The organism is Oceaniferula marina, assembly GCF_013391475.1.
Classification (GTDB): Bacteria; Verrucomicrobiota; Verrucomicrobiia; order Verrucomicrobiales; family Akkermansiaceae; genus Oceaniferula; species Oceaniferula marina.
Window position 1 is genome coordinate 346,028 of sequence record NZ_JACBAZ010000003.1, and the last position, 57,671, is coordinate 403,698.

27 protein-coding genes (2 of these 27 running past the window's edge) are annotated in these 57,671 nt (G+C 52.2%); 7 read left to right on the forward strand and 20 right to left on the reverse strand.

The window, feature by feature from the left end; translation table 11 throughout:
* From HW115_RS09530 to HW115_RS09585, 12 genes are all read right to left on the reverse strand, one after another.
* Positions 1-1,238: the 5' portion of a sulfatase family protein gene (locus HW115_RS09530; RefSeq protein WP_227021396.1), read on the reverse strand. It extends 223 nt beyond the left edge of the window; 1,238 of the gene's 1,461 nt are visible here — the first part of the coding sequence; it begins with the start codon at positions 1,236-1,238; the stop codon falls past the left edge of the window.
* A 39-nt stretch (positions 1,239-1,277) separates the two neighbouring features.
* Positions 1,278-2,747, reverse strand: coding sequence for a sulfatase (locus HW115_RS09535; RefSeq protein ID WP_227021397.1), 1,470 nt, complete (start codon positions 2,745-2,747; stop codon positions 1,278-1,280).
* Between the two features lie 26 nt (positions 2,748-2,773).
* Positions 2,774-4,405, reverse strand: coding sequence for a beta-N-acetylhexosaminidase (locus HW115_RS09540; protein ID WP_178932390.1), 1,632 nt, complete (start codon positions 4,403-4,405; stop codon positions 2,774-2,776).
* Positions 4,406-4,495: 90 nt separating this feature from the next.
* Positions 4,496-7,861, reverse strand: a complete 3,366-nt coding sequence (locus HW115_RS09545; protein ID WP_178932391.1) for a DUF6288 domain-containing protein — start codon at positions 7,859-7,861, stop codon at positions 4,496-4,498.
* Between the two features lie 161 nt (positions 7,862-8,022).
* Positions 8,023-8,709, reverse strand: coding sequence for a PEP-CTERM sorting domain-containing protein (locus HW115_RS09550; protein WP_178932392.1), 687 nt, complete (start codon positions 8,707-8,709; stop codon positions 8,023-8,025).
* 123 nt (positions 8,710-8,832) lie between these two features.
* Positions 8,833-11,040 carry a sulfatase-like hydrolase/transferase gene (locus HW115_RS09555; protein ID WP_178932393.1) on the reverse strand — a complete coding sequence of 736 codons (2,208 nt, stop codon included), beginning with the start codon at positions 11,038-11,040 and terminating at the stop codon, positions 8,833-8,835.
* 34 nt (positions 11,041-11,074) lie between these two features.
* The gene (locus HW115_RS09560) at positions 11,075-11,875 is read right to left on the reverse strand and encodes a hypothetical protein (RefSeq protein ID WP_227021398.1); all 801 of its coding nucleotides are present in this window, start codon (positions 11,873-11,875) and stop codon (positions 11,075-11,077) included.
* 248 nt (positions 11,876-12,123) lie between these two features.
* Positions 12,124-12,918: a PEP-CTERM sorting domain-containing protein gene (locus tag HW115_RS09565; RefSeq protein ID WP_178932395.1), complete on the reverse strand. Its 795-nt coding sequence runs from the start codon at positions 12,916-12,918 to the stop codon at positions 12,124-12,126.
* Positions 12,919-13,132: 214 nt separating this feature from the next.
* Complete coding sequence (locus HW115_RS09570; RefSeq protein ID WP_178932396.1) at positions 13,133-13,858, reverse strand: PEP-CTERM sorting domain-containing protein; 726 nt, start codon at positions 13,856-13,858, stop codon at positions 13,133-13,135.
* A gap of 417 nt (positions 13,859-14,275) precedes the next feature.
* A complete protein-coding gene (locus tag HW115_RS09575; RefSeq protein WP_178932397.1) occupies positions 14,276-15,154 on the reverse strand; it encodes a PEP-CTERM sorting domain-containing protein in 879 nt (292 codons plus the stop codon).
* A gap of 167 nt (positions 15,155-15,321) precedes the next feature.
* Positions 15,322-16,887 carry a LamG-like jellyroll fold domain-containing protein gene (locus tag HW115_RS09580; RefSeq protein WP_178932398.1) on the reverse strand — a complete coding sequence of 522 codons (1,566 nt, stop codon included), beginning with the start codon at positions 16,885-16,887 and terminating at the stop codon, positions 15,322-15,324.
* Positions 16,884-17,453: a sigma-70 family RNA polymerase sigma factor gene (locus HW115_RS09585; protein WP_178932399.1), complete on the reverse strand. Its 570-nt coding sequence runs from the start codon at positions 17,451-17,453 to the stop codon at positions 16,884-16,886. The genes HW115_RS09580 and HW115_RS09585 overlap by 4 nt, the downstream gene beginning before the upstream one ends.
* 257 nt (positions 17,454-17,710) lie before the next feature.
* Between HW115_RS09585 and HW115_RS09590 the strand changes: the two genes are divergently transcribed.
* On the forward strand, positions 17,711-19,660 hold the full coding sequence (locus HW115_RS09590; protein ID WP_178932400.1) for a beta-N-acetylhexosaminidase: 1,950 nt from the start codon (positions 17,711-17,713) through the stop codon (positions 19,658-19,660).
* 29 nt (positions 19,661-19,689) lie between these two features.
* Complete coding sequence (locus HW115_RS09595; RefSeq protein WP_178932401.1) at positions 19,690-21,096, forward strand: sulfatase-like hydrolase/transferase; 1,407 nt, start codon at positions 19,690-19,692, stop codon at positions 21,094-21,096.
* A gap of 90 nt (positions 21,097-21,186) precedes the next feature.
* On the opposite strand, the gene HW115_RS09600 is transcribed toward HW115_RS09595, so the two are convergent.
* Together HW115_RS09600 and HW115_RS20065 are read right to left on the reverse strand one after the other, a co-directional pair.
* Positions 21,187-21,939: a PEP-CTERM sorting domain-containing protein gene (locus tag HW115_RS09600; RefSeq protein WP_178932402.1), complete on the reverse strand. Its 753-nt coding sequence runs from the start codon at positions 21,937-21,939 to the stop codon at positions 21,187-21,189.
* A gap of 860 nt (positions 21,940-22,799) precedes the next feature.
* Positions 22,800-23,867 carry a substrate-binding domain-containing protein gene (locus tag HW115_RS20065; RefSeq protein WP_178932403.1) on the reverse strand — a complete coding sequence of 356 codons (1,068 nt, stop codon included), beginning with the start codon at positions 23,865-23,867 and terminating at the stop codon, positions 22,800-22,802.
* A 119-nt stretch (positions 23,868-23,986) separates the two neighbouring features.
* On the opposite strand from HW115_RS20065, the gene HW115_RS09610 reads away from it, so the two are divergent.
* From HW115_RS09610 to HW115_RS09620, 3 genes are all read left to right on the forward strand, one after another.
* Entirely contained in the window at positions 23,987-25,432 is a 1,446-nt protein-coding gene (locus HW115_RS09610) for a sulfatase family protein (protein WP_178932404.1), read from the forward strand.
* 82 nt (positions 25,433-25,514) lie between these two features.
* On the forward strand, positions 25,515-27,788 hold the full coding sequence (locus tag HW115_RS09615) for a hypothetical protein (protein WP_178932405.1): 2,274 nt from the start codon (positions 25,515-25,517) through the stop codon (positions 27,786-27,788).
* Between the two features lie 198 nt (positions 27,789-27,986).
* Entirely contained in the window at positions 27,987-28,730 is a 744-nt protein-coding gene (locus tag HW115_RS09620; protein WP_178932406.1) for a PEP-CTERM sorting domain-containing protein, read from the forward strand.
* 74 nt (positions 28,731-28,804) lie between these two features.
* Here HW115_RS09620 and HW115_RS09625 read toward each other — a convergent pair whose 3' ends face one another.
* Together HW115_RS09625 and HW115_RS09630 are read right to left on the reverse strand one after the other, a co-directional pair.
* On the reverse strand, positions 28,805-30,775 hold the full coding sequence (locus tag HW115_RS09625) for a beta-N-acetylhexosaminidase (protein WP_178932407.1): 1,971 nt from the start codon (positions 30,773-30,775) through the stop codon (positions 28,805-28,807).
* A 130-nt stretch (positions 30,776-30,905) separates the two neighbouring features.
* Positions 30,906-31,586 (reverse strand): LamG domain-containing protein, encoded by a 681-nt coding sequence (locus HW115_RS09630; protein WP_178932408.1) that lies wholly within the window; start codon positions 31,584-31,586, stop codon positions 30,906-30,908.
* Between the two features lie 500 nt (positions 31,587-32,086).
* On the opposite strand from HW115_RS09630, the gene HW115_RS09635 reads away from it, so the two are divergent.
* Together HW115_RS09635 and HW115_RS09640 are read left to right on the forward strand one after the other, a co-directional pair.
* Positions 32,087-34,429, forward strand: coding sequence for a glycoside hydrolase family 2 protein (locus HW115_RS09635; protein ID WP_178932409.1), 2,343 nt, complete (start codon positions 32,087-32,089; stop codon positions 34,427-34,429).
* 135 nt (positions 34,430-34,564) lie between these two features.
* Positions 34,565-36,859, forward strand: a complete 2,295-nt coding sequence (locus HW115_RS09640; RefSeq protein WP_178932410.1) for an NPCBM/NEW2 domain-containing protein — start codon at positions 34,565-34,567, stop codon at positions 36,857-36,859.
* A gap of 135 nt (positions 36,860-36,994) precedes the next feature.
* On the opposite strand, the gene HW115_RS09645 is transcribed toward HW115_RS09640, so the two are convergent.
* The 4 genes from HW115_RS09645 to HW115_RS09660 all read right to left on the reverse strand — a co-directional run.
* Positions 36,995-37,768 carry a hypothetical protein gene (locus HW115_RS09645; RefSeq protein ID WP_178932411.1) on the reverse strand — a complete coding sequence of 258 codons (774 nt, stop codon included), beginning with the start codon at positions 37,766-37,768 and terminating at the stop codon, positions 36,995-36,997.
* A gap of 40 nt (positions 37,769-37,808) precedes the next feature.
* Positions 37,809-39,488 carry a ShlB/FhaC/HecB family hemolysin secretion/activation protein gene (locus HW115_RS09650; protein WP_178932412.1) on the reverse strand — a complete coding sequence of 560 codons (1,680 nt, stop codon included), beginning with the start codon at positions 39,486-39,488 and terminating at the stop codon, positions 37,809-37,811.
* 41 nt (positions 39,489-39,529) lie between these two features.
* Positions 39,530-45,040, reverse strand: a complete 5,511-nt coding sequence (locus tag HW115_RS09655; RefSeq protein WP_178932413.1) for an MBG domain-containing protein — start codon at positions 45,038-45,040, stop codon at positions 39,530-39,532.
* A 74-nt stretch (positions 45,041-45,114) separates the two neighbouring features.
* Positions 45,115-57,671: the final stretch of an LEPR-XLL domain-containing protein gene (locus HW115_RS09660; RefSeq protein WP_178932414.1), read on the reverse strand. Its footprint extends 44,176 nt past the window's final position; only the last 12,557 of its 56,733 coding nucleotides appear in the window; the start codon falls outside the window, past its right edge — the gene reads right to left on this strand; it ends in the stop codon at positions 45,115-45,117.

A 57,671-nucleotide genomic window follows, 5' to 3' on the forward strand; every position in this document is an offset into this window, starting at 1 on the left:
CAGTTTCTGAGCTTGTAATCCCCACTGCGCACCACGTAGTCCTTGGTGCGGTTGCCACGGCTAAAAATGAGGTAATCATGGTTATCTCCTGACTTTTCTCCCTTCACCAGTGGAAGAATGGTTTTGCCGTCCAGCTTGTCATGCGGCCGGCCACCCGCCAGCTCAACAAGGGTCGGATAAATATCCATGGTCGAAACCAAGGATGGCAATGACTGCTTTTTCTCATGGTGTCCCGGCCAGCTGAAGAGGAAAGGAATACGGCACCCACCTTCGGCTTCACAATATTTGTTCCCTTTCAGCGGACCGTTGTTCGCCATGGTGTAAGGAGCGCCTCCATTGTCAGAAATAAACACGATCACGGTATTCTTTTCCAACCCTTGCTGTTGGAGAGTATCCAGGATCTTGGCTATGCCATCATCGAGGCAGGCGAGGGTCGCCAGATAACGTTTGCGCAGGTCCGGGTCGTGCCCTTTGCCCCTGCCCCACTTGGAGTGCCAGTTCTTTTTATAGTTGCCCATCGACGGGTCGTATTGCGGGAAGGGCTTCAATCCGAATTTCTTTTCATATTTCGGGTGCCCGACATAGACCGGATGATGCACGGCATTATAGGACAGGTGTAGGAAAAATGGTTTCCCTTTGAAGTCGCGATGAATGAACTCCACCGCTTCGTCGGTAAAAAGCTCGGTGGTGTAGGCATCCTTGAATTCCACCATCTCACCATTGCGCTCAAGCGGTCCCCGGTGGGCTGCTTTGTTTTTAGCGGCATGGGTCAGCTGACGGTAATCCCAGGTATGATCGCTGAAACCAAAAAACTCATCAAAGCCATGTTTCAGCGGGTGGGAAATATCCCCCTTCTGGTTGTTCATGTGGTTTTTGCCAATCTTCTTGGAGTGATAGCCCAGCTCCTTCAACTCCATCGCGATGGTTGTTTCCGTCGCGGGTAGCCCTCCCTTCCCATACCAATTGTTCCCCCAGCGTTGCTGGTAGCGACCGGTCGCCAGACCTGCCCGTGCGGGAGAACAAATCGGCGCCGTGGCATAGGCATTGGAAAAATACGTTCCCTTGGCTGCGATGCGGTCAATGCCAGGAGTCTGCACATCCTCGGCCGCAAAGGGCAAAAAACTCATATCGGCATACCCAAGGTCGTCAATCACGAACAGGATAATGTTAGGCTGAGCTGCTGCCAGAACGACCGGCATACTCAACGCCGCTATCCCAAATAAAACTTTTTTTATCATCAGTTGGCTATCAAATGAAGACTCGAACAGTCTATCCGCTTATTGATTTTCCTTCTTGGATTTTTTATTTTTCTTATCCTTTTTTGACTTCTTTTTCGCAGTGGCATTTGGGTCATATTCCGGATTTTTTTCGGTGGGGATTGGAGCCTCAACCACTCCGTGCCATGTAACGAGCTCCCTGACCAAAGCATCACGCAGCTCGGGGTTTTCGTTGGCGACGTTCTTGTGCTCACCGAGGTCACTTTCGAGGTCATAGAGTTCTACAGCATTATTCGTGGCAATCGCACCCTTACCGCCATCGAGCACCCATTCTTCGAGATACAGGTGTAACTTCCAACGACCTTTGCGCATCACGGTCACCGGACGGGTGCGGAACGTCTTGTCTCGGCCACGTTTCACCGGCTTGTCGAGATAGCCGGGCATATGCCAGAAGATCGACTTTCTTTTCAGCTCGCCACTTTGTTTGAGCAATGGCACCAGGCTTTCTCCATCGAGTTCTTTCTCTGTTTTGGCACCTGCAAGATCGATAAAGGTAGGAAAGTAATCCGCCTGCATCACAGGCACCGAGCACTGGCTACCGGATTTGATCACTCCCGGCCAGAAAGCGATCATCGGCTCGCGAATCCCGCCTTCGTAGTAACTTCCCTTGTTTCCACGGAGTGGTTCCTGGGACCGGGTTCCTCCATTGTCACTGGTGAAGATCACCAGGGTTTTCTTTTCGAGGCCGAGATCCTTGATTTTTTTCAACACCCTGCCGACGCTGGCGTCCATATCGTAGATACATGCCTTGTAAAGGTCACTGATCTTCTCACGTGTCGAATTCCGAGCCTGATAGGGCCCATGTGGCGCATGGTGGGCAAGATAAACAAAGAAGGGTTTCTCCTTGTTTTTCTCCATAAAATCACAGGCTTGTTTGGACAAATCAAAGACACCCTTAGGATCGCTCTCCGGCCCCTTCTGGTTCCCCTTCGCCCCCTCGGCCAAGGGACCATTACCAAAGCTGTCATAGGTGACATCGAACCCTTGCTTACTTGGCAATGCGCCGCCTCCACCTTTGCTCTCGCTCCCCCCTTTGGAATAAAGGTGCCACTTGCCAAAATGACCAGTTGCGTAGCCTGCCTTTTTCAAAGCATCCGCTATGGTTTCATCTTTTTCAGCCAAGCCGTCCCGGTTCGGGATGGGAATCAGGCGCATCTTATTTTTAGGACCTCGGCTGGTGCTGTGCACGGCAAACACATGGTGCCGTGGCGTGTAGTTCCCTGAGAGCAAACAGGCGCGAGCCGGCTGGCAATTCGCCGCATTGGTATAGGCATCGGTAAACACCATGCCCTCCTTGGCCAGTTGATCCAGCACCGGGGTTTGGTACTCACCATCCGATTGATAGCCCACATCCTTGTAACCAAGGTCATCGGCATAAATCACCACAATATTCGGCTTCTCTGTTTCCGCATTGGCCGTAATCGCAATGGCAAGCATCATACCTGTCAGGTATTTTGTTATCTTTTTCATCTTATTATCCCTTTCGTTTTTATGATCTAATCCCAACCAAAACCCTCCGGGATTTCACCCCGAAGTGCTGGTCCGACATCCACCCCCATCGCTTTCAAGCGAGGGTAATGACTCGTTTTAAGTTTTTTGTAATAATCATCAAATTCGTATGTCTGTTCCCCTTGCCACATGTACTCCGTCAGTGCAACCATGCGAGGAAATACACGTTTATCAATACTCGCCTGCGGCACATTAAAATCCGTCCAGAGCGCAGCCCCCCACCCGAGGATTAATTGCTTTTCACTTTTCGTCAGGCCTTTAAACTCAGCATCCGTCTTAAACACATCCGCGAGATCAAAGGTTCGGTTTTTGCCATACCTTTTCCATGGTGTCACCGGAAAGTTGAGATAGGTGTATTTGTTCGGATTACAAATCACTTCCCTGCCCGATTGCACAGCTTTGATGACAATCTTGTTACTCAAGCCGTGGTTGTGCCACCATGCAATCACGATATTATCGCGTAGAGCCGGTGCCTGGGTACCCTTGGCCTTTCCAGACGGTAAAACATCATCCCAGCAGATCGTTTTACGCCCACGCGCTTTCAGAACATCAGCCAAATGATTCATCAGATGGATTTGAAGGTTGTGCTCATTTCCCAGCTCGTGCTTCTTAATCTTCAACTGGCAATACCGGCACTTCACCCAGTTTTTTTTCGGGGCTTCGTCTCCACCAACATGAATGTAAGGCGATGGGAAAATATCGCAAAGTTCATCAAGGATGTCTTTGGTGAAGGTATAGGTCAGATCCTTTCCCCCACAATAAATATTCGTGGAATGTCCGCTCGATGGCGCCACTTGCCCCGTGCATGTTAACTCAGGATAAGAAAGCATCGCCGCCTCCGAATGCCCCGGGATATCGATCTCCGGTACAATCGTAATATGACGCTCCGCCGCATAACGCACCAACTCGCGCATCTCTTGCTGCGTGTAATACCCTTGCTGCTCTTGCTCCTTACCTACCTTGGAACCGACGAGATGCAGCTTGGGGTATTTTTTACTTTCCATTCTCCATCCAAGGTTTTCAGACAGATGCCAGTGGAAGGTATTCATCTTATGAAAGGCCATCAAATCCAGATAACGCTTGATGAAATCAACTGTGTGATACTGGCGCCCGGAATCGAGCATAAAGCTGCGCCACGCATATCTTGGGTGATCACGGATACTGACAGCATCGATTTCCCATACCTGCCCCTGCACCATCTCTCCTGACAAGGCCGCGGCCGGGAGCAACTGCCTGAGACTCTGCACCGCATAAAAAAAGCCACGATCGTTATTGGCTCTCATCACGATCGACTCTGGAGAAACCTCAAGCGTGTATCCCTCTTCACCCAAATCAGCATGGACTCCCCGGCTGGTAAAAAGAATCACCGACTTCCCCTTGGCTTTCCCCTGCCGAAGGCTTAACTGATAACCAGCACTCTGCTCTAATTGATGTCGAAGCAAACCAGCCGCACTCTTACTGATCTGGTCATGATAAATAACCGTATCCTTAGTGATCTGAAAACTGCCAGTGCCCGGCGCCACCGATACCGGTGTCGGAAATATATCCAGCTGGGCCATCAGGCACATCGGGCACATCGGGCACAACAGCCATACAATAAAAAGGGAGATAAGTTTCATCGAATCAATCTGTGTTTACACTCCATGGCGGTATGCCATGGTCACGACAAATACGGAGCCAATCACAGATTGATTACTCAGAATCTCAGTTCACCAGCTCATTGCCGGCTTCCGGACAAGCGGAGATTGGGTAATCAGATTAACTTCCTGGAGCAGAACACCTCCTTTCGGGACTTCAAGTGTCAAACGAACCTGCTTGGTGTTGTTTGCAATGACCGGCATCATCCCTGAGATAAAACCTTTGCGAAGCAGCGTCCATTTCCCATCGACCATGGCTTCAAACGTATGGGGGACACGTGGGGCGCCTTTGCCTTTTTGTAATGCAGCCAATTGGATAAAGACGCGCTGAATTGCTTCGGCTTTTTCCAAGTCGATCGTGATGATTCTGGTTCCTTCCTCAAGTTCGATGCCACCATCATAGCGATGGTCGTGGAGTTTTTGCCCATCCTTCACACCTTCGACCGAAGTTACACGGGCAAGACGGTGATCAGGAGTCAGGGACTTGGCAGCCCGAAGGTCATGAGCCCAGGTGCTTCCAGGACTGATTTCAAAATCGTAGCTCGACCCTGCAAGAAGGTATTTTGCCGGATGATTCCGGTGCTCACACCCGACCAACTGCCCTGTTTCAAGTTGAATCAACGCACAATAGGACCTGCCGTCGTAATCTTCCGATACAGTACCTTTAACGGGCACACGACACAGGATCGGCACATAGCCTCGGGCTTCCGGAGCTGGAATATCCATCGGCGCAGTGTAGCTGATCGGGATGCCGGCAAGAGAGTATGTCACTTTCACCAGCAGTCTCCCTTGTGCTCCTGATTTCATGTCAAACACATGCAACTGCCCGGGAACTTTTTCCCCCATGACCGGCTTACCCCGCTTGAATCCTTCCAGAGCCGCAAGGTTCACTTTTTCACGTAAAGGTTTCTTCAAATAGTCTTTACTGGGGTCTGCGACTTCGATGATCAGATCCTTGACAGTGAAAAGAGCAGTTCCGACATCCATGCCTCCAGCCTTTTCCGAGTCAGCCTGCAAGCGGCTCACTGGCCGAATCACCAAGCGGTGGGAAACCTTATCGATCTTACCAGCCGCCAACTGCTTTTCACGTTTCTTCTGCTCTTTCTTCATCTTTGCCTTGGCCTCTTTTTGAGCCGCCTTATCGGCACGGGCTCCCAGGCCGTCATCGTAGTCCGCCATGATGTCGGGATGGCAAGATGCCTCAAAGGAAACACCCATCACCAATTCGACAAGCTGGGCCGGGGCAAGCCCCTTCGGCAGGTCTTTACTGGCCAAAATACTCTTGGCAACCACCGGCGCATGTTGCTTGAGAAGCGCACGCAGATCCGTCCCCAGGTTTTCACCGGGTTTGATCGCACGCAGGGCGGTCACCGCTGTGGTAAATTCAGAAGGAACCTTGTCACCGAGGTAAGCTTCCGCCAGGGCCCAGCTGCGCATCACTTCGTTATACATGGCGCGGTCCCGATGGAACACCACCGGCAATTCACGAGCTGCCGTCCTGAACTTCGGATTACCCGTAATCGCAAGGTTACGCTTATGCGCATTAAAGATCATCAAATACCCTGCCATGCGCCAATAAGGCCCACCAATTACACCATCACCATTATGGTATTCGACGCGGTATCCGTTCTGGTTCACAAATCCATCGTGATCGCGTAGCGTGGTGAATTTCCACAGATAATCGCTCATGTTTTGACGATGGGCTTCCGCCCCGCAGTTCGCCGTGGATAGACAGGCCCAAACAAAGTGCAGTGTCTGGGTGGCATGACCATTTTCGGCCGACCCAAAAGGTGCCGTCGAGTAACGTTTGGTGGCATTTTCCGTAAACAAGGGCGCACCACCACGAATCAAAGAAGCGAGAAAATACGGTCCGGTTCCACAAGAGCCACCTTGCCCGGGCATCGGCGTGGTTTGTGTGCTTTTACCTGACCGACCATAGGGGACCTTACCGTGTGGAGCGATTTCCTGCACACGCGACAGCATCTTGTCCAGCACCGCCTGATCGTCCTCACTCATCACCGGGGTGTGGCTTGCAAGAGCAAAGCCAAGCGCTAACACGCCGCCACCGCCAATATATCCGGACCCTCCGTAACCCGGGCCACCGTCACTATGGCCCGAAGTATAGTCGCTCATCACAAAGCGACGGCAATTGGCCACGTGCATCTTCAAGGCGGGTAGAATCGTCTCATCCTTTGTCTTTAGATAATACTCGGCGAGAAAGACCAACCACATCCCATTGGAATACGTCCACTTGTCACGCTCACCGGCATTCGCCACATAGTGGGCCGCAAGTTTAATGTTCGCATCGTAGAGAGGATTGTCAGTTGAGAGCAAAGCCAGCCCGATCGCCGAAGTATAAAACGACTGGGAGGCATACGACTTGGCGGACCAAGATCCATCCTTATTTTGTTGTGTTGCCAATCGATGCGCAACCATTGCGGCGTAGTTTTTCACCTTGTCACACTCAGGGTCGTAGCCATCGCCAAAACTACCGATTGCGTCCAGCTTCAACGTCACTGTTTTGAGATGTTTTTTCAGTGCCGCCGGGTAATCGACCACAGGCAAGGTTTCGACCTTCAGTTCCGTTGCTTTTTTACATGTCACATCACCGACCAATGTCCAACTTCCTTCCGGCACTTCAAGCAGAGCGCCCAGCAAACTCCCCCGTTTGTAGGAAATGCGAACTGGCATCTTCACGCCCTCGGCATTTACCAAATAAACTTCCTCCAGCTTGACCCCGGCCTTTTTGTTGCTTGCTTGAATCCGGAAGACATCGGCTTGACCAAGAGGCACGGACAATTTGCCAGCACTGTCGATGTTGCTTTTGCCCACCTGTTTCCACGATCGAAGTCCCGTGATCGACTTTGATTTCAGTTCATCCGGAAGCCGTAGCACCGTCACCTTAATCTCGCCCCGACCTTCCGCCTTGTCGATAAGGTTGCCAGCATGAATCTCTATCCCGCGGACCAATTTGTTATCCACCGCTCGATCCAAAAACATATGCTGGGCAGCCAATAACCGCTGCCCGTCTAACTCTACAATCAGGTCTCCCTTTTGAAGCTGCCCCTCCGCGGGTGAGTTCTTGCGCACACCATCAACCTCAAAGTTGTTGAAGACCAATCCATGCTCATCACTCAGTGCCTTTGGAAACAACTCCTTACAGGCTGGAAATAAACTCCACGTCCGATCATGCATCCGGTTTCTGATTCCAAGCGGCCCCAGATTGATATACCATTTCTCCATGCTCTCCGTCTTGGTCGATGGAAAATAACTACGGTAAGGAGATGGGTTCTCCTTGTGCCATTCGTTAATCGCCATCACAGCTCCGCGATCCTGTTTCCAGGCATTAAAATTAAATCTGGCTTCAGCATCTTCAGCCGTTAGAGGCCACGGCATGAGGCATGTAAGCAACAATGAAGGAATCAATGGTTTCATCATGGTATGATCGTAATGTGTGTGTTTCAGTAGGGTGAGCCAACAGTCAAATGGCAACCCCCACTATACGCAAGGTTCACAATTTTCTTTTATCGTTAATTCTACGATAATTGGTACACAAAACAGGGCGGAGAACTGAAGCCCCCGCCCTGAAAAAACTCAGCTTACTTCTTGCGGCGTAGCAACAAGGTTAAACATCCCAAACCTAGCAAGGCTGAAGATGAGGGCTCGGGAATGGAGGTCACCTCGAAGGCCATCGTGTCGAGGCGGAAGTATTGCACGTGCGTAGGGTTATTTGTCATCTCAAAGGTCATCGACTTAGCGTCAAAGCCTGTAAAATTATGTACCTGGGCACCCGTGCCCGCAAGAGCCTGCATTGACCTCTGCTCGGATTTTCCGTTAGTAAGCACGATGGTTGCGTTATCCGGAACCTCCAGCCTGTTGGTGGCTTCCATCGAAGTGAGTAAAACGTTGTATGAGGACGTCACATCAGCATCGCCATTATCTCGATCCAAGACAGAAATTGTCCAATAGGCAATCTCACCATTGATCCAGCGATACGCCGAGGCACCACCGCCACCGTCCGGCTGCCATCCACGAGCGTCACCTGAGCCGTCCGCTCTTAATCCACTTGAATCACCCCCTGCAGAAAAATCGATTTTCAAGCTCAAACTTTCGCCCCCGTCACCGGTAAAGAATTTCTGTACCGTTTTCGTGGGGGAAGTTCCAGACACCCAATCAACGTCCGTATTACTCGTCACCGAAGGGCTAAAGCTCATCGTTGCAGCGGTAACCGTCGAAGCAATCGTAAGCCCCATAATGGATAAACATAATGTGTGTGTTGATTTCATAGTCTATAGCATACTGTTCTAAGCATTAGATACTAGGCTCACATTCAATCACAATTTATTATTCTGATCATCTATCGTTAATATTTGTCTGATCATCATTGGCACGCTGCTTGACTCTTCACATCATGGAGACGGTGAATCATCCGAGGCAAGCTTCTGAACCGTAACCGACTTGGGGCCATACTTGATTTGATACACGTCACCACCGACGACCAGCTGGTTTTGCTTATTTTGAAAACGACCAGAAATGGCGCTGGCTTGTATGATGACAGTCTCGTCTCCCTCCTTGGGCTTGAAGCCCGAGGCATAACGCAGGGCCAAGGTTCCGGAGAGAGATGCCTTCCCTTGTACCTCCAATCTCGCCTTGGCTCCGGAGTTAAACTCCAGGCTCAAGACTCCCGTTTGCATCTGATAAAGATCCTTACCGACCTTCAACACATTAGGAGCTCCGGACGATGACGTGATAGTAAGCTCACCCGAATGATACAGATGACCAGTGATTGCCCCGGAACCGCTCAAGTGCCCTCCGGGATGAACATCCACCCAGCGCAAGGTATTCAGGGTGCCACCATCGAGCTCAATGCTTCCCTGCTCACTGATGCGAATCTCATTGCGCCCGGTCAGGGTCAATCCCTTGGGAACCACCAGCGTCTGAGAGTTACCAGCCTTACGGTTGCCGCCCACTTCGAGGGCTAGCAATGAGGTGTCTTCTGCTAGAGTCGTGCGGCTATCCTTTTTGGTGGTATTAATCATCACGGCATTCCAGCGCGGGTTGGGTGTATTTTCACTGTAGTCGTTCGCCAGCTCATGCCCTTTGGGGTAAGCGGGCTTGGACCATGACGACTCTCTCTCAAAGGCGCTGCCATCCTTCCCTTGCCAGGTCCGGAAAGAATTCGCCATCAAATCGTCCGCCCCGGCAAACTCACCGGCGGCAAGCGCCTTCATTTCGGCAGCCAACTTGGCGTTTTTTCCTGAGATGTCCTGTTTCTCTCCCGGGTCCTTGGCCAGGTCATACATCTTGCCAGTGTTATGCAACTTGATATTGCCTCGGATAATTGTCCACTTTGAGCCTGCTTCGTGAGTCAGAAACTCACGCTGACGCTGCACCCCTTTGCCGGTAATGGTCGGAGCAATAGAAACACCATCGGTTCCCACAGGTGAAGCGACCTCTGCCAGCTCGGCCAGTGTCGGCATGATATCGGTGACATCCGTCGGCATGTCGGAGCTCTGCCCCGGCTTGATCGTGCCCCGCCAGTTCATCACGGTGGGCACGCGGATCCCCCCCTCCTTCACGCTACCCTTGGCACCACTGAGAATGCCATTGGTTTTAAAAAACTTATAAGGTTTACCTCCCTGGCCGCCATTGTCAGAGGCAAAAATGATCAGGGTGTTGTCGCGCACACTGTCGGACGTATCACCATCTCCGTTCGGATCCTCGAGGGCATCCAGGATGTTTTTCATATGGGCATCCATCCGGGTCACCATTGCGGCAAACTGCTTGTTCGGAGCATCCCATTTCGCGGCACCCTTGACATCGGCATACGCATCAAACCACTTCGGCATCGATGCAATGTTCCCCAGTGGGGTGTGAGGAATCTGAAAAGCAAGCGTTACAAAAAACGGCTGCTTCGTCTGCGCCTGAGCCCGGACAAAGTCCAGGGCGGCAATCGCATAGGAATCATCGGCGTAGGCCGTCTTCGGATAATCCTTATCATCTTGATACGCCGGGTAGTTGGGACGCAGCGGCTGATTCGGTTTGATCGAGTTGGGAACCAAAGTCGTCTTGGGTGACGGGTCGCTGGTATTGTTTCGCCAAAGCGTTGGCTGAAAAAAGGTGTGAGCCCGTTTGTGATGGAGCTCGGCTAACAACTCATCATAACCGTGGTTGATTGGAATCGTCTGTGGGTTATTGATCTTCGGGTCCACCTTGGTGTAGTCACCACCATAACCCCACTTCCCATAATACGCCGTCCGGTACCCGGCCTCTTGAAGTACGGTTCCCAGGGCGATATCCTCCGCCCGGATCGCCTTGGTCGCCGCTGGGTCGTTGCGGTCTGTCCAGGTATGCCCCTGGTGAAAACCCGTCTGCTGGGAAGATCGAGCCGGAGAGCACACCATACAACCATAACCACGGGTAAAATTGATTCCGGTATCAACCAGAGAATCGATCGTCGGGGTAATCAACTTAGATTCGGGGTTATTAGCTTTCAGTGTTCCCCAACCAAGATCATCAGCATAAAAATAAACAATGTTGGGTTTTGGTGAAGTTTCAGGTGAAGCCGCGAGGCAGGCTCCTGTCAATACGGATGAGCATAGAAATAAACGAATCATTATATCAATAGTTTGGAATAAATAAAAAGATACACTAATTGGCATCATTGAGAATCAGAGTGATCCCCCCGACACCTAACAAAACCTTTTGATCGGGCTCTACATGCGTTGAGGAGGTGAGCCCGCGCGCAGCCAAGCTTTCATCCAGCTTAGTGCGCGAGGCTGCCGCAATGAAAGAAAAATCATATTCGGCAAGGCGCATCACTCCATCGAGTCGCTCCAAGGTAATCGACGGCACATGGTTGAGTTTAAACCACTGATCTTTGTGGCTGGCGTATTCGACCTGAATGCCATTCAAGAGCGCCTTATCTGTAATTTTTTTCTTCAGGTTTTTCTCTGTCTGAATGATTTCACCTTCACGGTTACGTGTTGGCCCCCAGCCGGAAACCCTCACTCTGGTAAAGCCTTCAAAGTGCCCCGCACCTTCAGATTTTCCACCATTCAAGTGCACCTTGATACTGACGAAAGTGATCGAAATCTGACTGCCCGGTTTGGAAAGAAACGCCCCGTTTGCGGATAGCCAGCCATCGCGATCAGGGGGTGAGGTATGGATGTTTTTACCATGACCGTCCACCTCAAAGGTCAGCTCCACGCTGTCGTTTTTCCCTCCCTTTTGATCAAGCTTCAAACCGGAAACTGTGAGCTCAAATGTCTGTTTGTCTGAAACATTATTCTGAACCATCTTGCTTACCACCAGCATGCCCTGGCTGGCCTCTCCCTGCCTCTCAGCTACCGCCGTGTTCGTAGCGCTTTTCACCGTGATCACTTCAGCACGAAGCATGAGGGTCAACCCGACCCACAACGCTGCCATCACCCATGTCTTTCTCGTTTTCATTCAAAAATAACCGACCGGTCAAACTCACCCAACAACTCGATCCCCACTCTGGTTTGAGCTAGAGATATAATCGTTAAGTTATTGAACAACAACGACTCCATTTTCATTTCGTCGTCATTTTTATCCACTGCGTTCTGCTCGGTTCCCTCTTTCCCCTTTACACTCCCATCCCTCCAAAATGGTCACAAAAAAATCCGGTGTGCAGACCAAAGTCCGCCACCGGATTCATCAAATTCAAAGAGCTGGTCCTACTTGCGACGGCGCAGGATCAGAGCAAAGCCACCTAAACCAATCAGGGCTGTGGAAGAGGGCTCTGGAACTGCGTTCACTTCAACCTGAAAACTCCAGGCCTCGGGGCGCCATGCCCCTGCGGCGTCAAGCGTTCCTTCAGTGTTTGCAGCTGTGTCAAAATCCGCAATCAGGCTGTTGTCATTACCTCCTGCCGTAAGATCAAACACCTTACTGTCGTCTGAATTGTAGGCGCGGGAAATACCGTTGAAGGTCGCCACATCATTTGAACCCCACGAACCGACACTCGCTGAAGTAAACCCAAGCCAGGCCCCCGTACCATTATTCGTTCCTCCATTCAAATTTACGGTCATCGCGGCAAATTGGAACTGCACATATTCACCATTTGCATTCAATGACGTTTCACCACTCGAAAGCCATCCCGCATTCTTCGGAAGGTCGCTCGAATCTTGCAATACATTAAAGTTCTGCCCATCAGTGGTCACTGTAAATTGAATCACAAAGGAATCGTTAAAGCCTCCGACGCCATCGATATTCAACCCTGATACCGTGTATTCCAAAGTCTGAGGCGATGAGTCTCCATTGCGAATATCGTTGCTCACGGCAAAAACAGTCGATCCCGTTGAGCCCGCCGAAGCGTCACCATCAACACCATCACCACTGACGGTGCCATTCATCGTACCCGTCGATCCATGATCCGTATTGGAAAAACCATTCAAAGATATCGTTGCTGCTTGAGCAGAAGCACAGGCCCCGACCACCCCGGCAAGGGTCATTAATTTTGTGTATTTCATTGTTTGTTTTTACTTGTTAGTTTTGAAAGGAACGCACTCCAACTTCACGTTGTTAGAACAACGAGAATGAAGGCTAAAACACCTTCTGTCAGTGGTTCACTCCATTCATTTCAAAAGGGTCACAAAAAATAATCATTTGAATAAAAAAAACCGGCAAGCGTGACGTGGCACACTAACCGGTTGATTATGATTCTCAAGTAGACGTTTACTCTCCCTACTTGCGTCGCCGCAAGATCAAGGAAATACCAGCTAAGGCGATCAGAACCGAGGCCGAGGGTTCGGGAACCGTGTTGATCGTGACAGAAGCTTGCACAAGATTGTAACGCATCGCCCCTTCATTGCCTTCGACCGTAAACGCCGACTCAGAGCCCGTAAAACTATACAGATCCCCGTTGGAAGCTATACTTGCACCCGTGACATTATTCGCCGCCGTGCCTGAAATATTAAAGGTTTCTCCCGCCGCCACATTCAAGGCACTAAAACCTGTAAAACCATCAAAGCTGACCGAAGCGGACTCAAAGGCTCCTGCGCCGAGCGTTACTGTCGCCGCAACAAAACCAAAGGTCAGAGCTTCATCATTCTCGATCAAGGATGCACTACCCGAGCCGTCGGCAATCCCCCACGCTCCATAGCTGGCCCCCATCCCCACCACCGTACCCGAAGAGGAGGAACCGGCGAGCCCCATTTCAAAGGTGATTTGATCATCAGCAGTCCCTACCGAATCAAGTGTAAGGCCCGTAACGGTATAGAGCATACTTTGCGTTGCTGCTCCGGGGTTGCCTTCATTGAGGGTTGTGATCGCTATCGTCCCTACGGATGAAGAGGTATCTCCATTATCCAACCTTCTACTTAATTGAAGGTCGATGGATGTTGAAGCGGCCTGAACAGCTTCAAACGAAACAATCAGACCTAAAATGGCCATCGCTTTCATGTGTTTCATAGTTTGCTTATTGTTGATTAGTTTATAGGCAAGGAGGTAAGGTTGACTCCGTAATCTCTAAATACCGGATTCCGAGTCACAAGTACACTCCACTCAATCCAAAAAGGTCACAAAAAAATGAATCAAGGGCACCTCTAGATAATAATACCACTCCGTAAAACAGACGAGACGATTGATCATTGTTGAGGTATTTGGAAAAGCACTGCGTGATCCATGAGAGTTCCGGATGAATGACTCCTTTGGCTTTGTTTCTCCTTAGTCATGGTGCCCGCACCATTCCTTCGTCGCGCCTTACCAAAGAACTCATTCATCTCGGCTATCGTCCCGTCTGTTTTACTACTTGGTATAAAAAACCGGCAGGCAGGCCAAAACACACCAACCGGTTGATTGTGATTCCCCCATCAATGGCGGCCAAAACTACATGCGTCGACGCAGGATCAGCGAGATGCCAGCGAGTCCGATCAGAGCTGACGTAGAGGGCTCGGGGATAGCCGTTAATTCGACCACCATCGTGCCAGCATCAGCCCCCAGGTCATCATTGTAGTGTACCGTGAATTCATGACCTGCATTCGTTGAATTATATACAGTCCCCCATTGTCCATCTCCATCATCCCCCACTCCGCCGAAGCTAGTAATACCATTCATAATCGTCCATGTATCACCTACGGAATAGACCCCTCCCAATCTCATATCGAGAGTTGAATCCGATGCCAATTCCACTAAGACCGAGCTCCCATTCAGGGTTGAAATAATCGTTCCATTGGTTTCAAAGACCATAACACCTGTGTCTCTCACATCGAACTCATCCTGAATCGCATTGTGAGTAGATCCTTGACGCATAATAAGCATGCCATTGCGAATCTCCGTTGCTTTTCGTGCATCCAAGTAGCCGTAAACATCCACCGTTCCATAGCCTCCATTTCTTCCAATGATTAAATCTGCGCCAGCCCCTGCAATTTCCAAGGTTGTCCCACTGGCTATATTGAGAATCCCTACGCCTCCACTTCCATCGCCAACAACGATGTCAGAACCGCTTAACTTACCTGTATTGACGTTGACTATCCCTGTTGAACTGCCACCAATAATCGGCTTCCCTCCGTTCACCGCCGCTCCAATGTTTGCCGTATGACCATTATTTACGCGGGCATCATTTGAGCCATCAGGCAAGCCATTATCCCAATTACCAGCATTACTCCAATCATTGTCCATGTTGGCATTGGTAAAAAAAGTCGCCGCCTGCCCCGTGCCAAAAGACGCGATCAGCCCTAAACAAGCCATTGTATTTTTATATTTCATATTCATCATTTTATCGTTAATTTCACCAGCCGTCAAGAAGGAGTGATTGCACACATGATCGACCGATAGCGGTTCATTTGGATAGCCTCACTTTTCCTCTATCTCAGAGCAGCTCAAAATGGGTCACAAAAAATATCTAATCATCCGCCCGGACAGTCCATCTCCCACTATGGATTGATCAAGCTTCGGATTTGCACATCATCAAGCGACCCGTCAAAAATATACAGCTCATCCATCATCCCTTTGAAGTAGCGGCGTTCAGCAATATTTTTATCCTTCCGCACCCGCACTCCCATCACCAGAGGCTGGGATGACTTCGAATGAATCGTGGTGTTGATTTTTCGGTCCACCTCGATTCCAGCCGCCTGCGTTTGGACACGCTCGCCATCGACATAAGCCTGCACAAAGGCAAATTCATCATCCTGATCCAAAGCCCCTGAATAACTCAAGGCAACGTGGTGCCACCGACCGCTCTCAAGCCCGTTCGCCACGGTCACCATTCCTTTGCCGAGATTCAACAAGAGCTGAACCGTATCTCCGTATTTGGCTTTTCCGGATCGACGCACGGAAAGCGCCCATTTACCCCCGGGGAAACGATTGTCACCCCAACCCACCAAACCGTAATTGTTTTTTCCTTTGGGCAGTTCGGGCACCTTCAACCAAAATGCCATCGTCCGGGGGCGGTCGCCGTCAAACCCCTCCCAATTGGTCACAACATAACTTTCTTCTCCATCAAGGTACAGGGCTTGCCCTGATTTACCTGGAACAAGCTGAGCTCCGCCATCAGGAGAATAAAGCCGGGTTTGCAAGCCAGAAACTTCGGGGTGGGTCCCACCCACCTGCAGCACATCATCTTCCAAGGAATCAAAACTCCAGTGTAAATAAGGTAAGGTTTTTGGCAACGAATCCAAAAATTGGTCCGGGTGGCAATCCACCATCTTCATTCTACCGGTCGGCTCCAACTCCCGAGCCTGCCCAGCCTCCAGCAAGACTTCCTCGCGCTGTCCACGACGCGCAAGCGCCTTCACCTTCCCCTTGAACACATGCACCTGGTCGAGTTCCTCGCCCGGCTGAGAGCTCACACCAAACTGCGTCCCCAAGTCGACCACTTTCATCTGCGTGGTTTGCACCGTAAATCCTTTCGCATTCTCAGGCACATCGAACCAAGCAGTACCTCGATCCAGACTCAACAAACCTTCATGACGTAAAACCACATCCGCCGGAGCCATAATCACGGAGCGCACGCCGGAGGCAAACCGCAACTCCACACTACCTTGGGACAACTCCAACCGGGATCCTTCCACCAAAGTCTGCCCTTTCGGAAGCTCATCGTGGGTCGAATCATGGGTCAGGGTAAAACGGGAACCCTCGGATACCCGGAATGCAAGCTGCCCAGGCTCACGTTCCGGAGCCAAAAACAAACTCAACAACATGACGCCCATCAATACGACCGCTGCCGCCGCCAATAATGCAATCTTGACCGAGTGCCGCCTCTGCTCAACCAGAATCGTATCAACCGGCAACACCGGATCGGCGATGAGCTGCTCCGACTTAAGTGCCTGCTCCGCCAAGGTATCCGTGTGCACCAAGTCCAAGAAACGCTTCCGAAGATCCGAGCTCTGCCTCAACATCTCCTGAAGCTTTTGCTTCCCCTCATCCTCCAGTACTCCGTCCATCCACTCACTGGCCAACAGATCCATTTCATCACCCTTTTCCACCCGACACTCGTTCATTGAGTCAGCCCCTTTCCTTGTTGGCTTGATTCCACACGCATCATGATACAATCACGCAAATTTTTACGTGCCCGAAATAAAATCATTTTTAGCCGGCTCGTCGATGAGTTGAGCGCCTGGGCCAGTTCCTTGATCGAACCACCGGCACGGTATCGGGAGTCCAGAAGGCTCCGCTGCTTATCAGGGAGTTTTTGCAAGCAAATCTCCAGAGCCTCCAAGCGTTGATCTTTTTTCCAGTCATCATCCACATGAGAAGCTTCGGTCGCCAGCTGATCCACAAGGTCAGGGTCGAACACCAACTTGCTTCGCTGTTTGTCCCGATAGTTCCCCAGGATTTGGAATTGGGCTGTTTTCAGTGCCCAGGCCTTGAAATTCGATCCCATCTTGAATTGGGATGACTTCTTCCAAAGGATCAGATTCACCTCCTGTAAAATATCCTTGGCTGTAGCCAAGTCTCCTATCGACCCCCGAATAAAAGTCAGCAAAATATCCTGATGCCCCGTCAGCAGGCTGATGAAATCATCAGTCTGGGACGACTCTGGATCGATTGTCTGTAATGCGGGCATATTCAATAAATGGCGACAACACACGTCGGAATACAATAAGTCCGCGTGTTCTACTCTCCTACATTCCACAAATTAAACGATGGTCACAAGAAAAAGCGATATTTTCATATTTCACCATCCACACCCGAGGCTCCATAATCCATGACCTCCTACTATGCCTAAAATAAGCACAGCTGGATGTGCTTTCCTTTGACTTATTCAGGGGACATCAGCGTATATCATGGTGCCGCCAAGAAACACACACACCCGATCTTATAATGGACACCAAACAGATTACGAAGCTCGCTGCTGCGCTGCTCACCGCTACCGCATGCACCCTCCTTCCAGCCCAAGCGGAAACACCCCCCGTCATCCCCCAACCAGCCAAGGTCGAACACAAACAAGGCAAGTTCACCTTCTCTCCGAGCCTCAGCCTTTCTTCATCCAAGGACTGCGCCACAGATCTTCAATTTTTTGCCAAAGAACTCCGCAAGGTCACTGGATGGAAAATCCCCATCAAAAACAGCGGAAACATTCACTGCGAACTGAACCCCAAGCTCACATCCGGCTACAGCCTGAACATCACACCGGAACAAATTGTCATCCAAGCTGCCGACCACGCTTCTCTTTTCCATGGCTTCCAAACGCTGCGCCAGCTCGGCCCGGTCGATCTCTTCGGTAACCAAGCTTCCACCTCTCTGAAACAAGGATGGAGCGTCCCTTGCCTGCACATCAGCGATGCCCCCCGCTTCGCGTGGCGCGGAGTCCTCGTCGATGTCTCCCGCCATTTTCAAAGCAAAGAGGAAATGCTCAAACTGCTGGACTCCATGGCCATGGTCAAACTCAACGTCCTGCACTGGCACCTGACCGACGACCAAGGATGGCGCCCCGAGATCAAAGCCTATCCAAAACTCACGGCAAAAAGCAAACAGTTCTACTCCCAGACCGATTTAAAAGAGATTGTCGCCTACGCCAGCCAGCGCGGCATCACCATCGTCCCGGAAATCGATGTCCCCGGCCACAGTGCCGCCGTCGCCCGTGCCTACCCCGAACTCTGTGTCAAACGCTTGGATAAAGAAGGTCGCTACAACGTCTACGATGTCTCCAACCCCGATGTTTACGTCTTCCTCGATGCCGTTTTCAAGGAAATGGCAGCTATCTTCCCCGGCAGCTACATCCACCTCGGTGCCGACGAAGTAGGCAAAGGAGCGTGGAAAAAAGATCCGGGCTGCCAGGCTTACATGAAAAAACACAAGATCAAATCCCTGCACGACCTGCAGGCGGACTTCGTCCAAAAAGTCTGCCGGATCATCGAAAACCATGGTAAAAAACCCATCGCTTGGGACGAAGCCATGGAAGGTGGCGGCGATCAACAACTCGCCATCATGAGCTGGCGTGGCGTGCAACCCGGAATGGAAGCCGCCAAACGCGGCCATCAGGTCGTGCTCTGCCCGGTCTCAGCCCTCTACTACGACCGTACCCAGTCACGCAGCAAACAGCATCCGCGAGGCTACTCAAGCAATACCGTGGGCCTCAGCCAAAGCTACTTCTTCGAACCCCGTATCCCAACCCTGCCCGCGGCCGCCAAACAACGGATCATGGGAGCCCAAGGCTGTGTCTGGGGTGAAAAAATCCGCAGCGGAGATCACCTGCAACGCCAAGTCATGCTCCGTGGGGCCGCCCTTGCCGAAGCCCTCTGGTCACCACGACCAAGCCTCAACTATCAGGATTTTCTCAGCCGACTCGAAACCCATCGCAAGCGCTTGGATGCCCGTGGTATTCCGTACTGGTGGGAGCCGGAAAGCACCCCCATACAAGTATCCTCATGGCAATCGATCGTGGGCAAATCCCAGCCGCGGGTCGATGTCAGTAAGCACATCACACGCTCCGGCCTCCATGAGTTTCTCTTCCACTACCAAATCGGCAATGGCAGCTTCCACATTCTGAACGCCGAGCTCTTGGAAAATGGCAAGGTTGTGGCCCAAGACAAACACGCCTACACCGCAACCGTAGAACCACGCCGGCCCAACCAATACTACCGACTAATCCTACCAAACTTTAACCCGGACGCGCGCTACGAGCTCCGCTATCAAATCGAAGCCGTCAAAGGCGGAGCCAGCGGAACCATCATGCTTGTTCCCGCGCTGGCACCCGACGCCTACGCCCCGGACCGGGCTCCCGATAGTGGGGCCAACGTAGCCAACCAAAAACAACCCGACGAACTCTAACACAACCAAATTCTAACACTCTCAAAACCATGATCAAACACATCCTCAGCTGCGCCCTTGTCGCCAGCTTCTCAACAACCAACCTTCTCGCCGCTCCGAGCGAGAAGCCGAACATCATTCTCATCCTTGCCGACGACCTCGGCAATGGCGACCTCGGCTACAACGGCTGCAAGGACATCCGAACCCCTCAACTCGATCTACTCGCCAGTCAAAGCCTGATTCTCACGGACACCCACACCACCGCCAGCGTCTGCGCCCCCTCCCGGGCCGGACTGATGTCTGGCACCTATCAGCAGCGACACGGGTTCGAGTGCAACGGCCCCCACGGCAAGGACGGCCTGCCAGGCAGCGTCGTCACCTACGCCGAAGCAATGAAAGACGCCGGCTACGAAACGATGGGGCTCGGCAAGTGGCACCTTGGATACCAACCTGACATGCATCCGAACGCCCAGGGTTTTGACCACTTCAGTGGATTTCTCGCCGGTGGCCGCAGCTACTGGTCACAAAAGAAAACCAACAACAGCAGCATGCTGCAACGCAATGGCACACAAGTTCCGGAAGAAAAAATCGGCTACCTCACCGATTGGCTGACTGATGAGGCGATGCGCTTAATCAAAAAGCGCAACACCGAAAAACCCTTCTTCATGTACCTCTCCTACAATGCACCCCACACCCCCATGCATGCTAAGGAGGAAGATTTGAAAAAGTATGAATCCATCGAGAAAAAAAACCGCCGCACCTACGCCGCGATGGTCGATAACATGGATGCCAATATCGGCCGCCTGCTCATCTTCCTCGATGATCAAAAATTGCGCGAAAACTCAATTATCATCTTCACCAGTGACAACGGCGGAGCCACCACCAATGCATCCGATAACGGCATCTACCGCGGGATGAAAGGCAGCAAATGGGAAGGCGGACACCGCGTCCCCTGCCTCATCTCCTGGCCCAAGGCCGGAATCCATGGAGGACACCGCGTTCCCCTGCTTTCCTCCACCGTCGACTTCATGGCCACCAGCCTGGATGCCGCCGGTGAAGCACCTCAAATTGACAAACTCAAGCTCGACGGCGTCAGCCTGCTTCCCGCCCTACGTCAGGGGCCTGCAGCCAAGCCCACTGCTGCTCGGAATGCCCTCTACTTCCGTCGCTCTGCCGCGGCCGCCATCCGTGAAAACCAATGGCAACTGATCCGGGTCACGGAAGAGGACAACAGCCACCGCTACCTACTCTTCGATCTATCCAAAGATATCGGCCAGACCGTAGACCTCAGCCAGGAACAACCGGAACGCCTGCAAAAACTCGCCACCAAACTTCAAACCTGGGAACAAGACATGCAAGAACCTAAATGGCTCGAAGGAAAAATGTGGGAAAAAAACCAGCGCCTGAAACACAAGATGGACGTCATCGGCCGCGATGCCGAACGTCGACTTCCCTGACCCGGCTCCCGTTTCTCCATCAAACAGGCAAATAAAACCGCAAGCCCCGACAAAGGAGCTTGCGGTTTTTTTAATCACTTTTTTGTCACCTTATCTGCGGCGACGCATCACTAAACTCAAGCCCCCAATACCAAGCAGAACTGCTGATGAAGGCTCGGGGACACTCGTTACCGTAAAGTTATCCACCTTCGTCCACTGAGTTCCACCGGCACCATTTGAATCATCGGTAAACCAAACACCATACTGAGTCACCGTTTCCGCCCCGGAAAAAGCAGTCCCTGGCACGGCCCCGAGTCCAAGGCTTGCCGATGGATCAGCCAAGGTGAACCAGTTCGCAGCAGCCAGACTGGAGCTCGGGTCAATCGACAGGGTCGTAAATGTCGCCTCATCACCGGATGACCGTGGCGAGTATCGGTTCTCATCCGTCACATACCACACCCCACCTATCTCCAAGGCAAGTCTGGCAGTGGCATTCGCACCGGAACCTCCTGCAAAATCACGTCGAATATCAACGGATAAAACCGTGATATCCTGCAAGGCAATCGATCCCGGTTCATCAGTGTAGATGAAGGTTTCAATATGCTTGCCCGAACTATGCCATCCTTGTTTGGCTTGAAAGTAATCATTCCCTGAGTTGATCCCAAAGTCTGCATTGTTGGTATACGTATCGGCAACCGATGGCGTCCCACTGTTGTTGCCGTAATACCCTTTCCATCCGACATGTGCCAGGTTCTGGTTTGCCGTTCCCGAGTCGTTGGTAAACGTCTCAATGTACGTCGTCGATGCGTGAAGGCCGGAGGCCAAAGCCAAGGCCGCCGCTGTGCCCAATGTTAAGTTTTTCATATGCATGTTTTTTTATTCGTTTGTTCCTCCTTCGACTTTTCTCCGAAGAAAGTTACATCATCAAAACACGACCACCCGTAGACAGAAGCGAATACGATATCACGACCATGCCTATCAGAAGCATGGTTCTAGGCTCGTTCAGCAGCCAACGCCACCATCATAGGACGAATTTCCAATCTGTCGGCAGCTTGAAAAAAAGCGGTCCTACCTTGCGCTCGTCCAAGCACACGACCCCCAATCCATTGTTCCGTATCTTCTACTCTTGAAAGTAGGACAGGTTTTTCAACCTGTCGGCTGGCTTTGGAGTCATCAACCCCAGCCCCTATCAATCCCTTGGGATGCCGACAGCTTAAAAAGCTGTCCTACCTTGCGCCCACCCAAGCACACGACCCCCAATCCATTGTTCCGTATCTTCTACTCTGGGAAGTAGGACAGGTTTTTCAACCTGTCGGCTGGCTTTGGAGTCATCAACCCCAGCCCCTATCAATCCCTTCGGATGACGACAGCTTAAAAAGCGGTCCTACCTTGCGCCCACCCAAGCACACGACACCCAATCCATTGCTCTGTATCTTCTACTCTGGAAAGTAGGACAGGTTTTTCAACCTGTCGGCTGGCTTTGGAGTCATCAACCCCAACCCTATCAACTCCTTGGGATGCCGACAGCTTAAAAAGCTGTCCTACCTTGCGCCCACCCAAGCACACGACACCCAATCCATTGTTCCGTATCTCCTACTCTGGAAAGGAGGACTGGTTTTTCAACCTGTCGGCTGGCTTTGGAGTCATCAACCCCAGCCCTATCAACTCCTTGGGATGCCGACAGCTTAAAAAGCTGTCCTACCTTGTGCCCACCCAAACACTGCCTAGACAATGCATTTCAAACTATCACCCAATACCCAGACCGGGTCCACTTCTTCATGACCACTGACCGACTCACCCTCGATTTGCCTGACTAACAAATCGTAGGAACGATCCACTGTACATTCCACGGGGTGCCTGAAGTGAGCAATCGTAGGAAGGACATCGTCAAACATGGTGTCGTGCGACAAGAGAATCACGGATACATCATCCGGAATCCGCAATCCTTGCTGCATCAAGTAGGAAACCGCCATCAGGTACTGGCTGAAGTTCCCCAGAATCAAACAAGTCGGCGGCGTGTGCTGAAATGCTCTATGCAGATAATCCCCATAATCTTCCGGCCCCGTACCACTGATCGAGGGAAGATGATAATTCAACGAAAAGGAACATCCCGCTCGTTCAAAAGCCGGCTCGAGCGCCTCACCGAGAAGTTGGCGCAAAGCAGCCGGTTTGTTCCAGAGTGGCGCCGTCACTCGCTGGTGACCAGCCTGCCACGCGCAATGAAACGCGCCCATTAGCAGATGCCCATAGGAAGTGCTCATGCTTGGCACCCCCTCCACCGCGGTTCCCAGGCTCACTGCCGGCAGTGCCAACTGCGCAAGCTCACGGACATGCTCTTGCGCCAGAACATGCATGACCACCCCATCGGGGTTCAATGCGCCTACCATCTGCCGGGTAGCCTCAGCCGAGGCGGGAACCTGCAAGTAATTCAAACTGATTTTTTCCCGCTCACACCGATGGTGCAATAAATCAAAAAACACCTTCGTCATAAATGCCGGATGGTGTTCGGGGTCCTTGGTGAGAAAAAGCATCCGCTTTTGCTCTGCCTCCTTTCTTCCGAGAACCGACAACAAGACATCGCGCTTGATCTCCCTTTTTTTTCCTGGTGAGGCCGCCGTGATCACATCCAAACGTTCCATGTAGCGAAAAGCATGCTCCACCGTCACCCGGCTGACTTGATACTTTTCCCCCAGGGCCCGGATTCCAGGTAAATCAACCTGTGGGTCCCGGGCCAAATCCCGCATCAAACGATGCGCCAATTGCTGCCAACGATATTGAAAAGCCTCGGACACAAGCTCAGAATAAGACGAACCCCACAGGCGTGCAACCCTGCTTCCAACAAAAAGTGACGATCCTCCACCGATTCGATTCATTGACAAATCCCAGGCACTTTTTTCGTATCGATGTCCTCATGAAACGCACTCATCTACGCTCCCTCTGCCTTCTGGCCGCACTTACCCTGTCCCCACTTCAGGCGGACGAACGCCCCAACATCGTTTTCATTCTCGCCGATGACCTCGGCACCGGGGATCTCGGCTGCTACAACAAGGATTCCAAGATCCCGACCCCCCGACTCGATCAGTTGGCGGACGAAGGCATGCGCTTCACCGATGCCCACAGCAACTCCTCCGTCTGCACCCCGACACGTTACGGTGTGCTCACCGGCCGATACTGTTGGCGCAGCCGGCTAAAGCGGGGCGTGCTCATGGGTTACAGCCCGGCCCTGATCGAAGAAGGCCGAGAAACCGTGGCGTCATTACTTAAAAAACAAGGATACACCACTGCCTGCATCGGTAAATGGCACCTCGGCATGAATATGGCCCGATCCGTCAACAACGGAAAAAAAGGCTGGGACTACCAAGCCCCGATCCACCGTGGCCCCAATGCTGTAGGCTTCGATTATTTCCTCGGTATTGCCGCCTCGCTGGACATGCCCCCCTACACCCTGATTGAAAACGATCGCTTTGTCTCCGCGGCATCCGAATCCACCAAGGCATCAAGCTACCCGAATTACTGGCGTGGCGGAGCTATCGCCAAAGACTTCAAACATGAGGATTACCTACCACTCGTCGGCAAACAGGCTTCGGCCTTCATCAGCAAACAATCCGCTGACAAGCCGTTTTTCCTCTATCTGCCACTGCCTGCGCCACACAAACCCGTCGTGCCAACCAAGGCCTTCCAAGGCAAAACCAAAGCCACCGAATATGGTGACTTTGTCCACCAAATGGATCACGTCATCGGCCAGGTCGTGGATGCACTGAAATCAAAAAAACTATTCGCTAACACCCTGCTGATTGTGACGAGTGACAACGCCTCCTTTGCCGCCAATGAAAAATACGGTGTGCTGCAAACTGGCCACTCCCCAAACCACATTTATCGAGGGCAAAAAACCGACATCTACGAAGGAGGGCATCGGGTCCCATGGATCGCCACCTGGCCGGCTAAGGTCAAAGCAGGCAGCACCACCGATCAAGTTGTATGCACCACTGATCTGCTCGCCACCTGTGCCGAGATCACCTCAAGCTCCGTTGCAGAAAATGCCGGTGAAGACAGCTACAGCCTACTCCCCATTCTCATCGGCAAACAGGGTAAGGAGCCCCTGCGCGAAGCCACTATCCATCACTCCTCATCCGGCATGTTTGCCATTCGCAAAGGGAAATGGAAACTCATCGTCGGTCGTGGCTCCGGCGGCCGAACCCAAATTGACAAGGCCATCAAAGATAAGATCCAGCTTTACGACATGGAGAAAGACATTCGTGAAACATCCAACGTTTATCAAGACTTCCCGGAAGTGGTCAAAGAGTTGAGCTCCCTGCTCGATGATTACCGGACAAGTGGCAGAAGTGTCCCGCAATAGCCTCCGCCAGACACCCGCTGCTCACTCGCCGCCCCCCCACCACCGGCTCCAGCCATGCCCCAAAGACATACTCCTTTCCACTATGAAGAAAAAATCCAAACCGTTGGTATCGCGGCATCTCATACTGGTATCGTTGATCGCAGGCTCTGCCATGGTCCTACCCGAAACGTCGGCAGAACAGGCAACACAAGCAGACAACGTCAACCTGGTCCCCACCCAAGCAGCGACAGCTGCAAACTACTGGTGCACCTGGTATGCCCAGAACTACTGGATCCAGCGAGGTGGAGAAATCACCAACTTCAGTGGTATCACCAATGCCAATGCCCGCGAAGAACTCAACGAACACACGCTGTATAACAAAAAAGACGGCTGGGCATCCACGTACCTCCCCAGGGGGCGAAGCGATTACTTTTTTCTCATCGATCACGGCTGGCAGGATAAAGAAAAAAGTCACCTGCTCCCCGGAGCCACTCCGTTTTTCTCCCTGCAGCTCGACAAAGCCGACTTCCCACGCTACGCAGCACACTCCCACGCCGAAAGCCTACGAAAATTCAACGAAGACATTCAAACCCTCGGCTGGCGGGGACTCGGACTCTGGACCCGGGGAAATATCAGTAAAGATGCCGCCGAACGGATGGTCAACTGGTCCAAACACGCCGGTATCGAATACTGGAAAATCGACGGTGGTGGCACCCAGCATTTTTATAGTTATGCTCTCAAGCAGAAGCTCTACCCCGAACTGATCCTCGAATACATCTGTGGTGCCAACGGCCCACTCAATCCACAGTGGAAAGACGCTACGCGCAATAGCTATCCGTCGGTCTATGCACCGGGCGGAGCCAAAAATAAAATAGCTCTCAAAATCATCCAAAACTGCGATGTGTTCAGAACCTACGATGTGGCTCCCATCCTCGTCTCCACCTCGACCATGCGCCGCATCCATGACATCCTTCGCCAAACCCAGGGGAACCCATCCTACATCGCCCAACTCAATATCCAGGACGACACCCAGGTGGCCGCCGGCATGGGCTGCCTGGTCGCCGTGAAACGCCACCCGAATTACATGGAACGCACACTGGATGGCAAAGACTTTCACCACCAGATCTCCGGCAAACGCCTGATCCAGAAACGCATGAACGAAGTCGAGCGCTTTGGCCGATGGCAACGTATTGCCCCGGCATTCCCTGCCGGTATCGGCAGCTACCTCGCCTCGGAAGAAGAACTGATCGATTCCTACCCCCATACCAAGCAGCACACTTGGTTCAAACCGGTCTATGGCCAGATGGTTTATCAAAGTGCCCCCGCTATCATGGCCCGCAACATGCCACTGCCAAAAGTCGAAGCGTCCGCTGATGCTCCTTATGTCATGGCCAGCACCTACCCTAACGGCCCCCTCTGCGTCGCCACCGAAGGTCGCGTCAAACCGGACGATCAATGGTATCATCCACGTGCCAAAGTCACCGTCCAAGTGAAGGATGCCCATCAGCCAATCGGTGTTTTCGGACACTACCAACAACTCGTCTTGGAGTTTGACGGCCCACTCGATGGCATCCGTCACATCTGGGCCCAGGACCTGCTGACGGAAAAAGCCGAAGACATCCGGGACCAGGTCAACATTACAGGTCACTCATTGATCATCCCGGGAAAGCTGATCGACCGCCTGGGGACATCCGCCGGCGACCCCGGAGACATTTCCGTCCCGGGACTCGTCATCCGCTTGGAAGGAGATAAACTCCCCATCGCAGGAAGCGACTACACACCAGCTGCCGCCCGCCCCTCCCGTGAGCGGGCCATTGACCGCGACCGTAGTCCGGATACAACATCAAAGGCGTCCGCCAAGCCCTCCGCAAAACTTCCCGGTTTCCACGGGAACGCAAACATCCAACAATCGGACATGGGCTACCTTGTCAGTCCGGGCACTAGCCAACCGGCAGGAAGCCCGGGCATCATCCTCAAAGAGCTGCCCAAAAAAATCTCCAGCGGGAAAACAAGCATCCAATGGAAGATGAAAGCCGCGGATCCAAATGCGGCTACAAGAAATGGCTTTCTGGTTCTGAGCAGCGGCAAGGATGCGATGAATGCCGTCTTCGCCGGATCATGGATTGGCTCGCGCCAACTCAGCGTCTTCGAACAATCCGCCCGATGGGGTGAGGGGCTCAAAAAACCACTCAAACAAGGCGCCATCAAAGAACTCGATTGCAAAGCGGTGCTCGATATGGACGCCCGCACCCTGATCCTCACAATCAACGGCAAGACCATCACACAAAGCTTTTCCGAGGCCATCACCACCGTCGACTACATCGGCTTTGCAGTCAAAGATGCCAAAACCGAGTTCAGCGAACCCCGTATCCGCTAGACAGAAGCCAACCAACATCTGCGAACCAAACATGGTCGATCACACCCCTCCCCTCCTTTCCATCGATCAAATTCATTATTGAAATACCCAATCCAACGAAGTAATATCTGTCCTCGTTCACGCAACGATCTCTTTCTCTACCCCACCTAGGCAACTTTCACACCATCGAACATCCCCCCATTCGTCCAACATCCACTTATGAAAGCTTACTCACTTTTCACCCATCTTGTCCTCCCTCTCGGCCTTACAAGTCTGGCCTCTGCCACGACCATTGCCAGTTGGGATTTTACTTCTGCCACGAATCCTCAAAACGACACCTCTGGAAATGGCTACAACCTCAGTGTCGGGGCGGGTGTTAGCTTCAATACCACCACCGGGGCCGATTTCAATGGCACCAATAACGGGGAATTGAGTATAGCCTACAATGCGGCCCTCGAGCCAGGCTCGATCTCCGCCGGCGAAACATGGACCATCTCGCTGACCGGGGTGCAGTCCGACATGACCTCTGGTTATGGTGCCGTCTACAGCAGCAGGGACAATAACGGAGCCACCGGCACAGGTGCCATTATTTACCGCAACGGAGTCAATGGAAACTGGGAATTCTGGACTGGCACATCAAGCAACGCTTGGAACGTCATCAACAGTGGCGTCAGTGTCAGCACGAGTGCCACTTATGACCTGACCGCTTCCTGGGACGGAACCACCATGACCTTTACCGTTGACGACGGAAACAGTGAAGTCACCAACACCCTCAGCCCTGGAAATGTCGTCTTTAACAGCGGTAACAATGGGACAGGCTTTGGCAATGGTGGTGACACCTCAAGTGAGTTTTTCTTCGACGGTCGGATTCAAAGCGCCACGATCACGGTTGTCCCCGAGCCCTCGTCTCTCACCCTGATCGGTCTTGGGTCACTCGCCCTCATCCTGCGCCGCCGCAAGTAGGTGGCAAATGGTATCAGCGTTCGAACCGAAGATCATTGGTCCGAACGCTCATTTGGGCACCGCTTTTATGCGTGCTATTCCCCGGCACGGATTTTCACCTCACCGTGAGAATCCGTTCCGCCATTGCCTTTGATTCTAGCACGGACTGTGTATTTCGCCCCTTGCTTGAACTCCGGCAATTTGAGCTTGTAAACAATCCCTTTTAACTGACCACCGCTGAAGGCTTCGTGTTTGTCTTTTGCCACGGGCTTTCCGTCTTCCAATAAGCTCACCTCACTGATATCCAGAGCGTGGGTTCCTTTTTGATAAAGGAAAACCACCTCATACTGGCCAGCGGCTGTGATTTTACCCTCCGTGGAGAACTCAAGCTCCTTCCAATCCGCAGGTGTTTTGGCTGGATTCCAGCCGTCCACCTTGACGTGGTTGAAAAAATCCTGGGCACTCAACTTCGCCACCTGGTCCTTGGCATAACCAATCCCCTGGATGTCCCAGCGCTTGAGCTGCCCGTCCATCGTCTGCTTAAAGGCATCGAAATCTTTATTCTCCAGCTGCGTCCATCCGACTTCCGCATAGGCTGCAAGGCGAGGGTAGATCTGAAATTCCATCCGTTCGACGGTCGGGATCCACTCACCCCACATTTGGCAGCCCAGACCGATGATGCGCTTCTCCTCCTCTGGGCTTAGACCGTTTAGGATCGGGTTAAAGCCATAGGCTTTTCCTAGTGAAATACTGCCATATCCGTAGTCGAGGTAGGTGTAGGAATGGAGAGAGTTCACAATCGTATGCCCGTCCACGACGGCACGTTTGGCTAGCTTCGGGCTGCCCTTCCAGAAATGCACCACCGTGTCCTTGTCGAGTTTGGCGGCCTTGGCGGTCTGGCCTCCTTTCAGGAAGCCGTGTAAATCATCGCCGAGGATTTCATTCCAGCCCATGATGTTGCGTCCTTTTTTCTGCACAATATCCGCCATGCGGTTGGTGAAATAAAGCTGCACATCCGCCATGGTTTTAAGCTTTTCACGCTTCATCAACTCTTTGATCGCCTTACTGGACTGCCACTGCTCAAACTTCACTTCGTCTCCACCAATGTGAACGATCCGGGAAGGAAACAACTCAATCACCTCATCCAAGACATCGCTGAGGAAGGTATACACAAACTCAGACGATGGATCATAGACATCCAGCGCCTTGCCAAACACGGTCATCACCTCAATCGGCTTTTTGTTGGTGCCCAGCTCCGGGTAGGACGCAATGGCCGCACAGGCGTGCCCCGGCATCCCGATCTCAGGAACCACCGTGATATGGCGTGCCTTGGCATAGGCCACGATATCTTTGATCTGCTCCTGAGTGTAAAACCCCTCGTGAGGCTCCCCCGAACGCTTTGAACTTCCCCAGCCACCCGTCTGGGTGTCGGTCCGCTTGCTGCCAATCGTCGTCAGCTTCGGGTATTTTTTGATCTCGATCCGCCACCCCTGGTCATCGGTCAGATGCCAATGAAACACGTTCATTTTTAGGGCCGCCATCTGGTCGAGCAGCTTTTTGACTTCTTTCTCACCCTTGAAATGGCGCGCTTCGTCGAGCATAAACGCACGCCAGGCAAAGCGTGGCTGGTCCTGAACCTGCACGCAGGGAAGCGACCAGTCAGCTTCCACTTTGTTCCGGGAAACAATTTCGTCCGGAAGCAATTGCAACAGCGATTGCACACCGTAATAGACTCCGGCTGGAGTCGACGATTTGATCAGAGCACCTTTGGAAACCACCTGCAAGCTGTAGCCTTCCGGCCCCAGGGATTTCAACGACGGATCCAGAGCCAGCATGACCTGGGGCTTGTCCGTTCTGTTTTGTTGAATCGACAACTTCATCCCAGTGGCAGGAGCAAGCGCATCGCGTAGAGCCTTCGCCTCATTCTCCAATGCCGCCGGAGCCACAATCAGCGTATCCGCCGTCAGTGTAAAGGTTCCCTGCTTCAACTCCGTAGAGCTTGGCTTCGGAAGAATCAAATTCGGTTTTGTCTCCGCTGAAACCACCGGCAGGGATAAACAAGTCATCAGTAAAACAAGGCGTTGCATCATGTCACCCTATTACAGCCGAAACGAAAGAAAAGTAACAGAACGATGAAAATAAACCTACCGATGATAAAAATCACCTCAGCTGCTCACTCCCCTCAAATGGATGATCTCACGGAAGCACAATCGACAATCCCCCAAAGGAAAGCACTGCTCCCACACGCATTTCGGCTGGAGGCTCATCCACCGCCACGTGCTCAGACAACCATTGGATCTGACTAGGCCAAAGGGGACCATCATACAAGGCCACATCATCCAGACTACAGTGCATGGCGTGCCTGGCATTACCGAAGCGCGATGCCAGTTGCATACAGCTGATCTTACCCTCTCCGGTATAAGCAGCTTTGCCTTGAAACGCACCATCGATAAAAAGGCTGATAAACTCTCCGTCACTCACCACCCCCAGATGATGCCACTGACCATCGTTAATCGTTTTGGACCCAACGACATCATCGCTCTCAACGCCTCCAAGCCCCCCAAAATTAACCAAGCTCACCGAGGCTTCATGATTTTTCATCAATAAAAACAATTTCCCATTGCCGCTTCCCAACGAAATAAAGTCTTTATCGAAACTCTGGTCGTTCACATCCGTCCGAACATGCAAGGACAAGGAAAAGCCAGATACATCCAAGCCGGCATTACCCAAGCGATGGGTCCAATACCCCGCAGACGCGGGAGGAAACATAGCCGCCCCCGCAAATTTGCCAGTGGTCACGGGCTCGGCCCCACGATAACTCGCCCAAGGAACCTCCGCGCTTCCACCATTCCGTAATACCTTCTGTGCGTCATCCATGGTGTAGTGCAAGACCATCGCCGCCTGAACAGACCCCGCGAACAACATAAAAAGCAGGTAACGACAAACAAAGTAGACACGAGCAATCACCAACATAACAACTGAAGATATACCATTGAGAGCCGCTTGCACATATCAAATTTCAAAAGATCTCCGATGCAAAAACCGGCCGCAGGGAGAATCAAACATATCCTCTTACACCAAGTAGTAAAACAGACGGGACGATAGCCGAGATGAATGAGTTCTTTGGTAAGGCGCGACGAAGGAATGGTGCGGGCACCATGACTAAGGAGAAACAAAGCCAAAGGAGTCATTCATCCGGAACTCTCATGGATCACGCAGTGCTTTTCCACATACCTCAACAACGATCAATCGTCTCGTCTGTTTTGCGGAGTGGTATTACGCGTTGTTACCCATAGACCGCGTAAGAAAAACGGGGATTTGCCTATTCCTGTGTAACTCTTCAGACTAAAAGAAATGCAGACAACCACTATCCGAACGTGAAACATTCCATCACTCTCAGAACCATCCTCGTTCTCATCACCATGCAGCTTCCCCTGCATGCCCAACAAGACACGGACACGCAATCGTTCAACAAAAACTGGCAATTCCGTATTGATGCCTCCAAGGCTTGGCAATCGGTCACCCTGCCCCACACCGCCAAACTTGAGCCCTACATTTCCAATAACATGTGGATGGGCGAATGTACTTATCAAAAAGACATCCCCTACGAGCCATCCTGGAAAAACAAAAAAGTCTTCCTCGAGTTCGAAGGAGCGATGGGCATTGCCAAGGTTTCGCTGAATGGCAAACTTCTCACCACCCATTACGGCGGCTACATGGGTTTCCAAATCGACCTCACTGATCACCTTGTGGAAGGCCGCAACCGACTCGAGGTCGCTCTCGATAACCGAGAAAACAGCAACTACCCACCCGGCAAGGAATACCGCCGGCTCGACTTCAGCTGGTTCAGCGGTCTCTACCGCAACGTCAAACTGAATGTTACGGACAAACTCCACATCAGCCATGCCATCGCTGCCAATCAACAAGGTGGTGGCGGCATCTTTGTTACCTATCCGAAGGTCTCCAAACAAGCCGCCAGCGTGCAAATCAAAACCCACGTCGCCAATGATCACAACAACCCACAAAATTTCTATCTCGATCACTCCCTCTGGCAAAACGACCAACGCATCACCGGAACCAAACTCACTCCGACCACCCTCAATGCCGGCGACAACCGACACATCACCCAAACGATCGAACTCAAAAATCCACAGCTCTGGAGCCCTGCTTCGCCTCACCTCTACACGCTAAAAACCCGACTCATCGGCCCCGGTAAAAAAATCATTTCCGAATCTTCCCAACGCATTGGCATCCGCCACATCAGCTATTCCGCCGACGGCTTTTTGATCAATGGCCGCAAACTCTATCAGCGCGGCACCAATCGACACCAGGAATTTCCCTACCTCGGCTACGCCGCCTCGGACGAAGCCCAGTATCGCGATGCCGTAAAAATCAAAGAAGCCGGATTCGACATCGTCCGCCTCTCCCACTATCCGCAATCCCCGGCCTTCATGCGGGCCTGCGACGAACTCGGCCTGATGGTGATCAACTGCATCACCGGCTGGCAGTTTTTCAAGGACGGTGAATTTGCCCAACGCTCGCTGCAAGAAGCCCGCGAAATGATCCGCCGCGACCGCAACCACCCCTGTGTTGTGCTCTGGGAAACCAGCCTGAACGAAAGCGGTATGCCCGCCTGGTTCCTGAAACAACAACACGAAATTGTCGATCAGGAGTACCCCGGCGACCAGAGCTTCAGCGGAGCCTGGAAGGATGGTCCGCACGATGTTTTCCTACCTGCACGCCAACACGGGAAAGGACCCAAATTCTGGGACGACTGGCAACACGGCAACAAACCCGCCTTCACCGCTGAATACGGCGACTGGGAATACTACGCCCAAGCGGCAGCCAACTTCAACCAGGACGGAGCCAAAGAACTGAAAAAAGAGGAAAGCACCAGCCGCCAACTCCGCAAACACGGCGAAAAACGCCTGCTGCAGATGGCCCTCAACTACCAAGAGTCCCACAACCAGAACCTGCGCGGAAAATCCATCATCGGCGATGCCAACTGGCTGATGTTCGACTACAACCGCGGCTACGCCAACGACCACTGCAGCTCGGGCGTCATGGACCTCATGCGGCTACCCAAATTTGCCTATTTTTTCTACCGCAGCCAACGTCCGCCCAGTGAGTCCTCCGATCACTATTCCTCCGGCCCCATGGTCTTCCCCGCTACCTACTGGAATGAGTCATCCAGCCCGCAGGTGCGCGTGTTCTCAAACTGCGAAACCGTTACGGCCTACCTCAACGGTAAAAAAATGGCGACTCAGACTCCGGATCAAAATCGCTTTTCCACCCACCTTTCCCATCCTCCATTCACCTTCGATTTCAAATCCTTCACCCCCGGCAAGCTGAAATTTATCGGATCAATCAAAGGCAAACCCGTCGCCGAACACACCGTCAGCACCCCGGGTAAAGCGGCAGCACTCAGACTCCACGCCGACAACAGTGGCCACCCCTTGCGACCCAACGACAACGACTTCCTTTTTGTCTACGCCTCCGTCGTCGATGCCCAGGGAACGGTCATCCCCGGCGCGACTCCCCTCCTCAGCTTCAGCAGCGAGGGTGGGCAGATCATCGGCCCAAATGAGATCCACGCAGAGGCCGGCATCAACGGCATCCTGCTGCGCAGCCACCAGCATGCCAAAGAAATCACGGTAAAAGTCAGCAGCCCCGGCCTGAAACCCAGCGAACTCCGCATTCAAACCAAGCTGGCTGATTGATGAATCACCATTGACTTAAGCTGAGCACTTGGAACTTCAAACGCCTAGAATTCCGCAACTGCGGATTCTAGAACCGTCACAGCGCTTGCTACTGCCAGCAGGCTCTGTATATATGAACTCAACATAGCAATCGATATGACTCCACGCATTCTGTCCATGCCGCCGCTTGCCTCTCTGGTTCAGCCTCTTCAGTCCCTTTTGTTCATCTTGACCATGTCAACAGGCTTTGCCATCAGCGAAACCGACCTCCTGCAATCCACGCAGACCTACGGCGCAGCCAAACGCAATCTGTCCACCAGCGGCAAGGCCCTCAGCGTGGCAGGTAAAACCTACCCGCAAGGCATCGGTGTGCACGCCGTCTCCGAAGTCCCGGTAAGTGTCGAGCCCACGGCAAAGCGGTTCCAAGGACTGGTGGGTATGGATGACACCTCAGTACGAGAAGCCAAAGGAGAGGCCCAATTTCGGATTCTCTCCGGCAGCGCCATCCTCTGGACCTCACCCATCATGAAAACCGGCAGTCCAGCGGTCCCCTTCGACATCCAGGTTCCCCCGGGTGCCCGAAAACTTTACCTCCAGGTCGACGACCTCGGCAACAATGCCTACGACCACGCCAATTGGATCGACCTACGCTGGGGTAAGGAGGCGCAGGCATCCGACGTGAAGGCCACGGCAAAAACCAAGCCCCAAACCCTGAACGGAAAAGACTTCGGCATCACGCCGGATGTCACCACCGACCAATCAGCCGCCTTCCGCAAAGCGCTCGACGCCCTGCGTGCCGCACCCGGGTCCACCCTGACACTGGCCAAGGGAACCTACCATTTCCACCACACGGGTGCCCTGAAGCGCCACTTCCATGCCTCCAACCACGACCAACCGATCTGGCAACCGGTTTCGCTACCGCTGGTCGACCTAACCAAGACCACCATCGACGCCAACGGTTCCCTGTTCCTTTTCCACGGCCAGGTCCAGCCGATGCTCATCCAAGACACCCGGGAGCTCACCATCAAAAACCTGGCACTCGACTACGTCCACCCCCCCGATTCTCAAAGTACCATCACCAAAGTGACCCCCGAGTTCTACGAAATGAGCATCGATCAACAACAATACCCCCACAAGGTGGAAAACGGTTGGATCACTTTCACCGGGGAGGGTTGGGAAAAACCCGATGGCACCCACGGCATTGTCTTCGACGGCAAAACCAAAGAAATCGTCGCCGGCACCAGCGACTACGGCTACCGCGGCAAACTCACCCTTGTCTCACCCGGACACTACCGGGTGGAAAAAAACATCCAGAAAGACGGTATCAAAGCAGGCGACACCATCACCATGCGCCACGGCTGGGACCGCCCCCACCCGGGGTGCGTGCTCTACCGCGCCGTCGATACCCAGCTAGTGAATTTCTCCATCCACAGTTCCCACGGCATGGCGCTCGTCGCCCAACGCAGTGAAAACATCCACCTCAAAGGCGGCGGCGTCTTCCCCCGCCCCGGCACCGGAAGAAACTTCTCCGCAGGTGCTGATGCCACTCATTTTTCTAACTGCAAAGGGAAAATCATCACGGAAAACTGCCTCTACGAAGGGATGATGGATGATGCCATCAACGTGCACGCCACCTGTCTGCGCATCGAGAAAAAGATCAACAAGCACACCATCCGCTGCCGATACGTGCACGGCCAGGCCTATGGATTCGAAACCTTCCTCCCGGGAGAGACCCTCAGGTTTATCCAGGCCAAATGGCTGACGCCACGCAACCCCTGCAAAGTCAAGTCAGTGGCCTGGATCGATAATAAGAACCTCCTACTCACCCTGGACACCCCGATCCCCGATGACCTTGGCAAAGGGGACGCCGTCGAAAATGCCGACTGGTTTCCCAGTGTGCATTTTAAAAACAACATCGTCCGCAACAACCGTGCGCGGGGGAGCCTGTTCACCACCCCCCACCCGGTGGTCATCGAAAACAACACCTTCGAAACCATAGCCGGATCAGCAATTCTGTTAGCTGGCGACGCCAACGGTTGGTATGAAAGCGGTGCCTGCCACGATGTTCTGATCCGCAACAACATCTTCAAAAACAACCTCACCTCACGCTTCCAATTCACTGAAGCCATCATCTCGATCTTTCCGGAAGTCCCCGACCTCAAAACCCAGACCGAATTCTATCACCGCAAGGTCAGGATCGAAAATAACCGTTTCGAAACCTTTGATGTCCCCTTGTTGTTCGCCATTTCCACCAAAGGAATCCAATTCAACAACAACAGCATCCGCTACAACAGCCAATACCCCGCTTGGAACCGTGCTCCGTTCATCTTCCGCCGCTGCGCCGATATCCAAATCTCCAACAACAAGGTCAAGAATGCCCCTCGCCCATGGGACAAGGCATCATCCCTCAAACTTCAACTGACCCCGGAAAAGGAAATCCAGTGGAGATAAAGTAGGCGCTGCCAAGAGAAACTGTTCCATTCCGGCCTCGAATGGCATAGACATCCCGTCATCCATGCAGACACTTAAAAGTGTGCATGGAACCTTTTTGGAATTCAAGATCGCATGAAATCTTACGCAAGGCGATTACAAGGCGACAATCCTGAAAAACAATTTGGGAACTGCAATCGTTTGATTGAATGTCTGGGTAGCGCCATTGCCAGCAACCGGGCTGCCTACATCTTGCCAACTATTAGATTCCAAAGTGGTCGAGCTCTGAAGCTGATAATTCACACCTAACTGGCTGCGGAAAGAAATCGAAAGTGAATTGCCTGAGACACTGGTGATCGTTGCCACCTCGGACACTTGAGGAATGGCAGGGGTAAATTTGAAGGCGTTGAGCTTAAAGCCTTTACTGTCTGAATGAATCGACGTTGCATAAACAAAGCCTGGGGCACGTGCCAATTCTAGGGAAAACTCTAAAGTTCCGCCCTCTTCCACTCCCGAAAAGGTCTTCACCAACGATTCCGTGGCAACTCCTGCGCCATCCACCGTCACAGATTTGAGAACGCTACCTGTTGCGTAAACCAAATGATTTTTACGCACGGCTACCACACTGGGGTAATCATTACTCGCCAACCAGCCCGATGTCCACAAAGGAGTCGTAGGAGATGTTCCGTCGTCGTTGGCACGCAGCCAAAAAATCTGGTTTTGGGAAGGTCCACCGCCTCCATCGCTACGGTTGACCACGATAGCGATGCTGCCATCACTTCCTGAGTTCATTGTCGTGCTGAAAATTTGTTTTCCGGCTTCTGTTTCATCATAGGAATACGACCATGACGGCTGAAGCGTTTGGGCACCAATCGATGAAACCATGGCGGCAAAAACCATGAGGAAGACATTGCAAAACGACGTTTTCATAACACGAAATAAACTTGGGGGTTGCGGGAGGTCCAATGACCTAAAAGGAATAACTGACTTGGAAATAGAATTCACCATCTCCCGATTCGACAGAGTCGTCGGAGTGGGTGATGTCGCGCAATGCCACACCATAACCGAGTGCCATGCGTAAATCTTCATTGACTACAGCATCAAGCCCCAGACCAATCGACCACAATGTGTCATCTTGTTCAAAGGATAAAGCATCCTCGTTTTTAACCGTGGCAAAATCGGAAAAGACGGAAGTAGAAAACTTCACAGGCACGCTACCCATCGAAACTTCATCGAAGTGGTATTTGTAATCCGCTTTGACCAAGAAGGAGCTATCACCGGAAGCAGCACCGAGCGGATATCCACGAACAGTATGGTAACCCCCTGCCACATTCAAAAAGGAGGGAGGGAGGCGTGAGCCAAAACTTGTCGTCAATGAAGAGGCTGCCTGTAACTCATGTTTTCTGCCGTCTTCCTCGGTTAACCACTCATCAAGGTAGAGACGGTAGTTGGCATAGAGGGCACCAATGACAAACGAGTCATCAGCAAACAAGCGACCTTGGCGCGACAACTCCAACCCGGAGTCGGTTCCCGCCAGACTTGGGAGGTTGCATTCAAGCCGGGCACCCGTCACAAACGAGCTTTTATACGTTGTTTTTGAATAGCGAACCCCGACAGAGGGCAGCAGGTAGCCGGTTGTTGCTTTGGGAATTCCAATACTGGTTTGATCCTGGGTGGCACTCAAATAACGCAATCCAAGAATCGCATCGAGATATGCCCCTTGGTCGTTCCAGAATGTTTTTTCCCAAGTCACACCTAAGGAATAACTATGACCTTCATAGTCCAACCCGAACGGGGTCGACAAACCGATATCTTCCGCGGTGTAATTACTGTAGTAGGCATTAAATCCAAGTCGACTGCTTGCCACCTCATCCAATGGCATCATGTAGTCGGCTCCGACGTAGCCGCTATTGCCTTTAAATGAAGAAAGCAGTTTAAAGTTCAATCTATCATCCGTGGTAAATGTGTTCCACCGGCTATAATCAATCGTTCCCCGCTCGCTACCGGTGCGCTCGGATCCAAAGTTATCAATTCCGAGGGTGGCCACTTGCTCATCGAGCTGTTTCACCCGGTATTCGAGAACCAGTTCGCCATCTTCGGGAACCAGAACCGGACGCACCTGCTGTCGGCTGAAGCGATTCATCATCCCCACAGTGCCATCAAGCTCTTTAGCGGAAATGGTGTCTCCTTTACCAATAGGGGCTGCCGTGCTGATACGTGTCCGTTTGGCCTCGGATACCTCTTGGTTCTCCTCAGTCCCAACAATTCGGACACTGGAAATTTTGCCTTCCACAATTTTAATCTCAAGCGGCTTGCCTGCGAGCATTGCTTTATAGCCCGACGTTGTTACCACCGCTCGGGTAGCCAGAATACCACGCTCTTGGTAAACCTCACTGATGGCCTTCAAGATAGTTGATATCGCTTCCGGGGAAAGCTTCTGAGCATCAATTTGGTGCAGCTGATAAGATCGGCCACCGGCGGCTGGCACCAGACCTTTTTCTCCCTCTTTAAGTGATACAGTGACAGCAGAGAGGGTTTGGTTATCGACGGCAGAATTACCGGAAAACTTAATCGGGCCTGCACTCGCGGTTAAGCTGGTCAACAAGACACAGCCTAATGCGCTTGTGATGGATTTGGATTGTGGGATCATGCGTTGAAATTGGTAAAGGTTGGAGGAGAGGGATGATGCCGTTATTGGACGCTATTGATGAGTTTCTCAGCCAACCCGAGAGTTTGCAGGTGGAGCGGAACCCCATCCAACGACTTCAATACGGCTTGTTGTTTGCTCTTGCTTAACTTGCTCCATGAGGGAAGAGCAATCAGGCGCAAGCCCACACTCTGGGAAATAGCATAGGAATTAGAAAACGGGCTATTCGGGTCATATCCGATGTTTTCCTGAATCCAAATTTCCATCAACCCCTCCTGGCTCAGGGCAGGTAAACTAGGGTATGGATCAATGGTGAAATCACCGGGAATAACAGTGACGGTGTAATTGTTCAGATCAAAACCATTGGAACCCAGCGCGGATGCGGCATCGGCATCGAGCTCGGCCGGATAAAAACCATGAGCAGCTGCCAGGTCTTCGGCAACGCCAGTCACACTGAAGATATCGAGGGAATCCACGGTTTCACCATTCGGTAATATATTTCCTCCACCCACAAGGTCAGTGGTGACAAAGGCTGTTGGGTCAATCTTATAGGAGGCCCCTGCATACCGTTGATCGCTATTGATGGCGAGTTCGATGGCGCGACGGTTAATCACGTAATCACCACTCTGATAGGAAATGGCATAGTTGCTTGCCTTAAAGCCATTGGTGCCGGTTTGTCCGACAGGAGTTAATGCATCTGTATACGTGCCCACAGCAGCTGTGGTACTGCCAGGCAATGTTGTCATTGCAAAATCGATGGCCGTCACACTTTCTCCATTGGGAAGATTGGCTGAGTTACTCAGCGGATCAAATAATTCAAAGGAGGAGGAATCCAACGATTCGCTCTGACCATAAATTTTTGACTGTTCGGTGGCAGTGATCGTAATGGCACGTGCGGCAATGGTGTAGTCACCATTCACACGGGTGATATTGTAGTTAGCCTCATCAAAGCCCATCGAACTGGCAAGAATCGTGGTAGGCGCCAAATCATCAACATAGACGCCGACATCCGCACTGGTATCGCCCGCCACAGCACTGGTGATCGCCACGGCATCAATGGTCTCACCATTCGGAAGCGTGGAACCATTGGTCATATCTGTCACGGTGAAGGCGCTGGTGCCAGGTGAAACATTTTCACCGTAAATTTTCCCCTGAGGAAGCGCAGTCAGAGTGATGCCACGTTTGTTCACCACTAGATCACCTGTGACGTAATTAATATCATAGTTGCTTTCGAGGAAGCCGTCTCCGGTTCCTGCGGTGCCGGTGACGGGACCGGAAATCACAATTTCATCGGTATAGGTCGCAGCATCAGCCGTGGTGGAAGCATCCACACCGCTTGCCGAGCTAATGGTCACGGTCGTAATCACCTCACCATTGGGAAGCATGGTGCCTCCGGTTTTATCCAGAGTGGTAAAGGCGGTGTTATCAAGTGTGAGGGTATCACCATAGATTTTTTCCTGCTGGCTGGCAGTCAACGTAATCGCACGCGGGTCAATCGTGAAGTCGGCAGCTCCATAGCTAAAGGTGTAGTTTTCCTGATTGAAGCCATTGGATCCGGCAAGCGTTGGGTTACCTGTGCTGGTTGGGGTGACGGTGATATTGTCGATGTAAGTGGCGGCGTCCGCATCGGTGGAAGCATCAACGCCCCCTGCACTGACCAGAGTGACGGTATCGATTGTCTCTCCATTGGGAAGGGCTCCTCCATCACGGTCGATGACGGTGAAGGCGGTGTCACCTAGATCGTGCACATCCCCGTAGTCCTTGCGTTGCGCCGTGGCATTGATCGTAGCCGCACGGCGGTTGATGACAAAGTCACCCAGATTGGTGAAATCGAAGGTGTAGTTGCTGGCTTTAAAGCCACTACCCCCGGTTCCAAAACTGGTGATCTGCAAGTCATCGGGATAGACAAGCGCATTACTGGTGGTCGAGGCGTCATGCCCGCCACGGCTGATGATATTCACCGTATCGACCGTCTCACCATTTGGAAGGATGGCGCCTCCGTCTTTATCCAAGACCGTGAATGCTGTGTTGTCATTTCTCAGGGTGTAAACATCGCCATACGTTTTTTCTTGTTGTGATGGGGTGACGGTAATCGGGCGGGGGTTAATGAGAAGGTCACCCGAAGTGAAAGTAATATCGTAGTTACTTTCGAGGAAGCCGTCCCCGGTTCCAGGCGTGCCTGTCACCGGACTGGCAATAACAATTTCATTGGAGTAAAGGCTGGCATCGGCATTGGTTGAAGCATCTTTGCCTGTTGCCGAACTGATGGAAACCGTGGTAATCTCTTCTCCGTTTGGCAATGCGCTATCCAAGGGGTTCCCCTGATCCACCACTGAGAAGTTGGTATTATCAAGATTAAGACCATCACCGTAGAATTTCTCCTGACGTCCGGCGATCAGTTCGATTTGGCGAGGGTTGATCGTTAAATCTCCTGTGGCGAAGGTGATATCATAGTTAGAAACTTGGAAACCGGAACCTCCATTACCATCACCAAAATTATTGGAATCAATTTCGAGGTTATCAGCATAAGGTGTAGGGCTGGCATCCTGATCGGTCGAAGCGGCAAGACCACCAACACTCAAAAGTGTGACATTATCGATTGTTTCACCGTTAGGCAAAGTACTGTTTCCGCCATCGGTCAGTCCATTATCAAGAATGCTGAAGGCCGTGGTGCCAAGAGGTAACACATCACCGTATTGTTTCGACTGATTATCTGGCGTTAGAGTAATTGGGCGAGGATCAATTTTTAGATCTCCATTCACAAAGGTCAGATTATAATTATTCACATCAAAACTATTTCCACCTGTCACACCTGTGATCTGGAGATCATCCTGATAGGTTCCGACAGGATCCGTGGTACTGGCGGCGAGATCCACTGGCGGCACGCTCAACAAGCTCACGCTGTCAATGGTTTCACCGTTGGGCAAGGTTGCGTCTCCCCCACCGGTGAGACCTCCATCCAGAATGGTAAAGGCGCTTTGGCTGGCAGCGGAATCGAGATCAAGAACATCACCATAATATTTCGTTTGTTCGGATGCTGTCACCGTGACATTACGGCGATTCACCTTCAGATCTCCTTTGACGTAGGTAAAGGCGTAGTTGGCAGAATCAAATCCTCCGCTACCCGCCTGACCGGTGATAACAATTTCATCGGTGTAAGTATTGACGATACTGGTCGTTGATACATCAACACCGGTTGCCGAGGTTAAGATCACGGTATCGATTTGATCACCATTCGGTAAAGTGGTATTTCCTTCGACACCAAGATCTGCCACGACAAAGGCGGTGTTATCGAGAGTCAGGATATCTCCGTATTGTTTATTTTGCTCACTGGCAGTCAGGGTCACAGCACGCTTGTTAATGGTCAATGTCCCAGGGTTATAATTGATCGCATAGCCATTGTCACTGCTTGCTCCCGTCGCAATGATTGGAGCGGAGCCGACACCGACACCGGCAGGAGCACCCGTCGAGGTCGTTGTCACCCCTGTCAGGTCCAGCGTATTGAGTATTGTATCCTGCGTAAACGGATCACCGAGGGGAGGTGTCACAAAGTCATTCGTATTAACCGTGACGACCCCAGCACCAGATCCTGCTGGAAAGGTATCACCATAGATTTTTGAACCATCATTCGCCGTGATGTTCATCGTTGGTTGATAAGAATAATAGTAACCGAGTGCTGAAATCCCTGCTGTTTTGATGACATTAAAGTCCGTAACATTGTATGTGGCACGGTTATCACTCTGTAATCCGCCATAGGTGTGATTATTGCCAGATCCGTCATCGGTCGGATTGGGTAAGCGGATGGCATAAAAACTATTTAATTGATCGTCGAAGGAAATCGCCTGACTACCGGTACCATTGACCAATTGACCCGCATCGATAAAGACATCAGCCCCTCCATACGTTTGAATATTCCCTCCACTAAATTCAAATTTACTGGTTGCTGTCAAATCAATGATCGCTGTCGATTCGCCATTCAATCCGGCAGTGATGCTAGAAGAAAAGCCGATCAGATTAATCTGATCTGCAGTCATGATCACCGAGCCTCCGTTGGAATCAACGAAAGCATTATTAAGATCAATATTGCCTCCGGCTGTCATTAAGATCGAACCACGGCCAGTCGAGGCTCCTATTCCGCTGTGCCGCACATCGCCGCTGATATCAATATTACGCCCTGCTTGAAAATTAAAGACCGTCTCACCGACAGCGAAATCCTCCTGAATATTACTCACTGTCACTCCACTCTGAACAACAATATCGCGATCCGCAATAAGTGTCAGTGCCCCCTTGTTATTCAAGTTATTGGTAGGAACCAAAATATTGGCTGCCACCGTGATATCACCTTGATCGGTCCCAGGAGCACTTGTCACAACCTCCACATTCGATCCATTATTTAGACTGGTTTCAATAAGCCCAGCGAGACTACCATCGATAAGAACATCGGTAGGATCGATCAAAAACTGACCACCCCAGCCGACGATGATACGGTCTGCCACATCCGAGAAATTGATGGTTTTACCGGAAGTTTCAAGAAAACCACCCTCACCATTGCGGCTGGAAACATTGGCGGTTCCAGAAAAGTCCGTATGCCCGTCCGACCAAACAACGATGTGTCCACCTTTACCGGAATCAGAGCTAGCGTCCAAGACTGCCGACTCAGCAATCAGCGTACTGGATGAAGAAGGTGCGGTATCGGCTCCGAGGTCCGTTCCTCCCACTTCGATGACCCCTCCGTTTCCTTTATCATCACGTGCTGTGACAGAGCCGCTTACTTCAACCGCCCCTTGATCCGAATGGATTTTAACGCTTTTGCGGGCTTTGACGGTGCCCGATTGTTGGATCGCGGTGGCAAAGGCATCACCGGCAGAAAACATCACTTCTTCCCCATCCACCGTACCCATGTTGCGAATTCCGGTCCCCGGTTTGGATGATTTCGCGGAATCGGTGACATCCACAGCAAGGCTAGTCCCACCCTGGCGGACATGCACCTCATCTCCACTGGCGATGATGGCATAACCGTTTTTGGCGACGATTTCTCCCGTGTTTGTCACCTGCTGACCAAACAGCCCCACTCCTCGTTCAGTCACAATCGATCCTTGGTTATTGATATTCCCAGTCAAATTAAACCGCTGGATACTATTCAAAAAATCAGCATTGGATACCTGACCAGCCACTGCCATAAACATATCCGCACGAATCACCGAATTGGCGCCGAAAGTGACCCCCGCTGGGTTCACAAAGTATACTTGACCATTAGCCGTGAGGCTTCCATTGATCGTCGATGGGTCTGCACCTGTGATTCGATTGAGCAATGCCGCGTTGCTATTCGGCTGGATGAACTGCACGGAGTTTCCTTCCGGAACATTAAAACGGGCATAGTCAACGATCGCTTTCTGAGATTCCTGGGTAATGATGGCATTATGACCGGTTAACCCGGAAAACTCAACCTGACCTGCCACCACGGATGGGTTCGGATCGATAGGGTTGGCGGTGAGAGGTGTGAGCGCAACCAACAAGTTAGAAGCGCACAGATAGGGAGAGTATCGATGTTTCATTGTTTAAAAAGGCTGGGGAATTAAGGTGTCTATTTTAGAATTGTTCAATCGATACTGGCAAGATAAAAATTAGATTAACTCTGTTGATTTTCTTCAACAAGGTAGCCATCAACATGAATCAAAGTGCCTCCCTGAAGCTCCTCAGGAGCATTGAGCAAGGTCCAATGGTATCTTTCCAAGATTCCGTTGGCATCAAGATGGAAACGACCAAGCGTGGAGAAAACATGGGAGTTAGGAGGTGTTGTTATTTCGTTGGTTCCAACGCCGCCAATCACCCAGTGATTGCCGCCAGTGAGCTCGATCCGGTCATCCCCGCCAAACCCTGGGAACACGGGGGTCATCCCTGTTCTTGAATGGATACCAGTTCCGGGGTCATAGCTGTAATCGACGCGGGCAAGATCACCTGCGATGGTGCTGAAGTCTTCCGGATGCTGACCGCTCACCGTGATCTGGTCATCGCCAAGACCACCGATGATCAATTTGTCACCATTACCCGATGTGATACGATCATTGGCTCCGCTTACCGGCACTGAATCCACTGACTCTACCCACTCGATCCGTCCGGTGTTGTATGACACACGTCCGCTGTCACCCAACAGGATATCATCGCCATCACCCGAACTCATAGTATCGGCACCCAGACCACCGATGAGGATATCATCACCGTCACCACTGCGGATAGAGTCATCCCCACTCGGACCACCATAGACGGATAGAATCTCGGCTATTCTACGATCAGCCACTGGCAAACGTTGCTGGCTGGAGAAGCGGCTATCAATCACGCTCAGGCCATTGGCAGTTTCATAGGAAATGTATCCATCATCACCAAAGACGATATCGTGATCCAGGACCAGCTGGTTCTCTTCTACGGTGACGATCGTATCTGACCCAGAGCGACCGAAGACGATGTCATCGCCACGTCCGGAATGAATCAGGTCATCACCCTGACCACCGATCACCACATCAGCTCCGCTACCGGTGTAGATGCTCAGCGGCATCGACGAACCGGAGGCATTCACAAAGTCATCATCGCGCTGCACCAGTGAGCGGATATTTTGAGATTCACTCAGCAAGCGGGTGGCTTCCCAGACGATATCGCCATTCTCAAAGAAGTTAAAGCGACCGCCGAAGACAAGGATGAACTGCTCGGGACGCAGTTGCGTCATAAAGTAATCACGTCCCACTACCAATTCCTGCCCTGCCGAATAGACTTTCACTGTTTCATTTTCATGCAGCTCGTATTGCACCACGTATTCTCGCTGTCCGGGCACCTCGGAAAGGCGACCGCGTGTCACGCGTGAAAGCTTCACTTCCACAGTACTGGTTGAGCTGATTTCGCCATTGATTTTCATATCAATCGCATTCTGTCCAATGACCGCACGGAACTGGTCGGACGTCAGCTCGACACCGTCCAGGAAGACGGAGACCTTATCGGCCGGGTTGGTCAAACTGGCAATACTAAGGCCACTGCGTAGTAACATCCGGTAATTGAACTCACCATCGGTGCGGATAATCAGAGGCGAATTGCCACTTTCGTACATCGTCGCAAAGACATTATCGTTACCGAGGCCGGTATCCAGTTCCAGTTCAGCGGCGTTCTGGATGCGCAGGCGGTAAATGGAGCTGTTGATGGTGACGGTATCATCCCCGGAACCGGTTTCAACGCGGAAGCCGTGTTTGAAGGTGCCTGCGACACGATCGGACTGGATCGATATCGGAGCGGGAGCAACACCAATCACAAAGAGTTCGGCACCAAGATCAAGCTCACTCAGGTCCTGACCTGGCATTCCACGTGATGGAAGACGGTTAATGATCGATACGGTATCTCCATCGGTGGCAGCCGCATCAGAAATGACCAATCGCTGATCTCCGGTGCCACCGTCAATGTTGAGTGTTCCGTGGATGCGATCGAGGTTGCCGATAAATGTTGATTCACGCTGGGTGAAATCGATATCACTCAGGGATGAGACATACACTTCATCATCGCCGCCACCCATATGGACGTTGGTGGTGGCTGAGGTTCCCTGGATATTCAACAGGTCAGCGCCTTCACCGAAATTCAGGTCAAGTTGTTCCAGGTTGAAGTAGCTGAGTCCCGTCTCGCGCGTGGTGAGTTCGACATCCCCTCCATTGAGGTTCGTGACATCCACATCGACGCCGTCGATCGTCAGATCCCTGTGTTCCCCTTTGAAGGTGATCAGGAAACGGTCACCGATTTGCTCGATATCAAAATTATTGGTGTATGGCTTGGATGGATCGGAGTTATTTGGATTCAGGATCGGCTCGAAGGCATCAATCAATTGATCGAGGGTAATATCGTATGGCAGTGGCGCGGTGGTTTGACCCAACAGCGTGATGGTGAAGGTGCCACGGTCGGCATGGACGATTTCGAGGAACTGCTGGGTATTTCCGCCGGAAGGATCTTCGACCGCCATCGTGCGGGTGCCAACCATCACTTCAGCACGGTTAGAATATTGGTTTGGAATGGTGATACCACCGACATCCACGGCGTCCAATCCTCCATTCGCGACCAAATTGATTGGTCCTGGATCAGCCCAGCGTATAGGGGCGACATCAGCACCTGCCAATTGACCGATGAAGGCAATACCATAGGTCTTGGCTCCGGCTTCCTCGGAGATGAGGTTCACGGAGACATTGCCAAAGCCGTAGATCAACTCGAGATGCGATTGAACTTCTTCAGCGGTGAAGCGAACATCAAGCACCACTCCCAGAGCTCCCGGACGAGCGACACCCGGACGGATGTAATACCATGGCACATTCACATCCCCGCGGCTGACACGGTAGAAGCCGGACTGACCAATCACGGTGAGCGTCTGCACTTCAGAAACTGAATTAAAGCCAAAGCCGGTGAAGGCATTTTCAGTGAGTGTTCCATACTCGGCACTCGAATCACTGCTATCATCCACCGTCATGCGGTCGGTGCCCGCACCGCCGTCAAAGACCAGGTGGCCCATAATGGTTTCCAGGCGACCTTGTTCACTGGTAACGGAACCATCGGTATCCGCAGTAGCGATATGAAGGGTATCATCACCGGCATCACCTTCAATGTGGAGGTTCCCCGAAGTATTGGCAACGGCGATGCGGTCATCCCCCGCTCCGCTGTTGATGACGGTTTTTCCAGTGTGGGTGTCACGGATCGATAAAGCATCATTACCGGAGCCCAGCTCGATATTGAGTTCCTCCAGTGAAACATACTTGATGCCACCTTCGATTTCACGGCCTCCAATGACGGCATCACCTCCGAGCCCCAGACCGGTCAAGCGATCCCCGGTCAGCACCCCGACGTCATCGGACGGACTGTCCCCGTTAAAGATATTAAGCACATCCACCTGATCGATTTCATCGACGGCGAAGTTGGCGTTAAACGGAGCATAATAATAATCGTTCCCCGTGAACGGTTTCAAGTATTGGCCGGTTTTCTGGTCAGTCAGCCAGTCGCTATCAAAGGTCACACGGCGACCGGAGATCGATGGACGGAGGGTATCATCCAGTCCGGCAGTGCTGACTCCTTCTGACAAGGCATTCAGGATTTCCTCGACCGTTGGGTTGCCATCCAAGGTGATGGTGATGGCGGGTGGAGTTTGGAGGGCACCTACGGCACCGGGCAGCGCTGGTTGATCACGGTAGGTCAGGTTCAGAGTAATCGTGCTGTTGGCCAGAGCGGAGAAGTCGGCATCCAGTTTGGCAAAGTAAGCAAGCGTCGTAAATTCAGTATTCGCAGGTAATGTGGTGTTGGCATCGATTGTGCCACTTTCGATCACTGACTCATTGATATTTGTCGATGTTGGCACCCCGCCGGAACGGCTCAAGCTGGCCGTAAAGGCGGCACCATTTTCTCTGGTCAGGATGAGATTCAATTCACCAAGAAGACCGACACGGACCTCGGCCTGATAAATGCCGTCTTGGTTAATCTGGTCACGCAAATTGAAGACCATACGACCCATCGTATTCAGTTCTGGATTTTCAGCCGTGTGATCCATCGTGACGGTGTAGGGTGATGCCACTCCGTCCAGGTTCAAGCTCCAGGTTTCATCTGTGTCAGCCGATCCGCTGAAGGTGTAATTGAGCATCTCCCAAGTGATGCCGGTATTGACACTTGTGGTGGTCACTCGGGCATCGAAATACGTGCCCAGAAGTCCGGCGCTCAAGCTGGCGGTCAGACCATTCTTATTACCAATCGAGAAGATATCCTGGCTGACACCAAACTCAGGCAACACATGGTAAACAGCACCTTCGGCACGTCCATTCAAGAACTCCACCGTGTAGGGGTAGTCATTCATCCGTGGATCAAAGCCAGGGCGAAGACCGGTACTGGCACTGCGGTGGCTGGCAAAAATATCTTCGATGTAAGCGCGGGTTCCGCTATCGGTGGTCGAAACCAACTCAGGCACCACAGCACTACCAATCGATTCGATGAGACCATCAGCCAGCGGCTCATTGGTTTCACCTGGATACATCACCGGGTTATTGAGGAAACGTTCATCGGTCTGACCAAAGCCGCCATTGATGGTTACCGGTCCGCGCACCGAGTTAATCCGCTCTTCCAGCGGAGCGAAGACCAGAGCATCACCACCATCGATGAATTGATCATCCAGAGCCTCGACAATCACCGTCTGCTCAATATTCCAATCTGCCGTTCCAAAGACAACCTGTTGCACTGCCTCGGCGCGGTTAGGCATGATGGTAATATCGCCACCACTTCCGACGGTGACATTGAGATTCAAGCCATTGCTATTTTCCATCCGGAGGATCCGACCGTAACGATCGATCTGGTAATCGGTGAACAGTGGGTCGGTGTCAATCAGCTGACGGAATGCTTCGGCAATACCACTGACCCGTGGACCGGAATTAAGCAACACGGTGTAGGTCAAGGTGTCACCCGACTCAATCCATCTGCCAAGATCCGAATGATTATCGATACGACTCACAATCTTGAACTCGAGTGTCTTCGTGGTGACAGTGGTGGTAAATGCACCGGGACTGGTTTCGATTCTCTCGGTGCCATCGAGCTGCATGCTCCATGTCTGACCGGATTCGATCACGCCTGAGAATTCCACTTCGGCTTTTTCACCGGCATAGGTGGTCACTCCGGAGCCGGTATCGAGCCCGGTGAAGAATGCCACAGAATTCGTGATCAGGATTTCACCGCCCGTAACAGTCGCGGTATAGCCAAAGGCTCTGATTCCCGTCGCCAGATCTGCCAGGTTATCGGCCGTCACTTTTTCATCGGAGCCGCCAACCTTGGTGAGTGTGATCGTCCAGTCGCTTGCAATGGTTTCCACACTACGGACAATGGCTTGTTTGGTAGCGACACGGACCTGCTTCTCTTGCTGCTCACCGTAGAAAACAACAGGGTTAAAGGCCTCATCCGAATTATAGGTACGGGTTCTTTCCGGTAGGATATCGATGGTCACCGTTGGGTTGGTGACACCATCCTGTGGCACGGGAGCACCACTCAGCACGATCGTGTATTCATCACGGATGATATTGTTTTCGTAGTTTGCTGGAGCAACCGTCTCAGAGATATGGAAGAAGGAGGTGTTATCCGGAGCTGCCGTCCAATTCGTTCCGTCCAGCGGTGCCACAATATAGAGACGCTCTTTAGGATCGTAGGCGACGATGGTTCCCGACTGTCCATTACCGGCACCGTCGACGATATCGAGTCGGGTATCCGTCAAGGTGATCGCATCCTTGTTGGTTGCCTGACCCGGAATGGCAACCACCGCCGAGTAACTCTGACCATGCACCACTCCCTGGGTTCCATTCTGGAATTGGGCAGGGCGAACAACCCCGTAAACATTCGAGTAGTTGTTGTAGGTGATTTGCGAGCCAATCACGATGGCGTAATTACCCGTCTGATCGAGGAGGTATTCATTGAAGGTGTCGTAAATATCCGAACTTCCGCTATCGGAACCGTCACGGACCACCGATACATCCACCAGCGTCGGTGTTGTGCCATCCACCCGGTAGAGGCTGACGGTAGGACGGGCAACAAAATTAATGCTATCGAGAACAGGCGTCGTCTGATAAATCGGCACCCCAAAGATCGAGCTAACCACCACATCGCGGTAGGTTATGAAATAATGACTTCCGGTTACCGCCTTGGTTTGATCCAGATCCACCAGCACCTCGAGGGTTCCAGTGCTACGGGAAATATCAAACCGGAATGGCTCATCCGGAGTAGCTCCGCTTGTGCCTCTCTTGGTGATCACAATCGAGGAACCGGAAGCGGTTGCCTTCAGTAATGGCTCGGTTCCACCATCTGCATCAGGAAGCCCGGCATTGATCGCTTGAGCTAGCTTGAAGGCGACCGTCGCCAGACTATCAGGACGAGGATTTCCTTCACCGTCGTTCTCTTGCTTAACGGTGTAAGTGTAATTCACGCCGTCTATGGTAGCCGTCCAGACGGTGCCGATTGCCCAGCTACCTGCCAAGGTGACATCGGTGGTAGTGTAGAAAGCGCGGTTATCATCAACCGATGCTTTTGCTCCGGCTCCATTGGTTTCCACAATCCGATTCAATTGTTCAACCCCGGCAATCTTCAAGACGCCATTACCCGACTTATTGAAGGTAATGACAGCACCTGCCGAAGAGGATGAGTCCACACCAGTTAGATCAGCCTTCAAGGCGGCGGCTACGCTAGCCAAATTGGTCGCAGCTATTGCGTTATACACCAAATCCGTGCCGGTTTCCAAATCAATGGTCCAGCGGTCACCATTGGAAACGTTTGTGTCACCAGCCACAGCAGGTTCAAGTGTTACCGTCTGCACATAATCAAGATCCACGGTTCCGGACTGGGAAGCAAAGGTCGGCAGCGGTGTAGCAAAGCTGACGGTGACGGTTGGAGTCGCAGTGGCAGCCGCTTCCTTAACGATAATCACATCTTTTCCATCTGCCACAGCGAAGACACCGGCAAAGGCATTGATATCGTCGGCGACATCCTCAGCGAGCTCAGACTCACTATCATCATCGGTCGGAGTATGGACCCTGCTGTCAGAGCCAAGGGCGGAAGTCCATAGCGTGTGCGCTTTGACACTATCCGCATCCAGAGTGATGACGGCATTCGTTCCTGTCACATTAGCGGTCTCCGTCGAGGCGCGGTCACGGGTGATCCGCACATCAAAGTCTGTATTATCATCACGGATGATGACAAGCTCGGTGGCGGTAGACTCGAAGGTGAAGTTGGATAGCGATCCTCCGGCAAGAGACGCGAAGCGGTCTTCAAGACTTGTATCACTGCCACTGACCACGGTGGTAAAGTCACCATCGTCGGCAGTATCAATTTCTAGATTCCACCCTTCTGTCGGAACTGAGCCTGTGTAAGTCACAATTTCAACGTCCTGATTTGCTCCGCGGGTAAGTTCCTCGGCATTTCCAGAACCAATTTTCAGATTAAGCCGGAAGTCCGTGCCATCACGCTTGATTGCTAAGAATGAGTTACCAGAACCACGAACGAGCAAGAAACCAGAAGAATTATCCTGGGCAGCGATGAGGCTATCAAAGAAAGCCTCCTTCTCGCTCGTGGTTGGCACAGTATCAGCGAAGGACGGAACCGTTGCGGTGGCAATGAGCGTATTGCCTCCACCTCGAACCTGAATATTCCAAACCTCACCAGCAACAGGCGTATCATCGAGCGAGAATCCACGTCCCAGTCCGCTCGTCACGGTGACACCTGACTGCTGCTTGGTCAGCTCAATCGTAAATGTGGTGCCATCGGTGCTGACGCCGATCAGTTTGTCAGCGTTGCTGGTAAAGGCATAATCGCTGAGGTTCTCACTGGTCAGAGCTGTGGCGAGGGCTGCTGCCGTGGTGTTGGCACGTGTCGTTGCATTATTCGAAGATCCTGTCGATGCTTCCGCACGACCCACCTCGGTGCCACTCTCAAGCACCCGGACGACCCAGGTTTCATTGGCCACCGTGTCGGAAACCGTAGCAATTTGAGAATAAACGTTTGGTGTCTCATCGGTAGTTGCCGTGCCGGCTGGAGTGACGGTAAACCCACCGTAAGTCACACCTCCGGTAAAGGTCAGAACACGACCGGAGCGCGACACTGACAATCCAGAGAATTTGCGCTTCAAACCTTCCGCAACATCATTTCGGTTATCTGAACCACCAGCCAGGGTAAAGTCATCCACTGTGTATATCTGGGTATCACCATTGACGGTCAACGACCACTGCTGACCTTTTGCCACAGGTCCTTCAATCGTGATCTCCAGTGAATTAAACACAGCACGTTGATTTTCAGGTGCGCTTGTATCGGCGATCACGCGGGAAGCCGTAATGATCTTACCGCTTGCCTCACCGGAGCTGCTGAAGCTGAGTCCGACACCGGTGGCTGAGGTCAAACGCAACTTGCCGCCTACATTGGAAGCAATGGACGCACCGAACTCACTCACGAAATCATTAACCAGAGCATTATTGGTATCAAAGCTTCCGACGGTGATCGTCTTACTGGTGGCACCAAAGTTAATCGTCAGTGACTCACCCACGACACGGTCACCACTGATCTCAAGATCAGCACCGAGGATCAGAGCATCACCCGTTGCACTCTTCACGGAAGTCGTTGCAGTCACCGTGCCAGAGGATTGGATATCCTGTACCAATCCACTGCCCACACCATTGGCACCCACCAGGTTGAAGCCTTTGGCATCATTAATCGTGATATGGACCTCATCGCTACCGACCCCATCGGCATCGATCACATCCTTAACCGAAGCATTATAGCGGCTCGGCAATTGGGCCAGGAACGAATCGGCAATTTCTTCGATGGTATCCACACGGTTGGTCGAGGATCCTTCCACGAAAGTAGTGCCCACAGTGACCGTGTAGGTGCGGTGACGCAGCCCCAGTGTCCAGACATCTCCATCCTCGGCGGTGCCTGCAATACCCAGCTTCATGCTGGTGAAGAATTGCCCGGTCGCGGCTGTCGATCCATCCGCAATCGTTCCGATGATAGCTGGTGGATTCAGCAGATTTTCATTCACCGTAAAGGCATAGACGTCATAGCTACCATCACCGGTTCCCAGGATACGGGCGTATGGTGTTGTTGAACTCAAGGTGCCGCCAAACTCGGTATTACCCACAGCCAGGTCATCGAAGGTGAAGAAGTATTTTCCGTCATCGGTCAGGGTCAGGTTATCCGGATCATTCAACTGCTGGGCATTGCCAAGGTTGATCTCCGAAGCCAGTCCGGTAGCAGGATCGACGATAAAGCCGTTGTTACCCGTTTCATCTTCGACTAATGGCTCAGGCACAAAGATAAAGGTATCTTCCTCATGTGCTTCAATGGAAACATTCAGCTCATAGGTAACGCCATCGGGCAAACCATTGTTACGGACACCGTCGGAAACCGAGAGATAGTAAGTGCCTGCCTGGGTGAGTTGAGTCTCGATGTAATCATTGAACCAGGAGTCATCGACTGGACCAGCACCGAGGCGAGGATCCGAAACACCGTAACCTGCACGGATCACATTGCCACTTTCATCAAAGAGAACGAGGCGACCAGCCCAGAACACCTGATCACCAAAGTCGAAGGAGTTATCGAGATCAAAGATGGCTGTGACACCGCCGGCACCTGCTTCGGTCAGCATATCGGCAGTGACTTCGAAGCTATAGAAATCATCATTGCCATCGCCGCTACCAGTCACTGTGATATGTGGCAGAACATCCGACCGGGTAATGTTATGATCGACATTTTTATTCCAGCGTCCCAAGTCAAGGCTCTGGGCACTTTGGATATCGTTATGCGCATCCGTGGTTTCCGGTAATTCCGAAACACCAAAGTCTCCCTTAAAGGCAACGTTGGATGGAATATTTGGCAAGAAAACGGTGAGCTGGTAGTTGGCATCCTGTTCGACATATGCCTGACCACCTGAAGTGACACGGAAGTAATAATCACCAGCCTGAAGGAACTTGAAGGTGAAATCAGTGCCCATATCAATCGGCGTCACTCCGTCAGCCTGGAGCAAGGTCACTTTACCTGTTGGGAAGGCGCTGCCGTTTGCTTTGGTCAGCTTGATCATGGCATCCTGGTTCAAAGCACTTGCTGGGACAGAGATCTTGTAGAAATCAGCCAGTCCATCACCGGAGCCCCGAATGTTCACCCGTGGTAAGGCTGTGCCGTCAGGTGTGGCTCCCAAGCCGAAGAATGCCAGTGGCACTTCCTGGGCAGAGGCTTTGTCGTTGTGTCTCTCAAATTGCTCGGAGAATGGAATGTCTGCCGTAATATCGACAAATCCGGATCCGAGGAAGAACTCAGAACTTGGCTCGGAAACGACGACCCCATCCGTGCCAGGATTGACAATCACCTGAGGCACATCGTTATCAGCGATCTCAACATCCAGTCGATCCAAGAACTCGGGTTCACCATTGGCACCGACCACGTAGGTCAGCTCCAAGTCAGCCCGGCCTGAGTTAGATTCCAGCGACAGCGTATAGCTTGAGCCAGCAGCCTGCGCACCGCTGCCGGTGAAATCGACGGTGTAGGTGGTAAAGGCATAGAGGTTGGCAGTGTCACTGTCGACGGTGCCTGCATCGTCCTTACGGCTGACCGTTGGAGTAAACGGACTACTATCGTCGCTCGTGATACGGAATGACTCACCCAATCCAACTGCGGTATAGCCTGGTAACATTTCTGTCACCACATCGCCGGTGGCGGTTTCACCTCCATTGATTGCCAGCACGAGACCATTGATGACCTGTGCCATGGTATCAGGTTCTCCATCCGTGCCTTCTGCAACGGTGTATGTGGCAGTCACACCATTGATCGTCAGGCTGTATTCATCACCAGCAACGAGGTCATCTTTCAGAGTGATCTCAAATTGAGTGGAAGTGCCATCGACACTGGTCTTGGTGACAGTCAAGGCACCTGTGCCGGTGAGTGTGAAGTTAGGACCGGAAACCTCCAAACGGGTCGAGCTCAACCAGTTGGTCTCGTATCCATCCCGAGCCACGATGTCATTGCGGAAGTCCATCGCGATGTCGGCAGGGTCGACATTGACGAAGCCTGTGCGATCGCTGGTCAGTGTGGCTTCAATCTGGGCGTAATGGCGGCTTTCCTTGTCACTGTCATCGATGGCGGTAATCGTCACGACCTGCATGCTATTGGCAGCGGTGAAGGTCAATGTCGTCTGAGTAGCGAGATTCAATTTCACCTGCCCAGTGAGATCCTCCAAATCAACGGTCACAGACCCCGATGGCAAACGGGTCAACAGCACGCCAAAGGAATCGGTGGACTTGGCAATATTGCCATCCTCAAAGACCAAGGTCCGGGTGTCAGCTGCATTGGTGCTGTCGAGTGGCACAATCACCACATCGGCCACATCATCATCATAGACCTTGGCCGTCACGGTCAAGGTGGCAAGATCATCGTAAGCACCCCCATCACCTGGCAGCGCCCCCTGAGTGACACTGTGCTGGATTTGCACATTGCGGCGCCCTTCTGCCACGGAATCATCAGGTGCCTTGATGTGAACTCGCTGCGGGATAAACCAGTTGGTCCGGTCAAAGAAGAGGGTTGTGCCATCGACCGAATAAGAAGTTGCCGAAGTCGTTCCCTGGCCACCATTGCCAAGGGAAATCCCCAAAGCCCCAGCGCGGCGCTCACTCTCACCACTTAAAATCGGAGTGGCTGCCACCCGGATAGTTTCTTCTGGAGCACGTGTCAGAACCACGGTGTAGCTCGATGACAGATAACTGTGTGCACCGGCATCCACACCCTCGATCAAGGAAATCGGTCCCTTGTCCTGGATGATGAGAATTCCAGCTTCATCGTTATCGGCAACTTTGACCGAGAGATCCTGCAGGAAGATATTCGAGAAGTTTTCAGCATCGGTGAAGATCGAGTGATCAATCAAGCCAGAGTTACCGTCGAGGCTGTTGGACACCACGGTGATCGGCTTACCATCGTTGCCACCGACATTAAAGGTATCCGAGCCAAGACCTCCGACGATTTCCACCTCAACCCCCTCGCTGGTTCCGGCGATAAAGAATCGGTCATTTCCTTCCAGGGCATCCACCACCAGTTTTTCAATACCGACGTAGGTAATGTAAAGTCCACCGCCAAAGACGCCATATTCATTAATCAGGAAATCATCACCAAATTCTGTGCCGACCACCGTCAGGGTGTCGTAGCCGTCACCACCCTCGATCCGGACCGGAGCATTCACGGCAAAGGAAATGAAGTCGGCACCCTCACCACCATTGATGTTGGTGAATGGAGCCTTGGGATCGTTAGGATCGACCCGGACAAACGACCGCACCAGGAAGCTATCATCACCTGCCTCACCGATCGCAAAGATCTCAGCCTTGTTGCGATAGATGGTGTAGGTGTCATTGCCATTACCACCGTAGAGGTAGGCAGCCTGACTGACGCCGTTACTGAGGAATCCACGTGTCGTCTGGGTGGTCTCAAAGTAATCCATTGGATCAAGCCCATTGGTTGGGTTTAACTCGTTACGCGCAGAGGCGAAGATTTGACCCACCTGGAAGGTATCGTCGCCTTCACCACCACGGACAACCACCCCGGAAAGAGTATCATCAAAGACAAAGGTATCGTCACCACCGCGACCATCCACTTCGATACTTTCGATATCGCCGAAGTAGTTCACTC

Bases quoted from the DNA above. Each gene is read 5' to 3' on its own strand.
- HW115_RS09540 (WP_178932390.1), bottom strand. From the start codon at position 4,405: ATGAAACTTATCTCCCTTTTTATTGTATGGCTGTTGTGCCCGATGTGC.
- HW115_RS09550 (WP_178932392.1), bottom strand. From the start codon at position 8,709: ATGAAATCAACACACACATTATGTTTATCCATTATGGGGCTTACGATT.
- HW115_RS09535 (WP_227021397.1), bottom strand. From the start codon at position 2,747: ATGAAAAAGATAACAAAATACCTGACAGGTATGATGCTTGCCATTGCG.
- HW115_RS09645 (WP_178932411.1), bottom strand. From the start codon at position 37,768: ATGAAAACGTCGTTTTGCAATGTCTTCCTCATGGTTTTTGCCGCCATG.
- HW115_RS09625 (WP_178932407.1), bottom strand. From the start codon at position 30,775: ATGACTTGTTTATCCCTGCCGGTGGTTTCAGCGGAGACAAAACCGAAT.
- HW115_RS09615 (WP_178932405.1), top strand. From the start codon at position 25,515: ATGAAGAAAAAATCCAAACCGTTGGTATCGCGGCATCTCATACTGGTA.
- HW115_RS09565 (WP_178932395.1), bottom strand. From the start codon at position 12,918: ATGAAATACACAAAATTAATGACCCTTGCCGGGGTGGTCGGGGCCTGT.
- HW115_RS09655 (WP_178932413.1), bottom strand. From the start codon at position 45,040: ATGAAACATCGATACTCTCCCTATCTGTGCGCTTCTAACTTGTTGGTT.
- HW115_RS09640 (WP_178932410.1), top strand. From the start codon at position 34,565: ATGACTCCACGCATTCTGTCCATGCCGCCGCTTGCCTCTCTGGTTCAG.
- HW115_RS09555 (WP_178932393.1), bottom strand. From the start codon at position 11,040: ATGATTCGTTTATTTCTATGCTCATCCGTATTGACAGGAGCCTGCCTC.
- HW115_RS09595 (WP_178932401.1), top strand. From the start codon at position 19,690: ATGATCAAACACATCCTCAGCTGCGCCCTTGTCGCCAGCTTCTCAACA.
- HW115_RS09600 (WP_178932402.1), bottom strand. From the start codon at position 21,939: ATGAAAAACTTAACATTGGGCACAGCGGCGGCCTTGGCTTTGGCCTCC.
- HW115_RS09560 (WP_227021398.1), bottom strand. From the start codon at position 11,875: ATGAAAACGAGAAAGACATGGGTGATGGCAGCGTTGTGGGTCGGGTTG.
- HW115_RS09610 (WP_178932404.1), top strand. From the start codon at position 23,987: ATGAAACGCACTCATCTACGCTCCCTCTGCCTTCTGGCCGCACTTACC.
- HW115_RS09630 (WP_178932408.1), bottom strand. From the start codon at position 31,586: ATGGATGACGCACAGAAGGTATTACGGAATGGTGGAAGCGCGGAGGTT.
- HW115_RS09620 (WP_178932406.1), top strand. From the start codon at position 27,987: ATGAAAGCTTACTCACTTTTCACCCATCTTGTCCTCCCTCTCGGCCTT.
- HW115_RS09580 (WP_178932398.1), bottom strand. From the start codon at position 16,887: ATGAACGAGTGTCGGGTGGAAAAGGGTGATGAAATGGATCTGTTGGCC.
- HW115_RS09650 (WP_178932412.1), bottom strand. From the start codon at position 39,488: ATGATCCCACAATCCAAATCCATCACAAGCGCATTAGGCTGTGTCTTG.
- HW115_RS09545 (WP_178932391.1), bottom strand. From the start codon at position 7,861: ATGATGAAACCATTGATTCCTTCATTGTTGCTTACATGCCTCATGCCG.
- HW115_RS09590 (WP_178932400.1), top strand. From the start codon at position 17,711: ATGGACACCAAACAGATTACGAAGCTCGCTGCTGCGCTGCTCACCGCT.
- HW115_RS09585 (WP_178932399.1), bottom strand. From the start codon at position 17,453: ATGCCCGCATTACAGACAATCGATCCAGAGTCGTCCCAGACTGATGAT.
- HW115_RS09575 (WP_178932397.1), bottom strand. From the start codon at position 15,154: ATGAAATATAAAAATACAATGGCTTGTTTAGGGCTGATCGCGTCTTTT.
- HW115_RS09570 (WP_178932396.1), bottom strand. From the start codon at position 13,858: ATGAAACACATGAAAGCGATGGCCATTTTAGGTCTGATTGTTTCGTTT.